The sequence below is a fragment of the Ruegeria sp. BE1 genome (assembly GCF_056538885.1).
This window is the reverse complement of record NZ_JBQFTY010000002.1, coordinates 611,857-668,032: the sequence shown is the minus strand read 5'-3', so window position 1 is coordinate 668,032 and position 56,176 is coordinate 611,857. Positions and strand designations below refer to the sequence as shown.

Below are 56,176 nucleotides of genomic sequence, written 5' to 3'. Positions count from 1 at the left end.
GTTCCGGTCCGCCTCGGACGCGGAACGTCTGGGCGTATTGACGGCGCATCCGGATTTGGCTGGCAAATTGGCGCAGGCCAAACGTTTGACGCAGGAAAGCACGTCCGAGCAGGCCTCGGCCGGGTTGGATGCTTTGACAGATGAAGAACGCGCGACTTTCACCGATCTGAACCAGCGCTATACCGAGACATTCGGGTTTCCGTTCATCATTGCCGTGCGCGATCACGACAAAGCCTCGATCCTGCAGGCGTTTCAGCGGCGGATCGCGCAGGATCGAGAGGTGGAATTCGCTGAAGCCTGCCGTCAGGTTGAGCGCATTGCGGAATTCCGGTTGCGGGATGTGCTGCCCTCATGACGCGCCGGATCGTTGCCAAACCGCTGACGGCTGAGGCGTTCGCGCCTTTTGGGGATGTGATCGAGGTTTCCGGCGAGCCGGACAAGATCATCAATCAGGGGCAGTGTGGTCGGTATCATGATCGCGCGGCTTTGTCGTTTTCCGAAGGGCGCGCGGGCGTCAGCCTGTTCAACGCCAATCCGCGCAGCCTGCCGTATCAGGTGGATATGGTGGAACGGCATCCGGAGGGAAGTCAGACGTTCATTCCGATGACGCAGCATCCGTTTCTGGTCATCGTTGCCCCGGATATTGAGGGGCAACCGGGTGAGCCCGTCGCGTTCATCACCGCGCCCGGACAAGCGGTGAATTATCACCGGGGCACGTGGCACGGAGTTTTGACGCCGCTACATGCGCCGGGTTTGTTCGCGGTGGTGGATCGGATCGGAGAGGGAGCCAATCTGGAAGAGGTCTGGTTCGATGCGCCTTATGAGGTCGTCGCTGGATAAAGCGCGCTCCCGCCCGGTCCCGGGCGCATCAAAGATGCTTAGGACCCGTTGGGCCGGGCAGCGCGCGGGCAAGCCCGCCCGCTGCGGTTGGCGCCGGTTCAGGACGCCGCCATCAGGCGGGCGACGTCGAGCATGCGCGCGGAAAATCCCCATTCATTGTCATACCAGCCGAAGATACGGACTTGAGTGTCGTCGACCACGCGTGTTTCAGGGCCCGCGATGACCAGCGATTCAGGTCGGGTGCGCAGGTCGGACGACACCAGTGGCTGATCCGTCCAGCCCAAAACAGGCGACTGGTCGACGGCCTTACACAATTCGGCCTGAAACCGATCGGCGGACATGCCGCGCTCAAGCGTTGCTACCAGATCAACCGCGGACACGCTGGCGGTTGGCACACGCACCGCCGCGCCCGAGATACGGCCCGCGAGATGGGGCATGACGTCATCGATCAGATGCGTGGCACTGGTGGTGGTCGGCACCATCGACAGCGCTCCGGCGCGTGAGCGTGCGAGATCCCCGCGTGGGGCATCCACCATGGGCTGGCTGTTCGTATAGCAGTGGATCGTCGTCATATGAGCCGAGGCTATACCCGCGATTGCGTCCACCACCTTGACCAGCGGAGCCAGGCCGTTGGTTGTGCAAGAGGCATTCGATACGATCCGCGCATCGCCCAGCTGATCCTCGTTTGCCCCCAGAACGATGGTCACCTCGGTCGCGGGTGATGGGCCCGAGATCAGCACCTTGCGCGCACCCGCAGTCAGCCCTTGGCCGGCCACGTCTGACGTGCGCGCCACACCGGTGCAATCCATCAGGACATCTACGCCGGTCAGATCGACGCGGGACAAGTCGGGGCTATGGCTCAGGGGGATCGCGCGGCCATCCACCACAAGGGTGTTTTCGGTGGCCGCAACCGAACCCGGATAAGGACCAAAGGTGCTGTCGTATTTGAACAGATAGGCACAGGTTTCAAGCGGTGCGATATCGTTGATCAGCACCAGTTCAACATCACTGTCCTGCGGCAAAGCCAGCAGCTGCCGCAAGATGGTGCGGCCGATGCGGCCGAATCCGTTGATCGCAAGTTTCATGCGCAAGCTATGGCAGTGGCTTGCGCCGATCTCAATGCCCGTTTCGGGCCTGTGTCAGTTGCAGCTGACCTGAGAAAAGAACTGGCCCGAGATATTCTGATACATGCTGGCCGTGATCGGCTTGCAGCCGGTGGCTGCCTGAATGGCGGCAATCGCCTGAACGGTGCGCAGGCGCGGTGGCGGGCCAAAGGGGTTGAGGTTGTTGTTGTCCCGCGTGGCGCGGTAAACAACCGGCTCATTCGAAACCTGCGTGACCGCCCATGTGCGGCTTAGGACGGATACCGTTTTGGTTGCCTCTTTGGCGACAACAGGGGTTGCCTCCAGGGCCGTCAGGCCAATTACAGCTGCCAGTGCAAGCAGGGATCCGCGCAGTACCATTGAACAATCTCCAGTGTAAAAAACTGTTGTTATTTCACCAGATTCAGACGCTGCTGTGAAGCCCTGCACCGCAAAAAGCTGCTGCCGCGCCTAGCGTTTGGTCGGGGAAAGCGGCATGTGCCGGTTCACATCTTTGTACAGCAGGTAGCGAAAACGCCCCGGCCCGCCCGCATAACAGGCTTGTGGGCAGAAGGCGCGCAGCCACATGTAATCGCCTGCCTCGACCTCGACCCAATCCTGGTTGAGCCGGTAAACCGCCTTGCCTTCCAGCACGTAAAGCCCGTGCTCCATCACATGGGTTTCGGCAAAAGGGATGACGCCGCCGGGTTCAAAGTTCACGATATTCACGTGCATGTCGTGGCGCAGATCCTGCGGATCAGCAAAGCGGGTGGTGGACCAGCGGCCCTGGGTTCCGGGCATCTCAACCGGGGTCACGTCGCGCTCATTGGTAATGATCGGGTCGGGGGAGGGCAGGCCGGGCACCGCCTCATAGGCTTTGCGGACCCAATGGAACCGGGCCGTGTGATCCGCGCGGTTGTGCAGCGTCCAGTCCGACCCGGCCGGAATATAGGCGTAGCCACCGGTGTCCAACTGGTGATCGACGCCTCCCAAAGTAAGCGTCACCGCGCCTTCGACCAAGAACAGAACGCCCTGCGCCTGCGGGTCCGTCTCGGGCCTGTCACTGCCGCCGCCGGGCTGAACCTCCATGATGTATTGCGAAAAAGTCTCGGCAAATCCGCTGAGGGGGCGGGACAGAACCCAAAGGCGGGTCTTGTCCCAAAACGGCAGCGCACTGGTGACGATGTCGCGCATCGTGCCCTTTGGGATCACCGCATAGGCTTCGGTGAACATGGCGCGGTCGGTCAAGAGCTTATCCTGACCGGGGTGGCCGCCTGTGGGCGCGTAATAGGTGGGATGTGCCATCGGGTGCCTCTGGTTCGTGGTTCCGGCACTATGGGCGGATTGCGGTGCCGGTCCTAGCGGGGCTGCGCCGATAGGTTTGTTCGGGATTATTTGAAGGTCGAACGGCGGGGCTTGGCCCTGCGTCTTTGGCGGTATAGTCTTGAATGCAAATCTATTTCAGCAAAGCGAGGCGATCATGAAAGCCTGGATTTCTTCTTCTCTGGCGGCGGTGTTCATTCTGGGGGCAGCAGTGGCCGTGCCAGCAAAGCCCTTATCGCGAATCATCGCGGAAACCGGATTGAGCCCGGATGATTTCACTTTGCTGACCACTGCGGCGGATGCTCTGTTTGAAGGGGGCACGCCGCAGGTAGGCAAAGAAGCAAGCTGGGCCAGCACGGAAACAGACGCCAAAGGCACTGTCACCGTGCGCGATGTGCAGGACAATTGCGTTCATCTGCAACACTTTATCGAGCCCCCGAATACCGATGATATTCGTGAGGTCAGAACCCGACGGTGCCGGGATGCGAATGGCAATTGGGTTCTGACGCCATGATCCGGGGTCAGTAACCGCGCACCCTGTCGACCTCGTGCAGCAGGGGTTCCCCGGCGCTAAGCCGGCGGAAGTTTTCCCCCACATCCGACAGCGCATCCCCCAGATGCCAGCCCGAAACATGCGGTGTGATGGTCACGCCGGGATGCGCCCAAAGGGGGTTATCTGCGGGCAGAGGCTCGGTCACGGTCACGTCCAGAACGGCATGGCCGGGTGTGCCACGGTCAAGCGCGGCCATCAGCGCGGCCTCGTCAATCAGATCGCCGCGCCCGGCGTTCAAAAGCTGACTACCGGGTTTCATCGCGGCCAGCATTTGTGCGTCAAACAACCCTTTGGTTTCAGCGGTGGACGGCAGGATTGCGCAGACATGATCGCATTGACCCAGCATTTCTGGCAGGGCGGCATCCCCGTGCAGGCAAGTAACACCGTCGATCTGCTTGGGCGAACGGCTCCACCCCATTACCTGAAAACCCACGGCCCGCAGCATTTTGGCGCTGCGCGTGCCGATATGGCCCAGACCCAGAACGCCCACCACGGTATCGGGTGCATAAATCGGCTCTTTCGGCAGCCATTCGGCGCGGCGCTGAGCCTGTTCGTGAAACACCATGTGGCGCTGGTGCCGCAGGACATAGGCCACAAACCACTCGGCGATTTCCTGCGCGGGCGCATCGGGCTTCAGCCGCGCCACCCGCACATGTGCAGGCAGGCTGGGATGGCTGACGATCGTCTCGACCCCTGCGCCCAGCTTTTGCACCAGTTGCAGGTTGGGCAGGCGTTTGGGGTGATCGCCGCTGAGCGTGGCCACGGCGATCATTGTGATTTCGGCGGGATCGCCCAGAGTATCCGGTGTGCGCACATCCAGACCGGGGTGAAGCCGCAGAATGTCGCGGGCAATATCGCTGTCGCGGATCCAGTCAGACAGCCCCGTTTCGATCAAAAGTGCCATGAAGCGCCCCCATTGGTGTATCTGGTGGTTTCGTCCTGTCGCCGACTGGACATTCCCACCGCAGCTAAGTCATTCTTTGGCCGAAGGTAAAGCCCGATCCCAGGATCGGCTGAGCAGGCAAGATCAACACATGTTTGAGGCGACCCATGACCGGGACATCTGAGCAAAGCCGTCCGGCCTATTTCCACCTGCGCGACGATGGGGCCTTTGTGGGCAACAACCCCGCGCGCGGCCCTTGGTCTGCCGATCACTGCCACGCCGGGCCGGTCAGCGGCCTGATCGTGCGCGCCGCCGAAACCGAGGTGGGCCCCGAAAAGATGCTGACCCGCCTGACGGTCGATCTGTTGCGACCACTGCCCCTGTCCGGGTTGCGTGTGGCAGCGGAAACCACGCGCCACACCAAAACGCTGGCGACCACCCGCGTGACGGTCCACGATCTGGACGACACGCTCTGCGCCACCGCGACGACCATGCATCTGGTGCGTCGTGATCTGGGGCCGGTTCCCAATGTGACAATCGCGCCGCCCCGGTTGGACGATGCGGTCACAGGCCCCTTTCCGATTGGCCAGGTGCGCCACGATCTGCCGGGTTTTGCCAATCATTCGGACATTCTCTACCCCAAGGGTGGCAATCAGGGCGCAGGTCCCAAAACGGTCTGGATGCGCACGCCCGCGCTGCTTGAAGGCGAGGCGCAGTCACCGATTCAGGCGCTGTGCCCGCTGGCCGATTGCGGCAACGGTATCTCATGGAATGCGCCTACCACCGAGATGGGGTTCATGAACACCGACCTGACCGTACAAATCCATCGTGAACCGGTGTCGGACTGGATGGCCTCGGATTCGATCTGTCATTGGCAGCCTTCGGGGATCGGTATGTCTCAATCCGTGCTCTATGACACCCAAGGGCCCGTGGGCACTGCGCTGCAAACGCTGATCCTGTTCCCGCCTGCGTGAGCCGTTGGCTGGTTTCTGCAAACAAAGCGTGAAACGCATTGCCGCGCCTTGGCCCAGCCCCTATCTTTCGCCCATGCGCTGGATCTTACCCCTTTTAAGCTGCTGCCTCGCCGCCCCGGCCATGGCGCATCCGCATGTTTTCATCGACACCGGGGTCGAGTTCATCGTGGACGACTCCGGCCAGTTGACCCATGTCCGCGTGACCTGGGCCTATGATGAGCTTTATTCGCTGTTTCAGCTGGAAGAGTTGAAGCTGGACCAGGATGGCGACGGCGTTCTGACAGAAGGCGAAAAGAGGTTTCTGACCGGGTTCGACGCGCAATGGGACGAAGGGTTTTATGGGGATTTCGTGGTCTTTGCCGATGGCGAACGCGTGGCCTTGTCCCGCCCGCTGGAACCGACCGCCACGACCGAGGACGGGCGCATCGTGTCCTCTCATCTGCGCGCAGTCGAAGGAGGGGCGGTCTCAGCAGCCTCTCTGACTGCAAAAGCCTATGATGAGACCTATTACACCGCATACGAAGTGACCCGGCCAGTTACGGTTTCTGGTCCCGCGTCCTGCGAAATCAGCCGGATTGATCCCGATATTGACGGAGAGCTGGCCCAGATGCGGGCCTTTCTGCTGACGCTGGATGCCAATTACGACCTTGAGGAAAACGATATCCCGCTGGTCGGGGAAAACTTTGCGACCGAGATTTTCGTTTCATGTCCAAATACCTGATTGTTCCGGTCGCCCTCGCCATCGGTCTGTTGCTGTGGTTCTGGGGCAGTGGTGGCTTTGACAGTCTGGCCGCCTGGGCCGCTGGTGAGCAGCGGGATTTCCAGAACCAGATCGCCCGCGCCCTGCGCGCCGCCCGCGCCGAACAGCCGCAGGCGGTCGCGACCCTGCTGACGGTCTGTTTCGCCTATGGCTTTTTCCACGCCATCGGGCCGGGCCACGGCAAGGTGCTGATCGGGGGGTACGGCCTTGGCCGCCGCGTGGCCTTTTGGCGTCTGTCCGCGATCAGCGTTTTGTCCAGTCTGGGGCAGGCGGTGACAGCTATCTTGCTGGTCTATGCCGGGGTTCTGATCTTTCAGATGTCGCGCGAAAGCCTTGTGGGCACGACCGAGCAGGTCATGGCCCCGATCAGCTACGCGGCAATCGCAGCCATTGGCCTGTGGCTGGTGTTTCGCGCCATCCGAAGCTTTGCGCGGCGGTATAAGGCCGAGACCGCACATCACCATCATGATCACAACCATCATCACCATGACGGTGTCTGTTCCGATTGCGGTCACCGCCATGGCCCCACGGCGGACGAGGTGGCGCAGGTCGGCAGCCTGCGCGAAGCGGCGCTGCTGATCGCAGGCATCGCAGCGCGGCCCTGTACCGGTGCGCTGTTCGTTCTGATCCTGACCTGGCAGATGGGCATCGCAATGGTCGGTATCGCGGGTGCTTTCGCGATGGCGCTGGGCACCGCGTTGGTGACAACGCTGGTGGGTTGGACCTCGTTCGGGTTGCGGGGTGGGTTGCTGGCGTCGGCTTCGGCCACGCGGTTCGCCTCGGTGCTGGCCCCCACAATTGAGCTGGTGGCCGGGCTGGTGATCGCGGTGATTGCCAGCGGGCTGTTGATGCGGGCGATCTAGTCGAAGACCGGTTCCGGGTATCCGACCCGCGCCAGATACAGCCCCTGCGGCGGGCAAACCGGCCCGCAGGCCGCGCGGTCCGCAGCCTCAAGCGCGTCGCGCACATCTTCGGGCGTCCACGCGCCTGCGCCCACGCGTTCCAGTGTGCCGACGAAACTGCGCACCTGATTGTGCAGGAATGACCGGGCGCGCACGTGGAAATGCACCTCGGGGCCGGAAAAGCCGTCAACCTGCTCCACCCGCAGTTCATCCAGCGTTTTGACCGGGCTGGCCGCCTGACAGATCGAGGATCGGAAGGTGGTGAAATCATGCCGCCCGATCAGCATATCGGCCCCGGCCTGCATCGCGTCGACGTCCAGCTGGTGGTTGATCTGCCAGACCTGCCCGGCCTCATGGGTGGCAGGCGCGCGGCGCATGAGGATGCGGAACAGGTACTGACGCTCCAACGCCGAAAATCGGGCGTGCCAATCGTCATCGACCTGCGCGGCCCGGACGATGGCCACAGGCTGCGGCTTGAGGTGATAATTCAGCGCCTCGGACAGGCGGAACGGGTCCCAGTCCTTGACCAGATCGCAATGGGCCACCTGACCCAACGCATGCACACCCGCATCGGTGCGACCTGCGGCGGCGATGGTGTGATCGCCCGGCTGTATGCGCGACAGGGCCTGTTCAATCGCGCCCTGAACGGACGGCTGATCCTTTTGCCGCTGCCATCCGGCGAACGGTTCCCCCTGGTATTCGACTTGCAACGCGTATCTAGGCATGGGGTGCTGGTAACGCGGCGCGCAATCACGGGCAAGGGCCGGAAAGCGCTGGTATGTGCTGCAGTGGCTACCTATCTTGGACGAAACGATAAAAGCGGGGCGACAGTTTGGTCATCTCATCCCTGGCAGACAGTCTTGTGCGCGGTGTCGAAACAATCGGCGACAGCGTGTCCGAGACCTTGTTTGAGCCGGTTATACGTCTGGGCGTCACGGGTCTGGCGCGGTCGGGCAAGACGGTGTTCATCACCTCTCTGGTCGCCAATCTGCTGGACCGGGGGCGCATGCCCGGGCTGGTCGCGCAGCAAGAGGGGCGGATCAACACCGTCTATCTGCAACCGCAGCCCGACGATACCGTGCCCCGGTTCGATTACGAAAACCATCTGGCTGCGCTGACCGGGCCGCAACCGCATTGGCCTGACAGCACCCGCGCCGTGTCCGAGCTGCGCCTGTCATTCAAGGCCCGCCCGTCCGGCTTGCTGGCCGGATTGCAGGGACCGCGCACCATCCATCTGGACATCGTGGATTACCCGGGCGAGTGGCTGCTGGACTTGGCCCTGTTGGACAAATCCTATGAGGTCTGGTCGGCCGAGACTCTGGACCGCATCGCCCGGCGATCCGAGGCTCAGGCGTTTCTGGCGCAGGCCAAGGCGGCTGATCCGGAAGGTGCGCATGATGAACCTGTGGCGCAGGCGCTGGCCAAAGCCTTTGCCGACTATCTGAACGCCGCGCGGGAGGCCGGGTTCTATGACTGCACGCCGGGGCGGTTTTTGCTGCCGGGCGATCTGGCAGGCTCTCCGGTGCTGACCTTTGCCCCCTTGCCGGTCGATGGTCCCGCCCCGCGTCGCAGCTTGCATCGCGAAATGGCCCGCCGGTTTGAGGCGTATAAGGCGCAGGTGGTGAAGCCGTTCTTTCGCGACCATTTCTCACGAATTGACCGGCAGGTGGTTCTGGTCGATGCGCTGGGCGCGATCCACAAAGGGCCACAAGCGGTCGAGGATATGCGCCGCGCCATGGCCGACATTCTGGCCGCCTTCCGCCCGGGTCGCAACGCGTGGCTGACGCAGCTGCTGCTGGGCAAACGGGTCGAACGTATCCTGTTTGCCGCTACCAAGGCCGATCATCTGCACCACACACAACACCCCCGCCTGACCCATATCATGGAGGCGCTGACCCGCGATGCCCGCGACCGGGCCAGCTTTGCCGGGGCTGAAACGGCGGCGCTGTCGTTGGCAGCGCTGCGCGCAACGACCGAGGAAATCCGCACCCATAACGGGGCAGAGCTGCCCTGCGTGCGCGGCACTTTGCTGGACGGTAAGCAGGCGGCGTTTTACCCCGGAGATTTGCCCGAAGACCCGGCCCATCTGTTGGGGCCTGCCCGCAACGGGGCCGACAGCTGGCTGGGTGAGGATTTCGGCTTTATGGCCTTTGCGCCTGCGCATCTGACATTGCGCCCCGGCGACGGCCCGCCGCATATCCGGCTGGATCGCGCCGCGCAGTTCCTGATCGGAGATCGGCTGTGAACGTGACTCTTCGACCCGCGCGCACCACCGATGCGGGCCGTATCGGAGAGATCCTGCATACGTTCTCTCGCGATAACGATTGGATGCCGGTGCTGCATTCGAGCGCTGAAACCATCGGTTTTTGCGGGTGGATGATCGATCAGGGCTGGGTCACCGTAGCCGAAGAGGAGGGCGCGGTGATCGGCTTTCTGGCGCTCAAGGGAACGCAGGTGCATTCCCTGTACCTGACACCTGCGCGGTGCGGGCGCGGGATTGGGCGGCGTTTGCTGGATCATGCAAAGTCGGGCCGGGCCGAGCTGTCTTTGTTCGCGTTTCAGGCCAATCCCGGCGCCTGCCGGTTTTACGAACGCAACGGCTTTGTCGAGGTTGCCCGCAGCGACGGCGCAGAGAATGATGAAAACCTGCCGGACATCAACTATGTCTGGCGCAGGGAAGGGGCAACCGATGGCTAAAGGTCCGGTACTGATTGATCTGGATGCAGAGGAACCTGCCGCCGACGTGGCGCAGGCCCCGCCGGTGCCCGATATTGCCCCGCCACGGGGGCAGGCGATGCAGACGGCGGCGCGGTTAGCCGCGCGCAAACCCTCGGCCCTGTCGCGGTGGTTTTGGGGTTTGGCTCTCGCGGTGGTCGGGGCCGTGGTCTCGGTTGCGGCCTGGGATTTCGTGAATTCGCTACTGTTGCGCGCGCCGATTTTGGGTTGGGTGGTAACCGGGTTGATCGGCGCATTGGTTCTGGTCGCGCTGATCATCGCGGTGCGGGAACTGGCCGCCATCGGGCGGCTGTCCCGCGTCGACGGGATGCGCCGCGCGGCTGATGCTGCGCTGGCCGATGCGGATTTGGCGCAGGCCAAAGCGGTCACCAATCGCCTGATCGCGTTCTACAAGGGGCGCGACGAAACCCAATGGGGCGGGGACCGCCTGTCAGAACGCATGGGTGAGCAGTTCGATGCCGCAACCCTGCTGACCCTGGCCGAGGACGAGGTATTGGCCCCCTTGGACGCCGCCGCCAGCCGCGAGGTTGAGGCGGCCGCCCGTCAGGTCGCGACCGTAACGGCCCTTGTGCCGCTGGCGCTGGCGGATGTGGTGACGGCGCTGGCGGCGTCACTCAGGATGATCCGACGGGTGGCTGAAATCTACGGCGGCCGCGCGGGGTTTCTGGGCAGTTGGCGGCTGACCCGCGCGGTTTTTGTGCATCTGGTGGCAACCGGCGCGGTGGCCGTGGGTGATGACTTGTTAGAACCTGTTCTGGGCGGATCGGTCCTCAGCAAGCTATCGCGCCGCTTTGGTGAGGGGCTGGTAAACGGCGCCCTTAGCGCGCGGGTTGGCGTGGCCGCGATGGAGGTTTGCCGACCCCTCCCGTTCTCCGAGCGGCACAAACCATCGACGCGCGGGATGATCAAACGGGCGCTCAGCGGGCTGTTTTCCAAAACTTGACCTGACGCAAAGTCACTTGGCCCGGGAACCTGCATAACGGAACCCGGAGCCAGCCATGACCGATCACGGACACAGCCAGCGGGAAATTGCAGCGCGGATCAACGCCCCTCCGGGGCGGGGGGTTCTGCGTGATGTGGTTTATGGTGGCATTGACGGGTCGGTCACAACCTTTGCCATCGTGGCCGGGGTCGCGGGGGCGGGGCTGTCCCCGTTCATCATCGTTGCGCTGGGTCTTGCCAATGTTCTGGCCGACGGGTTTTCCATGGCTGCCGGGAATTACTCGGGCACCAAGGCCGAGCTGGACAATATCCGCCGCATTCGTGCCATCGAGGAACGCCATATTTATCTCTACCCCGACGGAGAGCGCCGCGAGGTGCGCGAGATTCTGGCACAAAAGGGCCTGTCCGGCCGGGTGCTGGATGAGGCGACGGAGGCAATCACCGCCAACCACGACAACTGGATCAACCTGATGATCGAAGGCGAATACGGGCTGGGCAGTGTTGACCCGCACCCGTTCAAGGCCGCGATGGCGACGTTTATCGCCTTTCTTGTCGCGGGTATGGTGCCGTTGTTGCCGTTCCTGTTCGGTCTCGATCGGGCTTTTACCTTATCGGCCTGTATGACCATGGCGGTATTCTTTGCGATCGGAGCCTTCAAGAGCCGCTGGTCCCTTTCCCCTTGGTGGCGGTCAGGGTGCGAGACTTTCCTGATCGGTGGGGCAGCGGCGATGATCGCTTATCTGGTGGGGTCATTGTTTCATCCCTGACGGCCAAGATTGTCGCAGCGGGTCGTATAAGGCTGGTCACTGTCGCCTCATTGGCTAGGCTGACCTGGATTGGGTTTACGGATTGAGCGATCAGTGCGGCTTGTGGATAAAAATATCCTTGTTCTGGGGGCTTACGGTTTCATCGGCGCGGCGGTGACGCGCGCGTTGCTGGGCGAAGGGGCGCGTGTCGCGGGTTTTGTCCGCAGTGGCAAGACTGGGGCGCAGGTTCTGCCTGACGTTCGGCGGGTGACAGGCGATCTGCGGTCGTGTTTGCAACCCAGCGATTGGGAGGTTCCGCTGACAGGCATCGCCTGCGTGGTCAATTGTGCCGGTGCTTTGCAGGATGGCCCGGCGGATGACCTTGAGGCCGTGCATCATACTGCGATTGCGGCGCTGGGTGCTGCTTGCGCGGCCAAGGGGATCGCGGTGGTTCAGATCTCGGCCATTGGGGTCGAAGCGGATGCTGACACCGATTTCATGCGCACCAAGGCTGCGGGTGACGCGGCACTGCGGGCCTGTGGTGCACCTTTGTGGATATTGCGGCCCGGTTTGGTGATCGGACAATCTGACTATGGCGGCACGGCGTTGCTGCGCATGCTGGCTGCCGTCCCTTTGGTGCAACCCATCGCGCATCCAAAGACCCCGGTGCAATGCGTCGGCATGCCGGACCTGTGCCGCGCAGTGACCGAAGCCGTTGCACAGGACTTACCGCAGGGCACTTATGATCTGGTCGAAGAGACGCCGTTCCCCCTGTCTGACGTACTGTCCGAGACGCGGCGCTGGATGGGATTCCCGCCTGCGCGAAAAACTGTTGTCATGCCAGGCTGGGCCACCGACCTGACTGCGCGCATAGCGGATGTATTGGGGCATCTGGGGTGGCGTTCTCCCCTGCGCAGCAACGCGATGACGGTGATGGCAGACGGGGTGATCGGCGACCCACACCCCTATCGCGCGGCTATGGGCCGCTCGCTGGCCAGCTTACCACAGATTTACGCCAGTCTGACCTGCGCACGAGAACATCGTCTGGCGGCCCGAATGGCCTTGCTGATGCCGGTTGTTGTCGCTGTGCTCAGCCTGTTCTGGCTGCTGTCCGGCCTGCTCGGGTTGATCGGTATCTCCAAGGCAGCGGCGATCCTGACAGGCGCGGGATGGAGTATGGCGATGGCCGTCGCCAGCGTCCTATTCTGGTCTTTCGTCGATATTGCGCTGGGTCTTGCGATCCTATGGCGACCTTGGGCTGCGCGGGCGTGTTTGGCGCAGGTTGCGGTGGCGCTGTTCTATGTGCTGGCCGCAAGTGTCTCTACCCCCGACCTGTGGCTGGACCCGTTGGGCCCGTTGGTCAAAATCTTGCCGGCGATGACCTTGTCGCTTGTCGCGTGGCCTCTGTTGCAGAGCCGATGATGGACCCGGACCTGATCCTGCGCTGGCTGCACGTGATCGGAGCCTGTGTTCTGCTGGGCACCGGCGCGGGTATCGCGTTTTTCATGCTGATGGCGCATCGCACCGGGGATGCCCGATTCATTGCGCAAACGGCGGGGATCGTCGTGCTGGCTGATCTGCTTTTCACCACCACCGCAGTTGTTCTGCAGCCCGTGACCGGAGGGCTGCTGGCATGGAGGCTGGGATGGTCCCTGACCGAAGGATGGGTGATGGCCTCACTGGCGCTTTATGCTGTGGCCGGGCTGTTCTGGCTGCCGGTGGTCTGGATTCAGCTCCGCCTGCGGGCGTTGGCGCAAGCGGCGGCTGATTTAGGCCATCCCCTTCCCAAAACCTATCACCGGCTGTTTCGCATTTGGTTTGCGTGCGGGTTCCCTGCCTTTGCCGCGGTGCTGATCATTATCTGGCTGATGATTGCGCGCCCTTCGATTGGTTGGGTTTGAATATCTCTGAAACCTGTGGGATTTCTGACTGTTGCACACTGCGCTGCTCGGATAGCCTGTTGCGGCAACCACCCGGAGTTTCCCTTTGGAATCCTTGCTTGTCCTTGTCGGATTGATCGTGCTGGCCATACCGGTGGCCATCATCGTACTGATTTTTTCTCACCTGCGTTTGCGCCGCCGGGTTGAGCAGCTAGAGCATAAAATCCGCGCGACAGGTGGGAAGCTTCTGGAAACACCCGGTGTTCCCGAATACCCGAAACCGCGCGAGACGACCGAAAAACCGGACGCACCGGCAAAACCCGCCCCGTGGTCCAGGCCGCAAAAGGTGGAACCTGTGGCAGAGGCATCACCGCCAGCTGCGATTGTGTTCCGCGAAGACCGCCTTTCGACACTAACGAAATGGCTGCGAGAAAACTGGTTCTATGTGGTCTCGGCGCTGTCGCTGGCTCTGGCCGGGATTTTTCTGGTGCAATATGGGGTGGAAAACGGCCTTTTGCCGCCAACCGCGCGTGTGCTTGCGGCGTTGGGGTTTGGCGTGGCCCTGATCGCGGCCGGAGAGGTCATTCGCCGCAAATTTGGCGATGACGAAAGCGCGGCGACGGCCTATTTGCCCTCGGTCTTTTCCGGGGCGGGTCTGGTTACGTTGTTCGGCGGTATTCTGGCCGCGCGGCAGCTATATGATCTGATCGGACCCGAGGCAGCGTTGGCTGCCATGGTCCTCATCGCCCTCGTGGGCTTGGTGTTGGGTTGGTTTCACGGGCCGCTATTGGCCGCCATTGGTTTGATCGGCGCATTTTCCGCACCGTTTGTGGTTGGCGGAGCGTCAGACGATCCCGGCTGGCTTTACGCTTATTTCTTCGTAATCGCCGTGCTGGGGCTGGGCATAGACACGGTGCGGCGCTGGGCATGGGTGTCGGTTCTGACGCTGTTCGGGGCCTATTGCGCCTGTTTGCTGCTGGTACTGTCCGCGCCGCTGACCGAGCCGGATTATCTGATCTGCGTCACCGCCCTAGCAGTAGTTGCCATCGCCATCCCCAACAGACGCATCCGGCCCGATCACAGCGGCCCCATGATCAGCCAGATCCTTATGCGCAAAAAGGGCGGGGTCTGGCCGGAATTTCCAACGCGTCTTGGGTTCGGCGCGGTTGCCGTGACCTCGGTTATTCTGGCAATTCATTGGGCCGATTCCGTGGCCGAGTTCTGGCTGGGCGTTGCCCTACTGGCGGGTCTGGCATTGGGGGTGATGCTGTGGGGCAGACGGGCCGAGGCGCTGCAGGACGCAACCCTGCTGCCTGCGCTTGGTCTGATCTGGTTCGTTCTGGCGCACGGGTTGGACAATGGCAGCGCGCTGCGTCAATTCGTCGAAACCTATGTTGAAACAGCCGAAGCCGATTATCCATGGGTGGTGACACTCCTGACCCTATTCGGTGCGGTGATCTCGGTTGCAGCCGCGTGGCGGTCGATGCGGGCGCGCAGATTCGCAGCGGTCTGGGCCGGGGCCGCTGCAGTTTACGCGCCTGCCTTGGCCATCGCGCTTGAGGTGGGCTGGAATCCTGCAGACACAATCGGCGCATACCCTTGGGCCCTTCATGCAATTGCGCTGGGTGTGCTGATGGTCATCTTCGCCGAACGCTTTGCCCGCGTTGATGGGGATGAGCGGATGCGGGCGTCTCTGGCGACACTGTCGGCCTTATCCTGCCTAAGCTTTGCCTGCGTCATCGTGCTCAGCTCAGCGGCGCTGACGATTGCCTTTGTGGTCATGGTCGTTGTCGCCGCTGCATTGGACCGCAAGTTCACATTGCCGCCACTCAGCTGGTTCATCTGGGCCGGTGTGTTCACTGTGACCGTGCGGCTTGTGCTGAACCCCGGGTTGCCCTGGGCCAGCACGGCCCCCGTGGTCGAGATGGCGCTGGTCTACGGCGCGGCCACCGTGGGTTTCGTGATTGCGTGGCTGTTGATCCGGTCGATGAACCGCCCTGTCGCCACCCTGCTGCTGGAAAGCGCGGCCTGGGCGAACGGGGGCATTCTGGCGTCACTGCTGTTGGAGCGCTGGTTGCAGAGTTTCGGTGAAGGCACCGCAACCAACAGCCATTGGGGGCTGGGTCTGCTGGCCATCATCTGGCTGCTGCTGGCATTCGCGCAGGTGCAGCGGTTTGAGCTGGGCGGCAAGCTGAACTATGCCCGTTATGGGTTGATGGCGTTTTTCGCAGGGCATGGCCTCTTTAGGCTGGTTCAGGCGCTGGTTGAGGCGAACCCGTTACTCAGCGCGATTGCCCCACCAGTTCTGGGGCCGCCTGTGTTGAACACGCTTGCTGTCGCCTATCTGTTGCCTGCACTGGCTATCGGCTTTTCAGTCTGGCGTATCCATGCAACGCCGCTGTGGCTGAGGCGCAGCAGCTATGGTCTGGCGGCAGCTTTGGCAACCGTGTGGCTTGGGCTGATGATCCGCCATGCCTGGCAAGGGGCGGATGGCATGTTCGAAGGCAACGGCGTGACCCAGCCCGAGCTTTACACCTATACCATGGCCTTGTTGGGGATCGGTGCGGTTCTGTTCTACCAGTCGCTGGCGCGGCGATCTGATCTGATGCGCAAGGTGGGCCTGGCGGTGATCGGGCTGGCCGTGGCCAAGGTGTTTCTGATCGACATTGCCGGGCTTGGCGGACTGATCCGTGTGTTCTCGCTGCTGGCTTTGGGGTTGGCTCTGGCCGGTCTGGCGTGGCTTAATCGCTGGGCGCAGTTGCGCCATTCGCCGCATGGGTCGGAACCTCTGGACCATTGAGAGCGGGCGTCTTATAAGCGCGGCCATGTATGACCGGATGGCCATCATTATTCGAATTATATCCCCGGCGCTCTGACCCTCTGAGACGCCGGGCAAAGGTGTTTGAGACTTCGCACCGACCGCTTCGATCCATACGACGACAAGATCATCCAAAGGACGCCCCAAATGTGCGCCGACACCACCCAGACACCTGACTATAAAGACACGCTGAACCTGCCCAAAACCGATTTCCCCATGCGCGCTGGCCTGCCCAAACGCGAACCCGCATGGCTGGAACGGTGGGAGACCATCGGCGTCTATGACCGCCTGCGTGAGAAAAAGGGTCGGACGCCATTCACCCTGCACGATGGTCCCCCCTATGCAAACGGTCACCTGCATATCGGCCACGCACTGAACAAGACGATCAAGGACATGATCGTGCGCTCGCATCAGATGATGGGCCATGACGCGCGTTACGTGCCGGGTTGGGACTGCCACGGCTTGCCGATCGAATGGAAGATCGAAGAGCAATACCGCAAGAAGGGCAAGAACAAGGACGAAGTGAACGTCGTCGATTTCCGTCAGGAATGTCGCAAGTTCGCCGAAGGCTGGATCGATATCCAGCGCGACGAGTTCAAGCGCCTGGGCATCACTGGCAACTGGGCCGATCCCTACATCACCATGGACTATCACGCCGAGGCCGTGATCGCCGATGAGTTCATGAAGTTCCTGATGAACGGCACGCTCTATCAAGGGTCCAAGCCCGTGATGTGGTCGCCGGTTGAAAAGACCGCTTTGGCCGAGGCTGAGGTCGAGTATCACGACAAGGAAAGCTTCACCATCTGGGTGAAGCTCAAGGTGGTGAATGCGGGTGATCTGGATGACGCTTTTGTGGTGATCTGGACGACGACCCCTTGGACCATGCCGTCGAACAAGGCGGTCGTCTATGGCAAGGACATCGCGTATGGCCTCTACGAAGTTACCGGCGCGCCCGAGGAATGCTGGGCCAATGTAGGCGACAAATTCCTGCTGGCGGACAATCTGGCTGCTGATGTGCTAGGCCGCGCCCGTTTGAACGACGACCAGTGGACCCGTGTCCGCGACGTGACCGCCGATGAGTTGGAAAGCGTCCAACTGACCCACCCGCTGGCCGGGGCCGAGGGTGGCAATGGCGAATGGGATGACATCCGCGATTTCCGCGCGGCTGAATTCGTGACCGACACCGAAGGCACTGGCTTCGTTCACTGCGCGCCCTCGCACGGGATGGAAGAATTCGAACTCTATCGTGATCTGGGCATGTTGGAGCAGGTCATCACCTACAATGTGATGGACGATGGTAGCTTCCGCGCTGATCTGCCGTTCTTTGGCGGCAAATACATCCTGTCCCGCAAGGGCGGTGAAGGTGACGCGAACAAGGCGATCATCGACAAGCTGGTCGAGGTCGGCGGGCTGCTGGCGCGCGGTAAGATCAAGCACAGCTATCCGCATTCCTGGCGCTCGAAAGCGCCGATCATCTATCGCAACACGCCGCAGTGGTTCGCCTCGGTCGACCGTAAGCTGGACGATGGCATGGGACAGATGGGCGACACCATCCGCGAACGTGCCCTGCGATCGATTGATGAACTGGTGAAATGGACGCCGCAGACCGGTCGCAACCGTCTGTATTCCATGATCGAGGCCCGCCCGGACTGGGTTCTGTCGCGCCAGCGCGCCTGGGGCGTGCCGCTGACCTGCTTTACCAAGAAGGGGGCTTTGCCAACCGACGCGGATTACCTGCTGCGCAACGAAGAACTCAACGCCCGCATCAAGGCGGCTTTCGAGAAGGACGGCGCGGATGTCTGGTACACAGACGGCTTCAAAGAAGCGATCCTGGACGGCATCGCCAACCCGGAAGACTACGATCAGGTGTTCGACGTGCTGGACGTGTGGTTCGACTCGGGTTCGACCCACGCTTTCGTTCTGCGCGACCGTGAGGACGGCACCGAAGACGGCATCGCCGACGTCTACATGGAAGGCACCGACCAGCACCGCGGTTGGTTCCATTCGTCGATGCTGCAAGCTTGCGGCACCAAGGGCCGTGCGCCCTATCGGAACGTTGTGACCCACGGCTTTACGCTGGATGCCAAGGGCAACAAGATGTCCAAATCGCTGGGCAACACCATTGTGCCGGAAGAGGTCGTCAAGCAATACGGCGCCGACATTCTGCGCCTGTGGGTGGCCCAGACCGACTATACCGCCGATCAGCGGATCGGGCCGGAAATCCTGAAAGGCACCGCCGACAGCTATCGCCGTCTGCGCAACACGATGCGGTTCATGCTGGGTTCGCTGGCTGATTTCTCTGAGGCGGATCGGGTTGCGCCCGAGGATATGCCGCGTCTGGAACGCTGGGTCCTTAGCCGTCTGGCCGAGTTGGATGAACAGGTCCGCAAGGGCTATGCCGCGTTCGATTTCCAGGGCGTGTTCAGCGCTGTGTTCACTTTTGCCACGGTCGATCTGTCCTCGTTCTATTTCGACGTCCGCAAGGATGCGCTGTACTGTGATGGTGACAGCCTGCGCCGTCGCGCGGCGCGCACCGTGCTAGACATCCTGTTCCACCGCCTGACCACATGGCTGGCCCCGGTTCTGGTCTTTACCATGGAAGAAGTCTGGTTGGAGCGGTTCCCCGGTGATGACAGCTCGGTCCATCTGGTGGACTTCCCCGACACGCCTGCGAATTGGCGTCACGAAGCGATGGAAGCCGCGATGGCCAAGGTCCGCCGTGTTCGCCGCGCGGTGACTGCCGCGCTGGAGGTTCAGCGCCAGGACAAGGTCATCGGATCCAGCCTTGAGGCCGCGCCCATCGTCTATGTCGAAGATCAGGAAACCCGCGATCTGCTATCGACCTTTGATGTAGATGACATGTGCATCACCTCGGGCCTGACCGTAACGGGTGATCCAGCCCCGGCCGAGGCGTTCCGCGTGCCGGAAATCGAAGGCGTAGCCGTGGTGTTCGAAAAGGCCGAGGGCGACAAGTGCCAACGGTGTTGGAAAATCCTTCCCGATGTGGGCCGCCACGCCCACGAAGGCGTCTGCGGACGCTGCGACGAGGCGCTGAGCTAAGATCAAACCCCCGGCCCAACCGCCGGGGGTTTTTCGTTGCGCAGGGCCGGGCGATCTGAAAACCTGCGCCCATGCCTACGATCGCCGTGCAAACTCAGTTTGGTCGACTTGGAGTCGAAGAGACCGACGGGGCCATCACGCGCCTTGTGTGGAATGGGGTGGATGATGGCCCCGTCACGCCCCTGTTGCGAGAGGCTGCAGCTCAGTTACAAGCCTATGATCTGGGGCAGCTAGACAGGTTCGACCTGCCGTATCGCGTGGCCGGGTCAGATTTTCAGCGGCAGGTCTGCGATCTGATGTTTGCGATTCCGTTGGGTGAGACGCGCACCTACGGAGAGATCGCCAAAGAGTTGGGACAGCCGCCCCAGCCAGTCGGGCAGGCTTGTGGCGCGAATCCCATTCCGGTGATCATTCCCTGCCATCGCGTGCTTGCAGCGAATGGTCTGGGCGGGTTCTCTGGTGACGGCGGTATTGAAACCAAGGTGGCCCTGTTGCGGCATGAACGGGCGGCGGGTTTGCTGATCTAAGGTCTGGAATTCTATTGCAATCCCGGCGTGCGAAGCCCAATTTGTATCATATCGAGAATTCAAAGGACCCGATTTCATGACCGCTCAGACAGACCCGGCCACAACTAAAAAGGCTATCATTGACCGACTGATGTCTTTGGAAGAACAGGAGTTGGCGACCGCGCAAGCCCATTACGATGCGTTTCTAAAGGATTCTCAGCTGGATGACCGGGAAGGCCATGACAAGGATGACATTGCCGCCTCGCGCGAGAATGCGGATCTGGCGGCGGCCTTTGATGCGCCGGTTCATGCGCATCACGCCAAGATTGATGTAATTGAAAACACCGATTTCAGTGTCACCAAAACGGTGCAACCCGGGGCTGTGGTCAAATTCAACAACCGGCGCTTTGTCGTCTGTGTCTCGACCACCCGCTTTGATGTGGATGGCAAGACCTATATGGGCATCTCAACCCAAAGCCCGATTTATTTGGCCATGGTCGGGCTGCAGGAAGGCGATGTCTTTACCCATAACGGGACCGAGTTCGAGGTTCAGGAGGTTCTGTAAGCTGCGCTTTTGCGCTGCGGAATGATCTGCTGCGCAATTCCTGCGAACACCAGATACAGGCTGGTGATGACCAGCCCCCAATGGGCCCAGCTTTCCGGATGGAAATCAACCCATGCGGCCCAGCCCGCGAAAAAGGTCCAGGCCAGGGCCATCGGTAGTGTGATTGCGCGCCAGCGCTGTGTGCGCACCGGGTGCACGAATTTCAGCGGCAGGAACATTGCAAGCGACAGCAATGAGACCAGCAGCAGGATTACCCAGAAATTCGGCTCCAGCGCGAAAACCACAATGACGAACATGTTCCAACAACCAGGAAACCCGGAAAAGGAGTTGTCCTTTGTCTTCATACGCGTGTCGGCGAAATACATCGCGCTGGCGAAAGTGATAACGATAATCGCGAACCAGCCAGTCCAGCCATCCATCAGCCCCGATTTGAACAGGGCAAAGGCCGGGATGAACACATAAGTCAGATAGTCGATGATCAGATCCAGCAACACGCCATCAAATTCCGGCGCGTTCTTTTTCACGTGGTAATGGCGCGCCAGGGGGCCATCGATGCCGTCCACGATGAACGACACCACCAGCCACAGATACATCAGGCTCCATTTTTCTTCGACAGCGGCCAGCATGGCCAGCATCGCGAACACAGCGCCTGTTGCAGTGAAGAGGTGAACGGAAAGAGCTTTGAATCTAAGTGTCATGCGTGTGTCATGACCGATGCGTTGACCAGATGCAAAGCAAAAAGCCAAGGCGGCAGTTCTAACCGTGGGGTGGCTTGGGATTGAGCATTTCAAAATGCGCTTAGGGCAGAATATGAGGCGTGGTTTCAGATTCTGTGATATTCCCGTCGCATCCGTTTAGTAACCTTTAACGCGAGGGAAGTATCGAATTGCTCGCCTTTGGTTGAGTAATTATGCGCTGAACTATCAAGAAGAAAACGACGGAATACATCTAAAATGAAAATTGCACCACTTTCGACTATTGTTCTTTCTCTGGCCTGCGCGGCCTGTGCGACAAAGTCGGATAAAATCCTGAAAGCCAAAGATCATGCAGCGAATGTCAACTTCGCCTCGGAGCAGGCAGAGCAGGATGTGGTCGGGTTCCGTGCAACCAGTGTGCGCGTTTCCCGCGACGGAAACTCCAGCATTCCGGCTGTCTGTGAACTGGTCGGTAAGGGGTTTGACGCCAAAGTGACCACGCCGAGCATCGTGAACCTTCCCAGCTATGGCAAAGGGACACAGCCGATTGAGGTAAACTGTCTGGTGGATGACAAGACCCACACCAAGACTGTGAAACCTGCCAACCTGTCGGCCGATAACCGTCAGGCCAACGCGATCGGCGCGGGTATTCTGGTCGGCGGTGTGATCGGTGGTGCTGTGGCCGGATCAGTGGCTGGCGAGAAGGAAGGTGATGCCTACGGGTACAAGGCGATCAAGCTCAATATCGAGTAACTAGGCCTTGGGATGCGCGCGGTTGTAAACCTCCATCAACCGCGCGGTGTCCACGGCCGTGTAGGTCTGTGTCGTGGAGAGTGAAGCATGGCCCAAAAGCTCCTGAATGGCGCGCAGGTCACCGCCGGCAGACAGCAGATGGGTGGCAAAGCTGTGGCGCAGGGCGTGGGGCGTTGCAGTCGCAGGCAGGCCAAGCTGCATCCGGGCCTTGGCCATGACCCCCTGGATGGCGCGTGGATTCAACGGGCCGCCGCGGACCCCGCGAAACAGAGCTTTGTCGTTGGCTTGCGGATGTGGGCAGAGCTGCAGGTAGTGATCGACGGCAGAGCGTGCGGCAGGTAGAACGGGTACGATCCGTTCTTTGTTGCCTTTTCCAATGATCCGCAGCGTGCTTGGCAACGGGGCGTCGGCGCCGGTCAGTGACAGCGCCTCGGAAATACGCAGACCGCATCCATAAAGCAGCGTGACGACTGCGACGTCGCGGGCCGAGACCCAATCGCTGGTCGATTGCAGCTCGACCGTTTCGATCATGGCGCGGGCGGCGTCTTCTGCCAGAGGTCTCGGCAGTTTCTTGGTGAATTTGGGCGCGCGCGTCGACAGAACTGCGGTGGGTTCGAACCCTTCGCGTTCGGACAGCCAGCGGTAAAAGCTTTTGACGGCTGAGAGTTTGCGCGCCAGCGACCGCGCACCGACGCCCGAGGCCCGCTGATCGGCCATCCAGGCGCGCATGTCAGACACAGTGATCCGTGCCAGCGCGGCCAACCCCTGCCTTTCGCTGTAATGCAGGGTCATGAAAGCCAGGAATTCTGTGACATCCCCGCGATAGGCGTTTTGCGTATTCTCGGATCGTCCGCCCAAGGCCCCCAGACTGTCCAGCCAATGCTGCAACGCATCGCGGCAGGCTGGGGAGATCAGGCTCATGACAGCCAGTGACGCATAGACCGTTCGAACACGCCGGCAAAGAAGGACAGCAGATCCGTGCCCAGTTGCGGCGTAAAGTGGTTGGCGTCCTTGGCCCCCATGACGATCATGCCGGGCAAACGACCTTCGCCAAGGTTCAGCCGCAGGCAGGCCTCGGACCGGAACTGGTTGGCTTCAGGGCCGAAAATGCGCGGGCTGGGGTTTACTGCGGGGCGCAGAACAACCTCGCGGGCAGGGCCGCCGCGATCCTGGCTGAGATAGGCGTCGACGGTTCCGGGTTCGACCACCGTCAGCACGCCGCCCAGCTTTGCGATTGCCGGGTCTTCCTGCAAAGCGGTGGTTTCCAGAACCAGAGTGATATGATCCACACGCAGGATCTCGGCGATCTCACCGCCAAGCGTGCGCAAAAACTCCTCGAACTCGACCGGTTCCAGTAGCCTAAGGATGGCGCGGTGAACTTGGTTGGTGCCTGCAAGGTTTTCATAGGCCGCCGCAATGACCGAGCGGTGGGTGTCTTCCAACCGGTCCAGCCGCGCCTCAAGCCGCTGCATGGCGATGCCGCGCAGGTCGATGACATTGTCGCCGCGCGCCTGTTCGTTTGCGGTGACAAGCGCCAGCATCAGATCCTTGTCGTCCAGAACGGCATCTGGTTCGGCCAGAATCGCGGCGCGAAGATTGTCCTTGAGTTTGGTGTTGCTGCTCATGTCCCGTCCGTCTTTTTTTGTTGGCCGCCTTATAACACGGGTCGCGGCAATTGCCTTGGGAAAAATGCAAGCAAAAGTGGATTTCGTACGGGGCTGTGTCGGGAAAGCTCCCGCCAGCGAAACACTGATCAGTGATCAGCATTTAGCTGTTGGGCCGGGCGCGGCGCCTGACGGCACCGCGCGGTCGCTCAAGAGATCAGAGGATTTTCTGACCGGTCTTGGCCCAGTCGGCCAAGAAGGTTTCCAGACCTTTGTCGGTCAGCGGGTGATCGGCCAGTTTCTTGATCACGCCCGGAGGGGCGGTGATCACGTCGGCACCGATGCGTGCGCTGTCGGTCACGTGGTTCACGGTGCGGATCGAGGCGGCGAGGATTTCGGTCTCGAACCCGTAATTGTCATAGATCTGGCGGATATCGGCGATGAGCTCCATGCCATCCAGGTTGATATCGTCCAGACGCCCGATGAAGGGCGAGATGAAGGTTGCGCCCGCTTTGGCGGCCAACAGCGCCTGGTTGGCTGAAAAACACAGGGTCACGTTGACCATCTGGCCTTCGTCAGACAGGGTTTTGCAGGTTTTCAGGCCCGCCCAGGTCAGCGGCACTTTGACGGCGATGTTGGGCGCGATCTGGGCCAGCTTGCGGCCTTCGGCGATCATGTCGTCAGCTTCGGTCGCGACCACTTCGGCGGAGACGGGGCCGTCGACCAGATCGCAGATCTCTTTGGTGACTTCCAGAATGTCGCGGCCCGATTTCAGGATCAGCGAGGGGTTGGTGGTGACGCCGTCCACCATGCCCAGATCGTTCAGTTCGGCGATGGCGTCGATCTCGGCTGTGTCTACGAAGAATTTCATGAGGGCAGTCCTTTGATGGGTTGGCCTTGGTCGCGGATGGCTTTACCCCAATAACACCGATGCTGAAACCCCCGACCCAAGGATATGCGGTGCGCGTACAGGAGTATTTCGACCACGGTGAACTGGTGGCGGTGCTGACCGCACAGCCGCTGGACCGGACGCTGGATTACAAAGCGCCCGAGGGCGGGTGTTTTCTGGGCGCGTTTGTCGAAGTGCCTTTGGGGCCGCGCAAGGTCTTGGGTGTGGTCTGGGGGCCGGGGCTGGGGGGCTTTGATCTGGCCAAAGCACGGTCGGTGATCCGGGTGCTTGAGGTCGCGCCGATGCGCGAAGAGATGCGGTTGTTTCTGGGCAAGGTGGCCGATTACACGCTGACGCCGATGCCTGCGATGCTGCGGCTGGCGACGCGCGCGCCGGGGCTGGGCGATCCGCCCTCGATGCGGAAAATCTATCGTTTGGGCCGTGCAGAGCCGGACCGGATGACTGATGCGCGGACCCGCGTGCTTGAAGTGCTGCGCGACTATGGCGGTTTGGCGTTCACGTTGAAGGAATTGGCCGAGCAGGCCGGGGTGACGTCCTCGGTCGTCAAGGGGCTGGTCAAGCAAGGTGCAGTGCGCGAGGAGGACAGCCCACGGGATCTGCCCTATCCGCGACTGGACCCGGAATTGCCCGGGAAAGCGCTGACCGAGGATCAGGCGGCGGCAGTGGCGCGCCTGCAGGCGGGGCAGCGGACCGGGGATTACGGGACAACGCTGCTGAAGGGCGTCACCGGCTCGGGCAAGACCGAGGTTTACCTTGAGGCCGTCGCCGAAGCCCTGCGCATGGGGCGGCAGGCGCTGGTTCTGCTGCCCGAGATTGCCCTGACCGCCGAATTCCTGACGCGTGTCGAGGCGCGGTTTGGGGCGCGGCCAGCCGAATGGCACTCGGGCGCGACCATGACCGAACGCCGCCGGGTCTGGCGGATGGTCGGGCAGGGGGATGCGCAACTGGTCGTTGGCGCCCGGTCCGCGCTGTTTCTGCCGTTTCGCGATCTGGGGTTGGTGGTCGTGGATGAGGAGCACGATACATCCTACAAACAGGAAGACGGCGTACACTACAGCGCGCGGGATATGGCGGTTCTGCGGTCTTCGATCTGCGGCGCGCGGGTGGTTCTGGCCAGTGCGACGCCCTCGCTGGAGAGCTGGGCGAATGCTGAGGCCGGGAAGTATGAGCGGCTTGACCTGACCTCGCGCTTTGGGGCGGCGGTGCTGCCCGAGATGAAGCCTATCGACATGCGGGCCGAGCAGATGCAGCCCGGGACATGGATTTCGCCGTCGCTGCGGCAGGCGGTGCGGCAGCGGATCGAACGCGGCGAGCAGTCACTGCTGTTCATTAACCGCCGGGGCTATGCGCCGGTGACACTGTGCCGGGCGTGTGGTGAGCAGATTGCCTGTGACCATTGCGATGCGCGGATGGTTGAACACCGGTTTCTCAAACGTCTGATGTGCCACCAATGCGGCGAGACCAAGCCGATGCCCGACACCTGCCCGTCCTGCGGGGTCGAGGGCAAGCTGGCTCCGGTCGGGCCGGGGATAGAACGGCTGGCGGAGGAGGCCGAGGCGACCTTCCCCGAGGCCAAGATCGCGATGCTCAGTTCTGATCTGTTCGGTTCAGCCCGTGCATTGAAGGCCAAGATCGAAGAGATTGCCCAGGGAGATGCGGATATCGTCATCGGCACGCAACTGGTCGCCAAGGGGCACAACTTCCCCAAGCTGACTTTGGTTGGGGTGATCGATGCCGACCTGTCGTTGCACGGGGCGGACCTGCGGGCGGCAGAGCGCACATTCCAGCTAATGCGGCAGGTTGCGGGCCGGGCCGGGCGGGCGGACAAGCCGGGGCAGGCTCTGCTGCAGACGTTTCAACCAGAGCATCCCGTGATCCGTGCGATCCTGTCAGGCGATGAGGAAGGGTTCTGGAAGGCCGAAGCCGCCGGGCGTCAGGCCGCAGGCGTGCCGCCGTACGGGCGGATGGCCGGGATTGTGCTGTCCGGCCCCGAGGTTGGCCCGGTCTTTGACATCGGCAACGCGATGGCGCGCAACGACGCACCCTTGCGCGAGATCGATGCGCAGGTCTTTGGCCCTGCCCCTGCACCGATTGCACGGATACGCGGACGGCATCGGGTGCGCCTGCTGGTCAAAGCCCCGAAAGGCGCGCCGATTCAGGACGCCATCGCCCGCTGGATCGCGCCCCTGCGCCTGAAGGGCGATATCCGTCTGACCGTGGACATCGACCCGCAGAGCTTCTACTGACCCTGCATCAGCGCAGAGCCGCTGTGCGCCTACCCTCTCGTCAAATCGCGAAAATGGGCGTAGAGCAGGTCCCATGCTGAAACCCATGCCGCTTTCCGAGGCGCAGAGCCTTCCGTTCTGGCGCAGGCCCATCACGCTCTTGTTCGTGATGGCGCTGACCATGCCCATTGCCTTCAACGCATGGAGCGCGCTGCTGAATAACTTTGTCATCGAGGTGGCGAATTTCGACGGTGCGGATATCGGCCTGCTTCATACGGTGCGTGAGATACCGGGTTTTCTGGCCGTCGGCGTGATTGCGGTGATCATATTCGTGCGCGAGCAGGTTCTGGCCATGATCTCGCTGATGATGCTGGGGGTCGCCACTGCGGTCACGGCGTGGTTCCCCAGTCTGGGTGGGCTGCTGTTTGTTACTTTGTTCAGCTCAATCGGGTTTCACTACTATGAAACGGTGAACCAGTCGCTGCAATTACAGTGGTTGCCCAAGGATCGGGCGCCGCAGGTGCTGGGCTGGCTGGTGGCCATGGGTTCGGCGGCGACAGCTGTGGTTTATGGCCTGATCGTGCTGACATGGGATCGGTTCGACCTGTCCTATAATTTCGTCTTCATGGCGGCAGGCGGCGTAACGGCCCTGTTGGCGCTGTTCTGTCTGCTGGCCTATCCGCAATTCAACGCGCCGACCCCGCAGACCAAGAAACTGATCCTGCGCAAACGCTATTGGCTGTATTACGCGTTGCAATTCATGGCGGGCGCGCGGCGGCAGATATTCGTCGTTTTCGCAGGCTTTATGATGGTCGAGAAATTCGGGTTCGAGGTGCATGAGCTCACCAGCCTTTATCTGATCAATCTTGTGATCAACATGGCTGCGGCGCCCATGCTGGGCAAAGCCGTGTCCGTGTTCGGGGAACGCCGCACGCTGATCTTTGAATATGCCGGTCTGGCCATCGTTTTCGCAGCCTATGGTGGCATCTACTGGTTCGGTTGGGGCGTGGTGCTGGCGGCGATCCTTTATGTGATCGACCATGTGCTGTTTGCACTGGCGCTGGCGCTGAAGACCTATTTCCAGAAAATTGCCGACCCGGCGGATATCGCGCCCACGGCTGCTGTGGCCTTTACCATCAACCATATTGCTGCGGTGTTCCTGCCCGCTCTGCTTGGATTGCTATGGGTCGTCTCGCCCGGCGCGGTCTTTGGGTTGGCGGCTGCGATGGCGATGGTGTCGCTGGCGCTGTCCCTGCTGATCCCGCGTCATCCTGAACCAGGCAATGAAACCATCCTGTCGAAATACGCGCCTGCCCCTGCCGAATAAGCCAGCGCTTGACCTTGCCCGTTCATGGGCCTAGGCGCTGTTTCAACTGAGACAGGAGGCCCCCATGCCCACATTCACTGCCCTGACCACCCTGACCGGGAAGAAAGCCGCCGAAGGGCTGGGCGAAGCGATGGAGCGTCTGGATCCCGAACCCACCGGCGTTGGCGTGTTCGAGGTCGAGGACGGCTCGGGCCTGTGGGAAGTGGGCGGCTATTTTACCGAAACTCCTGATGAGACCGCGCTGGCGGTTCTGGCCGCTGCATTTGAGGCCAAGCCCTTTGTCGTCTCGGAACTGCCCGAAACCGATTGGGTCGCTCATGTGCGCCGCGAACTGGCCCCGGTTGAAGCTGGCCGGTTCTTTGTCTACGGCAGCCATGACGCGGACAAACTGCCCGATGGGCGCATCCCGCTGTTGATCGAGGCCGCGATGGCCTTTGGAACGGGGCACCATGGCACCACGCTGGGATGCCTCAAGGCGCTGGATCATTTGCTGGACGATGGGTTTTCGGCGACCAAAGTGGCCGATATCGGTTGCGGCACCGCTGTACTTGCGATGGCGGCGGCGCGGGTGTGGGACGGTGACATCATCGCCAGCGACATCGACCAAGTGGCCGTCGATGTGGCTGTCGCGAACCTGAAAGCCAACGGCATGGCGGGTCAGGTTCACTGTGTCGAGGCCGCCGGATTCGATCATCCCGACCTGCAATCCCATGCGCCCTACGATCTGATTTTCGCCAATATTCTCAAAGGTCCATTGGTCACCCTGTCCCCCGAAATTGCAGCGAATCTGCGAGCAGGCGGCTATGCGATCCTGTCGGGAATCCTCAATGAGCAGGCCCAAGACGTGGTCTCGGTTTATCTCCAAAACGGCTTCAATTTGGCTAAAGAAACCCAGATTGGTGAATGGACGACGCTAATCTTAAGCAAACAGGGCTAAAATTAGACCATTTGCAGGAGTTTCGTGGATTCTTGCCTCTTTTTTGTCGCAATATGTACCTACCGTCTAATTGTGGAAAAGGGGGGCGGTTTTTTGGAGGCTGCCATGACGACAAAACATGTTGAATTTAATCAGCGCGTTCATCGCCTGAACAAGAAACACGCAAAGCTCAGCCGTGGCTATCGTGCGACCATGCGCAAAGACGGGCTTGTGGTCATGAAACCGCAGCGGGTGAAATCTGCTTTGCCCGTAAAGGCATTGCTGGTGTGTCTTGTTGGCTTGTTTGCGTTCAAGACCTTTTTGCTGACAAGCCTCGGCGCGACATCCTACCAATATCGCATCGATGCATTGGCAGAGGGCACAGCCGTTGAAAAAGCCGGCGCATGGGTTATGCAAATCGACCCGGCATCCGAGTTTTTTGCGGCCCAGATCAACAAGTTTCTTCTGTAACTGAAAATACAGTTCCAAAAAAAACGCCGCGCAACCATGGCTGCGCGGCGTTTTTCGTGCCCCGAGGGAGAACAGGGCAAGTGAGTGGTGGTTAAACCTTAGCGACCACCGTCTGCAACGACGTCAATATCGCCGCGGCACATGCCGATATCTTCCAGCTCGCGGTCGCTCAGACCATTCAGCACATTGCGCGTGACGCGGGCGTCATTCCATTCGACAACGGCATTCACGACCGATGCGAAGACGGCGCCGATACGGCTAACAAGGCCGAACGAGCCAGTGGTAATGCGGGTGGTGTCCAGTGCAGCCATATCCTATGTCCTTCTGGTTAGTGTTACGTTTCTGATCCTTCGATCTGAGCGGCATCTAGTGATACGGATTTGCCAAAGCAAGAGCGAAAAACGCATAGGACACATGCGTTTTTCGCATGGGTAAAAAACCGTTAAAATGCCTAATTTATTGGCCATTTTTCGTTCAAAAACATGTCGAAATCAGACTTTCTGCAGTCGCAAACAGATCATTTTGTCGCCGCGAGAATAGGTCTGTCGTTTTCTGACGTTTGTTCAATTCGGTTGGAAAATGTTCACGCTTCGTGCTAATCGGAAAGAAAGATCACAAAAACCCGAGCAGGGCGAGGCACAATATGCGGATTTTGGGCATTGATCCGGGGCTTAGAACCCTGGGATGGGGCGTCATCGAATCGCATGGCAGCCGCCTGAGCCATGTGGCCAACGGGCTATGCAAGTCAGATGGCGACGATCTGGGCGAGCGGCTGTTGTCCCTGCACAATCAGATTGTCGAGGTGATCGCGGAGTTTTGCCCTGATCAGGCGGCCATTGAACAGACCTTTGTGAACAAGGACGGGGCCGGGACGCTCAAGCTGGGGCAGGCGCGGGGGGTGGCGTTGCTGACGCTGGCGCAGGCCGGGTTGCCGGTAGGGGAATATGCGCCCAACCGGGTCAAGAAAACCGTCGTCGGCGTGGGACATGCTGAAAAGGAGCAAGTCCTGCATATGGTCAAACTGCAATTGCCGGGGTGTCAGCCCAAAGGCGCGGATGCGGCGGATGCGCTGGCCATTGCCATCTGCCATTCCTATTACGGTGCAGCGCCTCAGGCGCGGATAAAAGAGGTGCGGGCATGATCGGAAAACTCACCGGGCGGCTGGACTATCGCGCTGCGGATCACGTGCTGATCGATGTACGGGGGGTTGGGTATATCGTCTTTTGCTCGGACCGGACCATGGCAGCGCTGCCGGGTGTGGGTGAGGCGGTCTCGATCTACACCGACATGGTCGTGCGCGAAGACCTGATGCAGCTGTATGGGTTCCTGTCTCTGGTCGAGAAGGAATGGCATCGTCTGCTGTGTTCGGTTCAAGGGGTCGGGGCCAAGGTTTCGCTGGCCATTCTGTCTGCGCTGGGGCCGGACGGGGTCAGCCGTGCAATTGCCCTGGGTGACTGGGGCGCGGTCAAGGCCGCCAAGGGCGTGGGGCCAAAGACGGCGCAGCGCATTGTGCTGGATCTCAAGGACAAGGCGCCCGGAGTGATGGCGATGGGCGGGACTGTGACCGAGGCGCTGGACGGATCAGAGCTTGAGGTCGTTGAACTGGCCGAGCCTGTGTCCGCACCCAAACGTGCACCAAAACCGCCATCGGGCAATGCGGCGGCTTCGGCTGGTGCGTTGTCGGCGCTGTCAAATCTGGGCTATGGCCCGTCCGAGGCGGCCTCGGCCGTGGCCGAAGCGGCTGCCAGCTTGCCGGACGCAGGTGAAGCCGAACTGATCCGCGCGGCGCTCAAGCTGCTGGCACCGAAAGGCTAAGTGAATGACCGACGCCGATCCCACCCTGCGCCCTGACCCCTTGCCCGAGGATAACGACCGCGCTCTGCGCCCGCAGGGGCTGGATGAGTTCATCGGTCAGGCCGAGGCGCGCGCCAACCTGCGTGTGTTCATCCAGTCGGCCCGTCAGCGGGGCGAAGCGATGGATCACACGCTGTTCCATGGCCCTCCGGGGTTGGGGAAGACGACGCTGGCGCAGATCATGGCGCGCGAGCTGGGGGTGAATTTCCGCATGACCTCGGGGCCGGTTTTGGCCAAGGCGGGGGATTTGGCGGCGATCCTGACCAATCTGGAATCGCGCGACGTGCTGTTCATCGATGAAATCCACCGCCTGAACCCCGCAGTCGAAGAGGTTCTGTATCCGGCCATGGAGGATTTTGAGCTGGACCTTGTGATCGGTGAGGGCCCTGCGGCACGCACGGTTCGGATTGAGCTGCAGCCCTTTACCCTGGTCGGTGCGACGACGCGCATGGGCCTGCTGACCACGCCCTTGCGGGACCGGTTCGGCATTCCCACGCGGCTGCAATTCTACACGGTGGATGAATTGCATGAGATCGTCACCCGGAACGCCCGCAAACTGGGCGCGCCTGCCGATGATGAGGGCGCGCGCGAGATCGCCCGGCGGTCTCGTGGGACCCCGCGGATTGCCGGACGGTTGCTGCGCCGCGTTGTGGATTTCGCCATCGTCGAGGGCGATGGGCGGATCACCCGAGAGTTGGCCGATGGGGCGTTGACCCGCTTGGGCGTGGACAATCTGGGCTTGGACGGCGCGGACCGGCGGTACCTGACGCTGATTGCCGAGAACTATGCGGGCGGTCCTGTCGGGATCGAAACCCTGTCGGCGGCCTTGTCGGAAAGCCGGGATTCGCTGGAAGAGGTGATTGAGCCTTATCTGTTGCAGCAGGGGCTGATCCAGCGGACCCCGCGCGGGCGCATGTTGGCACAAAAGGCGTGGACGCATTTGGGAATGGCGGCTCCGCGTGGGCAAAACGATCTGTTTGGTTGAAGCGGTGTGCCATATTTTTTAAGCCTCCGGCGGCCGTATTTGGAACGAGAAGAAGGTACAGGGCGTGACACCTGATGAGATCGAGGCGCTGTTTACGCGCGAAAGCGGTGAGTTTCTGTTCGCCCGTTGGGGGCGGCCGATCGTGCCTATTGTCTTTGGGGTTGAGGATGACACTCTGGCCACTGTCAAAGGCGCGTTTGAGGCCGTGGTGGCGCTGGCCGGGCACAGGATGGCGGAAACCGATCCTGAACTGGGCGCGAATTGCATGGTTTTTTTCTTCCGCGACTGGCAGGAACTGCTGGAGGTGCCTGATCTGGACCGGCTGATCCCGGACCTTGCGCCTTTGGTGGATCGGTTGGTGGCGGCAGACGCCAATCAGTACCGCGTATTCCGGTTTGAAGAGGACGGCGCGATCCGGGCTGCGTTCGTGTTTCTGCGCATGGACACAGAGCTGTCCAAGGTCCCTGCCGAAACATTGGCACTAAGTCAGGTGGTGCAGACTATCCTCTTGTGGTCGGACACCGCGTTTCGTGCGCAGTCGCCTTTGGCCGTGGCTGGGGAGACAACGGTTTTGCGGCCTGACATAGCTGAGTTGATCCGCGCCGCCTATGACCGGGTTCTGCCGGGGGCAGCGCAGGATGCCTCGCACGCCTTGCGTCTGTTTGCGCGGATGCAGCCTGTGCAATAGCGCTTAGCTGTTGGATTGGCGGAAGGCTGTGATCAGATCGCTGCCGGTTTCGAAGAAAGCGTCCTGTCCGACAAGGGCGGTGATGCCGTAGCGATCCAGCTCGTTGCGGACATCCGGGTCGATCAGCAGGAAAACCAGTCGGATATTGTGTGTCTTCAGTTGGCTGTGCAGGCTGTGCAGCGTGTAGCCTGCGGTAAAGTCGATGTCGTCCATCGATGACGCCTCGATACAGAACCAACGCAGCGGCGGGTCGGGGTGTTCGATCAGTGCCGTGATCTCATCCGACAGGCGTTGCGCATTGGCGTAGTAGAGACTGTGGGAAAAGCGATAAATCATAAGCCCGGGTTCGAACTGGCCGGGTTGCGAAATCGGGGCCGCGTGCCACCCGCCATCGCTGCTGCGGATGATGACCGCGTTTTTGGGCCTGTAGCCCCGACGCGTGTGGTCGATCAGGGACAGGACCATGGCGAAGATGATCCCTTGTTCAACGCCCACCAGAACCACCACGGCGGCGGTGGCAATTGCAATCCAGAACTCGGACCGGGCCTGTCGGTAGATGGCGGCAAGACCCTTGAGGTCGATCAGTTTCAGCCCGATCAGAAACACCACGGCAGAGAGGGCGGCGTTGGGCAGGAAGGCCAGCGGCCCGGTCAGAAACAGGATCACCACAAGGACGACGGCCACGGTTGTCAGTTGGGCGATCTGGCTGCGCCCCCCGGCGCTGGCGACCATCTCGGTTTTGGTGGGACTGCCGTTGACGACAAAGGTACCGCTGAAAGCTGCTCCGAGATTGGCGAGGCCCAGCCCGACCAGATCGGTGTTCTCGCTGAACCTGTCGTCGTACCGTGCAGCATAGGCGCGCGAGGTGGCGGCGCTTTGGGCGAGGATCACCACGAAGATCGAAAGGGCCGTGGGCAGGAGTTGTTTGAACAAAGCCCAGCTCCACGTCACATCGGGGATCGACAGGGCCGGTAGGCCGCCCGAGACGGGCCCCAAAACCGCGATGCCTGTGGTGCTAAACTGGAAGGCCCAACTGCACAGGATAATGCCCAAAATGGCCAGCAGGGCGCCCGGTACCTTGGGGGACAGTTGCTTGCAGATGACTACAACCGCCAACACAGACAGGGACACCAATACGGTTGGCCAATGTGTCTTGCTGACGTTCTGAGTAACATCGCTGAGCTTGGCGAGTGCGCCGTGGCCAGCGCCCTCAATCCCCAGCATTCCGGGCAATTCGCCTGTTGCCACCTGAATGCCGACGCCGGTCAGAAATCCCACAAGGACGGTGCGCGATAGGAAATCGGCCAGAAACCCAAGGCCTACTAAGCGGGCAGCGATCAAAAGCACGGCGGCGATAAGGGCCAACAGCGAGGCCAGCGCCAGATATTCCGACGATCCCGACACGGCCATGCCCGCCAGGGCCGAGGCGGTGATGGCGGCGGTCGCAGAATCCGCCCCGACGACCAGATGCCGCGATGATCCGAACACTGCGAACAAGGCCATCGGGATCAGGATCGTGTAAAGTCCGGTCACCACAGGGGTGCCCGCGATTTTGGTGTAGCCCATGACCTCGGGGATCGCGAGGCAGGCGAATGTCAGCCCGGCCAGAACCTCGGTCGGGACCGAGGATCGGTCGATCGGCAGAAGGCCCTGCAGGATTGGAAGCAGAGATTTGCCTGTGTTCCGGCGCGATCCGGCCATTCAATCACCTGTTACAGTCTGGTCCCAATATGAACAGGTTAGTCGGCAATGCTTTGGAATTCGATACTCGCCAACCTGCAGACGTTAAATTGTTCCACCGTCGGGATTGCAGGAGCGTCATTGCATGTGCATCTGTAAAGAAAGCCCTAGGCTGACCCGAAAATTGATCTGAGTAACCATGACCGACACTCCCAAAGCGCAAGACACGCATATCTATCCGGTTCGGGTTTTTTATGAAGACACCGATATGGGCGGGGTGGTCTATCACGCGAATTACCTGAAATACATCGAACGGGCCCGGTCAGACTATGTGCGACGTTTGGGAAATGATCAGAACGCCATGCGCGATGACGGGATCGTCTGGGTGATCCGCCGGATTGAGGCGGATTATCTGGCGACGGCCAAGTTTGATGATGAGCTGATTGTCGAGACCCGGTTCCTGTCCCGCTCGGGGGTGCGGCTGACCATGGGTCAGCTGATAAAGCGGGGAGAGACCGAGATTTTCCGCGCCACCGTGACCGCCGTGTGCATGAATGCGCAGGGCAAGCCGGTGCGGCTTCCGGCAGAGATTCGCGCATTGCTGTAACAAATTGCAGCGCTGGGGTGGTTGTGTTGGCTTTTCACGACCATCTGGGTTAGCGTTTGGCAAAACAAGGCCAAACGAATGGCCATCAGGCAAAACAAAGAGCAGGTTCATGGAAGCTGAAACGCTGGCGCTGGCGCAGGAGATCGATTTCTCCATGTGGGGGCTGTATGCCCGCGCGACATTTATCGTCAAACTGGTGATGCTGATGCTGGTTGGCGCATCAATCTGGTCCTGGGCGATTATCATTCAGAAACTGATCAACTACCGCGCGGCCCGTCGCGAGGCGCAGGTGTTTGATGAAAGCTTCTGGTCCGGCAACCCGTTGGATGAATTGTTCGAACAGATCGGCACGCAGCCAGATGGCAGTTCGGAAAAGATTTTTGCGGCTGGAATGATCGAATGGCGACGCTCGCACCGCACCGATGGCGGGCTGATTGCCGGGGCCACGGCGCGGATCGACCGGTCCATGGATGTGGCCATCGCGAAAGAGGCCGAAGGGCTGCAAAAAGGGTTGCCTATTCTGGCTACTGTGGGCTCAACCGCGCCGTTCATCGGCCTGTTCGGCACCGTCTGGGGCATCATGAATGCGTTCATCGAGATTGCCGAGCAGCAGAATACGAACCTGGCCGTTGTCGCTCCGGGCATTGCCGAGGCGCTTTTGGCCACCGGCCTGGGTCTGCTGGCTGCGATCCCGGCGGTGATTTTCTACAACAAGCTCAGCGCCGACAGTGACCGGATCGTGGGCGGGTACGAGGCGTTTGCCGACGAATTCGCTACCATTCTGTCACGCCAGTTGGACAGCTGACATGGGCGCGGCGGTTCAGCAGAACGGCGGTGGCAATGGGCGCAGACGTGGACGGCGTCGCGGGCGTGCCCAGCCGATGGCCGAGATCAACGTGACGCCCTTTGTGGATGTTATGCTGGTGCTGCTGATCATCTTCATGGTCGCGGCGCCTTTGTTGACCGTCGGCGTGCCGGTGGACCTGCCCAAAACTGCTGCCAGTGCTTTGCCCGGCGACAATGAGGAACCGTTGACGGTAACGCTGACCGCAGATGGCCGTGTGCAAATCCAAACCACGGATGTGGTGCGTGAAGAGTTGATTGGAAAATTGCAGGCGATCGCGGCAGAACGCAGCAGCGACCGCGTGTTCCTGCGGGCGGATGGCGCGATTCCCTACGCACAGGTCATGCAGGTCATGGGCGCGCTGAATGCGGGCGGGTTTTCCAACGTGGGTCTGGTCACCGATACCGGCGGCCCGGCCCTGGACGAAGGTGGAGAGTGAGGCCGCACGGTGGATACCGGCACCAAGATCTCGGCAATTGCCCATGTCACTTTGATTGGATGGGCTTTTTTCGGCGGTACGTTCCGGTCCGAACCCCTGCCTATGGCGGTGCAGGAGGTCTCGGTGATTTCGGATGAGCAGTTCGCCGCAATGACTACACAGGTCAATGCGCCCGAGGTGCCGATCCCGGCTGCGTTGCAACCCCCCGAGACGCCCGAGCCGGAAAGCGCCCCGCCTGAAAATACCGAAGAAGAGGTCACTCCGCCCGAGGTTGTGACGCCGCCTGAACCAGAGCCGGACCCGGTGCCCGACCCGGTTGAGCAGCCACCCGAGCCGGAAGTCGTCGAGGAACCACCGACACTGGAACAGCCTGAGCCTGTGACCGAAGTGCTGCCCGTGCCACCGGGCCCCGAGGCGCAACCGCGTCCCGCTGATAAGGTCGCCCCGGAACCGATCGCACCGCCGCCGCCCGAAGCGACCCCGGATGAGGTGGAAACCCCCGCCGTCTCGTTGGATGAGGGCGCCGAGACCCAGCAGGAACAGCAGGATCAGACCGCGCCTGACGAGGCGACCGATGAGATCGTGACCGAGGCGGAAGAGACCAAAGAGAACGCCCCGCGCACCTCGCCGCGCCCGCAGGTGCGGCCCAAGCGACCGACGCCTCTGGCGCAGACCGAAGTGGCCGAAGAACAGGAGCCGACCCCGCCCGAGCCCGTGCAAAACGACGAGACCGCGATCAATGATGCCCTGGCCGAGGCGCTGTCTGAACCGGCGGCACCGTCGGGCCCGCCTTTGACGAGTGGTGAGAAAGACGCGATGCGTCTGGCAGTTTCGCAATGCTGGAATGTGGGATCTTTGTCGACAGACGCGCTGCAAACGGTTGTGGTTGTTGGGTTTTCCCTGACACCCGATGGAAAAGTCGTGGGCGGAAGCCTGCGCATGATCGAAAGCTCGGGCGGGTCCGCCGGGGCTGCAAGACAGGCCTTTGAGGCCGCCAGACGCGCGATTTTGCGCTGTGGTGCAAAAGGCTACACCCTGCCTGCGGATAAGTACGAGCATTGGCGGGACGTTGAGATTACATTCAATCCCGAGAGGATGCGGATCAAATGATGAGATTTCTGACCAGCCTGTTGCTTGGCCTGACGATTTTGGCAGCACCGCTTTATGCGCAGGACCGGGTGTTGCGGCTTGAGTTGGACGAAGGGATTATTGAACCCCTGCCTTTTGCGGTGCCAGGCTTTGTTCCGGACAACCCGGCTGCTGCGCAATACGCTCAGGATATTACCCGTTTGATCGCGGCTGACTTGACTGGAACTGGCTTGTTCCGCGAAATCTCTCCGGACGCTTTCATCAGTCAGGTCAGTAGCTTTGAGTCGCCCGTCCAGTTCGCAGATTGGAAGGCGATCAACGCGGATGCGCTCATTACCGGGGCAGTTAATGTGTCGGGAAACCGCCTGACTGTGCGCTTCCGCGTTTGGGATGTGTTTTCAAGTGATGAACTGGGCGATGGCCTGCAATTTGCGGGTACCACGGATGGATGGCGGCGCATGGCGCATAAGGTGGCCGATCAGGTCTATGCCCGGATTACGGGTGAAAGCCCTTATTTCGACAGCCGCGTGGCCTTTGTCTCGGAAAGCGGTCCCAAGGATCAGCGCCAGAAACGCTTGGCGATCATGGACTATGACGGCGCGAATGTTCAGTTCCTGACCGACAGCTCGGCCATCGTTCTGGCCCCGCGTTTCTCGCCCACTGGCGACCGGCTGCTTTATACCAGCTATGAAACCGGACAGCCGCGCATCTACGTTCTGGACGTGGACCGCGTGCGTCAGACCGAGTTGAACACCCAAGGCGGCACGATGAGCTTTTCGCCACGCTTTTCACCGGATGGCCGTTCGATTGTCTATTCGCTGATTCAGGGCGGTAACACGGACCTGTGGAAAATGGACCTGGCATCGGGTCAAAGCGTGCGGCTGACCAATACACCGGCGATCGAAACTGCGCCCAGCTATTCGCCCGACGGTTCGCAGATCGTGTTCGAAAGCGACCGGTCAGGCACGCCGCAGCTTTACATCATGCCCGCAAATGGGGGCGAGGCGACCCGGATCAGCTTTGGCGCGGGCAGGTACGGAACACCTGTCTGGTCGCCGCGCGGGGATCTGATCGCCTTTACAAAGCAGAACAAGGGCCGGTTCCATATCGGCGTGATGCGCACCGATGGCAGCGAGGAACGCCTGCTGACCTCGTCCTTTCTGGACGAAGGGCCCACATGGTCGCCCAATGGCCGCGTGATCATGTTCACCCGTGAAACGCAGGGCGCAAGCGGTCGGGCGACCTTGTATTCTGTGGATATTTCGGGCCGGAACCTACGCCCGGTACGCACCCCGGATGGCGGCAGCGATCCGTCCTGGGGACCTTTGCAGAATTGATCAGGGCGGGGGTTGGAAAAGTTCACAAAAAACCTGCACTGTGCTAGAGAGACAGCAATAAACCAATAAAACAACGAGGCACCTGAAATGAACGTATTGGGCAAAATCCTGGCCTTGGGCACGCTGAGCGTGATGGCCGCATGTACCAACAATGATCCGTCCGCTCTGGGCGGCGGCTTTGGCAATGGCGCGAACGGGGCCAATGGCGCACTTGCGTTGGGATCACCCAGCGATCCGCGCTCACCGGCCTATTTTCAGCAAACTGTCGGCGACCGGGTGTTGTTCGCGGTGGATCAATCGACCCTGACCCCGCAGGCGCAGCAGGTTCTGCAAGGACAGGCCGACTGGCTGCTGGCGAACACCGACTATGTGGCCACCATCGAAGGTCATGCGGACGAACAGGGCACGCGCGAATACAACCTTGCACTGGGCGCGCGCCGGGCGAATGCGGCCCGCGAATTCCTGATCTCGCGCGGGGTTGCCGGCAACCGTCTGACCACCGTCAGTTTTGGCAAGGAGCGCCCGATTGAGATTTGCAGCACCGAGGACTGCTATGCCAAAAACCGCCGTGCGGTAACGGTGCTGACCGGTTCAACCTTGGGGTAAGACGATGAAAGTTGCAGGATGGGTTCTGGCCGCGGTTGTTGCGACCGTTGGTGTGGCACAAGCGCAGGATCAGCAGACGCTGGCGGATATTCGTCAGGAACTGACGGTGCTGCATGTGGAAATACAGCGCCTCAAGCGCGAGTTTTCGACCACCGGCTCTCCGGCCCCGAACCTGTCCGGCAGCTCGATCCTGGAACGTGTAGACGCCATCGAGGCCGAGTTGCAGCGCCTGACGCGTCAGACCGAGCAATTGAACCAGCGGGTGCAGAATGTCGTGACCGATGGCACAAACCGGATCGGTGATCTGGAATTTCGTCTGGTCGAACTGGAAGGCGGTGATCTGGGTAGTCTGGGTACCACATCCACTCTGGGCGGGGACACGGAAATCACCGCCGCTGCGCCCATCACCCCGGCGGCTCCGTCTGTGACGGAACAGGGCGAGTTGGCCATTGGTGAGCAATCGGATTTCGAAGCGGCCTCGCTGGCGTTGGCCGAAGGTGATTTTCAAGCCGCGGCTGACCAATTTGCGCAGTTCGATACGTCCTATCCCGGCAGCCCGCTTGCGCCCGAGGCGCATCTGAAACGCGGTCAGGCGCTGGAAGGTCTGGGTGACACGCGTGAGGCCGCGCGGGCATTCCTGGCCAGTTTTACCGGCGATTCCGAGGGCAGTTTTGCGCCCGAAGCCCTATTTGAACTGGGTGCTGCCCTTGGGCGTTTAGGGCAGACCGATCAGGCCTGCATCACCCTCTCCGAAGTTAGCGTTCGCTTCCCGACATCGGCGACAGTATCGGCGGCCTCGCAGGAAATGGCGACACTGGGCTGTTCTTGACCCAAAAGACCGACATTCTGCGATCAGACCTGCGCGCGGGGTTGCCCGATCGGCTGCCGCCGCGTCTGGGAATCGCTGTATCCGGCGGAGGGGACTCGGTTGCCCTGATGCACCTGCTGCACGATCTGGCGCAAACCGAAGACATCCGGCTTTTCGCGGCGACCGTGAATCATGGGTTGCGTCCCGAAGCCGATGATGAGGCGCGGCAAGTTGCGGGGCAGGCTGCGCAACTGGGTATCCCGCATGAAACGCTGTTGTGGCAGGGATGGGATGGCACGGGCAACCTGCAGGACCAAGCCCGGCAGGCGCGGTACCGGTTGCTGACCGATTGGGCACGGCGGCACGATGTTCCAGCCATCGCCTTGGGTCATACCGCCGATGATCAGGCCGAGACGCTGCTGATGCGGCTGGGCCGGGCCTCTGGCCTTACGGGCCTCTGTGGGATGCCACCGGCGCGGGATCAGGATGGCGTCACGCTGCTGCGCCCCATGCTGGCCATCACCCGGCAGGAGTTGCGCGATTACCTGCAAGGCACTGGCGCAGATTGGAGCGAAGACCCTTCGAATCACGACCCTGCATTCGACCGGATCAAAGCGCGCAAGGCGCTGTCTGACTTGGATACACTGGGCATTTCTGCACAATCCTTGACCCGCGTGGCAAAAAATCTTGCACAAGCGCGTGACGCACTGGCCCAGTATACGCAGGAGGCCGCCCGCGCGGTTCTGCGTGTCGAGGGCGGGGATATCTGCATTGACCAAATTGGTTTTTTACGGCTTCCCGCCGAGATTCAGAGGCGGTTGGTCGTTGGAAGTATTGCGTGGATTGCCGGGCCGGGCTATCCGCCGCGCGGCTCTGCCGTGGATCAGGCCGTTAAGGCCATTTATACGGCACAGCCCTTGACCCTGGCAGGCTGCGCTATTGTGCCGAAACGCGATAAAGCGTGGGTTTGCAGGGAACTAAACGCAGTTTCAGCCGAAATCGCCACGCCAAACGCTGTGTGGGACAACAGATGGGTACTGACCGGCCCGCAAACACCCGGGGCCGAAGTTCGGGCGCTGGGGCAGGACGGTTTGTCGCAATTGCCGGACTGGCGCGCCCTGGGCAAACCGCGCGCGGCGCTTTTGTCCCATCCGGCGGTCTGGAACGGTGAAAACTTGTTAGCTGCCCCTCTGGCAGATTTTTCAAATGGTTGGAGCGCAGATTTTGCGCCGCACCGGCCCGAGTTCTACTCTTCTCTTTTATCGCATTGAACCTGCTTGAATCATCTCTATTTTAAGGAGCAACCCGGCAGACCCCCACCTGCCGAAATCTTTTGGGAGATTTTCCTTGGGCAACGCTCGTAACATCGCCTTCTGGGTCGTTCTGTTTTTGCTGATCCTTGCACTGTTCAACTTCTTCAGCGGACAGGGTGGAACACTTCAGAGCAACGAAAGAACCTATTCCGATTTTGTCAGCGCCGTTCAGGGCGGTGAGGTCAAGAGCGTGACGCTGGATGGCGAGCAGATTCGCTATACCACGCAAAGCGGCGCGAACTATGTGACCATCAAACCCGGCGATGCCGAGGTGACCAAGCTGCTGATTGACGAAAACATCCCCGTTCAGGCGGTCAAGCAACAGCAATCGGGCTTTCAATCCTTCCTGATCACGTTGCTGCCCTTCCTGCTGCTGATCGGTGTCTGGGTCTATTTCATGAACCGGATGCAGGGCGGTGGCAAAGGCGGCGCGATGGGTTTTGGCAAGTCCAAGGCCAAGATGCTGACCGAAAAGCATGGACGCGTGACCTTTGATGATGTTGCCGGCATTGATGAGGCAAAAGAAGAGCTGGAAGAGATCGTTGAATTCCTGCGCAACCCGCAGAAATTCTCGCGCCTCGGCGGCAAGATTCCCAAGGGCGCGCTGCTGGTTGGCCCTCCGGGTACAGGTAAAACGCTGCTGGCCCGCGCTATTGCGGGTGAGGCGGGTGTGCCGTTCTTCACCATCTCGGGCTCGGATTTTGTTGAAATGTTCGTCGGTGTCGGTGCATCCCGTGTCCGCGACATGTTCGAACAGGCCAAGAAGAACGCGCCCTGTATTGTGTTCATCGATGAGATTGACGCCGTGGGCCGCCATCGTGGTGCCGGTTACGGCGGCGGTAATGATGAGCGCGAACAGACGCTCAACCAATTGCTGGTTGAAATGGATGGGTTCGAAGCGAATGAAGGCGTGATCATTCTGGCGGCCACCAACCGCAAGGACGTTCTGGACCCTGCGCTGCTGCGTCCGGGCCGCTTTGACCGGAACGTGACCGTTGGCAACCCTGACATCAAAGGGCGTGAGAAGATTTTGGGCGTGCACGCGCGCAAGACGCCTCTGGGCCCCGATGTCGATCTGCGCATCATTGCGCGGGGTACGCCGGGCTTCTCGGGTGCTGATCTGGCGAACCTCGTGAACGAGGCCGCGCTGATGGCCGCGCGTGTTGGCCGTCGCTTTGTCACCATGGAAGACTTTGAGAACGCCAAAGACAAGGTGATGATGGGCGCCGAGCGCCGCAGCATGGTGCTGACCCAGGATCAAAAGGAAAAGACCGCCTACCACGAGGCGGGCCACGCTGTGGTCGGCCTGGAGCTGCCGCTGTGCGATCCGGTTTACAAGGCGACGATCATCCCGCGCGGTGGCGCGCTGGGTATGGTTGTGTCACTGCCGGAAATGGATCGCCTGAACTATCACCGCGATGAGTGTGAGCAGAAGCTGGCCATGACCATGGCCGGTAAGGCGGCCGAGGTCATCAAATACGGTGAAGACCATGTGTCGAACGGTCCCGCGGGTGATATCATGCAGGCCAGCCAGCTGGCGCGCGCCATGGTGATGCGCTGGGGCATGTCCGACAAGGTCGGCAATATCGACTATGCCGAGGCGCATGAAGGCTATCAGGGTAACACCGCCGGATTCTCGGTCTCGGCCCATACCAAAGAGCTGATCGAGGAAGAGGTGAAGCGCCTCATCCAGCAAGGATACGAGCGCGCCCACAAAATCCTGACCGACAAGAACGAGGAATGGGAGCGTCTGGCGCAGGGCCTGCTGGAATATGAGACCCTGACAGGCGACGAGATCAAGCGCGTCATGAACGGCGAATCTCCGTCAGAGGACGACGACGAAAGTGACAAGCCTGACGAAGGCAACGCACCCAGCGTCACCGCCATTCCAAAGACAAAGGCCAAGAAGTCTCCGCCCGAAGGCGGGATGGAGCCGGAACCTTCGGCTTAACCAGATCAGACCCGGGCACAGTCCCGGGTCTTTTTTCTTTTCTTTCCGGGATGGGTGACTTCTATTGCGGGTGGAATCCAAGCGATGAAAGGGCCTGCCATGCCGGTAATGCGTGAAACCGAATTCAAGGGTGAAGTTGTCTGGCTGGGCCATGTGCCCGCAGATGACTCGATTCGCGCCAAGGCTGTGGACGCATTGGAACTGGGCTTTGGCGGTGATCGCGGCGCGCGTCACGAAGGGGAAACCCGTCCATCCTGTGTGCGGATGAAAAACCTCTATCCGCAGGGCACTGAAATTCGCAACGTGCGGCAATTGTCAGTTTTGTCGGTCGAAGAGGTTGCAGCGACCGCGCAAGAGATGGGGCTGGAATCCCTTGATCCATCGCCGCTGGGCGTCAGCATCATGCTACGCGGCATTCCTGATTTCACCCACGTCCCCCCGTCATCGCGGCTTCAGGGACCGGGGGGTGTCACCATCACGATTGATATGGAAAACCGCCCCTGCGTGATCCCGGGGCGCGAGATTGAGGGCGAACACCCCGGTCATGGGGCCAAGTTCAAACCCGCCGCACAGGGGCGTCGCGGCGTGACCGCATGGGTCGAACGCCCCGGAACGTTGAGGCTGGGTGACCTGATGACCCTGTTTGTTCCGGATCAGCGCGCCTGGGCACCTTAAGACACAGTATTTCCGATGGGAAACGATCAAAGTTACGTGACGCCACACTGTAAATGACGCCGCGCCGTTTCGCAGCACAATTATGTCGGAATCCATAGCCACCTGTTGGGTGCACAACGGTATGGATTGCCCAGCGCCGACGCACCGCGTCGGTTTTGCACGGCATTCAATCAGGGACCCTGCCCAATGAGCTATAAATCCGACATCGAAATCGCCCGCGAAGCGAACAAAAAACCGATCCAGGAGATCGGCGCAAAAATCGGCATCGACTCCGCCGACCTGCTGCCCTATGGCCACGACAAAGCGAAGGTGAGCCAGGACTTCATCAACTCGGTTCAGGACCGCGAAGACGGCAAACTGATCCTGGTGACGGCGATCAACCCGACCCCGGCGGGTGAAGGCAAGACCACCACCACCGTGGGTCTGGGCGACGGTCTGAACCGCATCGGCAAGAACGCGATGATCTGTATCCGCGAAGCCTCGCTTGGCCCGAACTTCGGCATGAAGGGCGGCGCTGCAGGTGGCGGTTATGCACAGGTTGTTCCGATGGAGGAAATGAACCTGCACTTCACCGGTGATTTCCACGCCATCACCTCGGCCCACTCGCTGCTGTCGGCCATGATCGACAACCACATCTACTGGGGCAACGAAGCCGAAATCGACGTGCGCCGCGTTGCATGGCGTCGTGTGGTCGATATGAACGACCGCGCTCTGCGTCAGATCACCGCTTCGCTGGGTGGCGTGTCGAACGGCTTCCCGCGTGAAGCAGGCTTTGACATCACCGTGGCGTCCGAAGTCATGGCGATCCTGTGCCTGGCAACCGACCTGAAAGACCTTGAAAAGCGTCTGGGCGACATCATCGTGGCCTACCGCCGCGACAAGACCCCGGTTTACTGCCGCGACATCAAAGCCGAAGGCGCAATGACCGTTCTGCTGAAAGACGCAATGCAGCCGAACCTGGTGCAGACGCTGGAAAACAACCCGGCCTTCGTCCATGGCGGCCCGTTTGCCAACATCGCACACGGCTGTAACTCGGTCATTGCCACCAAAACCGCGCTCAAAGTTGCTGACTATGTCGTGACCGAAGCAGGTTTCGGTGCCGACCTGGGTGCCGAAAAGTTCATGAACATCAAGTGCCGCAAGGCAGGTATCGCGCCGTCGGCTGTGGTACTGGTTGCCACCGTGCGCGCGATGAAAATGAACGGTGGTGTTGCCAAGGCGGATCTGGGCGCCGAAAACGTCGACGCCGTTCAGTCGGGCTGCGCCAACCTGGGTCGCCACATCGAGAACGTGAAGTCCTTTGGTGTGCCGGTCGTTGTCGCCATCAACCACTTTGTCACCGATACCGACGCCGAAGTTCAGGCCGTCAAAGACTATTGCGGTGAGCACGGTGTCGAAGCGGTTCTGTCGCGTCACTGGGAACTGGGGTCGGAAGGGTCTGCGCCTCTGGCTGAGAAAGTTGTTGAAATCGTTGAAGGTGGCACCGCGAACTTCGCGCCGATCTACCCCGACGACATGCCGCTGTTCGAGAAAATCGAAACAATCGCCAAGCGCATCTACCGCGCTGACGAGGTTCTGGCCGACAACAAGATCCGTAACCAACTGCGCGAGTGGGAAGACGCGGGCTATGGCAACCTGCCGGTCTGCATGGCGAAAACCCAGTACTCGTTCTCGACCGACCCGACCCTGCGCGGCGCGCCCACCGGCCACTCGGTTCCGGTGCGTGAGGTCCGCCTGTCCGCAGGTGCCGGTTTCATCGTGGTTGTCTGCGGTGAGATCATGACCATGCCCGGTCTGCCCCGCAAACCCGCCGCTGAGACAATCCGTCTCAACGACGAAGGTCAGATCGAGGGCTTGTTCTAAGCCGCCGAATAGGACATCTCGTGGTCCGGGGATATCCCCGGGCCATGAGGAGATCGCAATGCCCACTCTGACACCGCCGCAAGACTGTCAATCGATGCAGGAATTGCGGGTTCAGATCGACAAGCTGGACCGCCAACTGATTGAGATGTTGGTGACGCGCGCAGGTTACATCGACCGCGCCTCGCAGCTGAAACCCGGCGAGGGCCTGCCGGCCCGCATCCCGGACCGTGTCGAAGAGGTGGTGCAGCGTGTGCGTGACAGCTCGGACGAATTGGGCATGGACCCTGATCTGGCCGAAAAACTGTGGCGCATTTTGATTGATTGGTCGATTGCACGTGAAGAAGGCGTGATCGGCCCCGACTGAACACCCGGGCGCTTTGCGCCCGATCCGTTTTTGGAAAGAAGGGATCACAGGATGGTAGCCCAGGTTATCGACGGCAAAGCCTTTGCGGCGAAAGTGCGCGCGCAAGTGGCCGATCAGGTTGCAAAGCTGAAAGAAGAAAACGGCATCACGCCCGGTCTGGCCGTGGTTCTGGTGGGTGAAGACCCGGCAAGCCAGGTCTATGTCCGCTCGAAAGGCAAGCAGACCGTCGAGGTCGGCATGAATTCGTATGAGCACAAGCTGGACGTTGACACCTCGGAAGAGGACCTGCTGGCGCTGATCGACAAGCTGAATAACGATCCGGCTGTTCATGGAATTCTGGTGCAACTGCCGCTGCCCAAGCATCTGAACGAAGATCTGGTGATCAACTCGATCGACCCGGCCAAGGATGTTGATGGCTTCCACATCTCGAACGTGGGCCTGCTGGGAACCGGTCAGAAGTCGATGGTGCCTTGCACCCCGCTGGGCTGTTTGATGATGCTGCGTGACTATCACGGCTCGCTGTCGGGTATGGACGCGGTTGTGATTGGCCGTTCGAACATCGTGGGCAAGCCGATGGCGCAACTGCTGCTGGGCGACAGCTGTACCGTGACCATTGCGCATTCGCGCACCAAGGACCTGCCGGACGTTGTCCGCCGCGCTGACATCGTTATCGCTGCCGTGGGCCGCCCCGAGATGGTGCCGGGCGACTGGATCAAAGAAGGTGCAACCGTGATCGACGTGGGCATCAACCGCATTGAACGCGACGGCAAGAACAAGCTGGTCGGTGACGTCGACTACGCCAGCGCAGCCGAGCGCGCAGGCGCGATCACCCCGGTTCCGGGCGGGGTTGGTCCGATGACCATTGCTTGCCTGCTGGCCAACACTCTGACCGCCTGCTGCCGGGCAAATGGTCTGCCCGAACCTGAGGGGCTGACAGCCTGATCCTTTAGGAGACCAAACAGGTTTTGGGGTCGAAGGAGATACCTCCTTCGGCCCCTTTTTGTTTCACAAAACTGTTACTCAGTTCAAAAGGGCAGGGTTTGAATATTCCGAGAACGGTGATAAGCAAGCAATTCCAGCCAGTTATGGAATAAGCCAGGGTGTCTTCGGGATGTGGGCTGGACCCTGGGGGTAATATGACGAGTTGGCATGAACACTGTGCTGAGACCGGTTCTGGCTGAAATCACCCTTCGCAGGGCATTGGCCACCATTGCTTTGCCGCCGCTTCTGGCGAGCGCTTTCCAACCTTTTCCTGCTATACCGCTCAGTTTTGGCGAACGTCTGGTGTTCTGGGCCGGAGTGGTCGGCCTCGCGCTGGGCGTGACGTGGGTTGCCCGCAAGCTGACGCAGATTTACTTTCTGGATGCACATTTTTCACTGCGCGACGGCGCGTTGGGTCTGATTATTCTGGTGCTGTTTTTGCCACCGCTGTGGTTGCTGTCTTTTTTGCTGATGACCTACGGTGGGCAACAACCCCCTGACATTTTTGCCGTCGCCCCGTACGGCGCGCTGTTTGCCACAGGGCTTGTTCTGGTCGGGGGGCACAGCCGGACAGAACGGCAAACACCTCAGCCCCTGCGCCCGGAACCGCGAATGCGCAATCGCCTGCCGGAGTCGTTCGCGGGGCAGATCTATCGGTTGACCGTGCGTGACCACGAGGTTGACGTCGTTACATCGGAAGGGACATTCACCGTCCGTTCGCGGTTGACGGATGCCATTGCCGAGATGGACCCGATCGTGGGGCACTGCACGCATCGGTCACATTGGGTGGTCGATGAGGCGATTGTCGGGATTGAGCGGCAGGGCGGAAAGACGTTCTTGCGCCTCAGAAACGGCGATCTGGTTCCGGTCAGCCGAAAATACAAACCCATGCTGGAAGAAGATGGGGTGATCTAAGCGAATTCAGCGTGGCATGGGAAAAATCCGGGGCTGCGCTCCTGTCAGAATGGCCATCGCCTCCGTCTCCATCAAGCCGTTCAGCACGTCATCCGAACTGTGTAGCCCACCGGTATAAGTGCCGTAAGCGGGCAGAATCAGCCGTGTTTGATCCACCAGAAACGCAGGGCGCGTGACACTTCGCCCCCGCGCCGTCACGCGCACTTTCGGATGGTAATGACCTGAGATTTCGCTCTGTGCCTTGCTCTGTGCGATGTGGCGAAAGGTAATGGGGCCAATACTGTATTCGGCCAGATGCGCCCCGCCCAGATCAATGGGGCCGGGATCGTGGTTGCCTTCAATCCAGATCCAGCGACGGCCGGCTTGAAGGGCGGTGACGTCCCGTTTCTGAGCCGGGTCCAGCGCGGCCGAGGCATCGAGGTCGTCGAAACTGTCACCCAGGCAAATCACCGTGTCAGGACTGGTGTGGGCAATATCGGCAGCCAGACGGGTCAGCGTTTCCCGGCTGTCATAGGGCGGCAAGGTTGGGCCGCCACGCCGCGCGATCCGCTCAGACTTACCCAGATGCAGGTCCGAGACGCAGAGCAGGCGCTGCGCGGGCCACCACAAGGCCCCGGACCCCAACGCGCTGAGGGTCTGCCCAGCAAAGGTAAAAGTGACGTCGTTCATGATACGTTCTTTGCGTGTTTTGATCTGCTCTGCAAGAGCAATCAACTGGGCGCAAGCCCAGCTGCTTGCAGCAGGCGCGCGCTTTCTTCGGCCAACAGACGTTCCTCGGCTGCGCCTTTGACCGGCACTTTGCCGACCTCAAGAAACAAGGGGGCGGCAAGGGGTGAGACGCGGTCCAGTCGCAGCAGGTCGATCCGGTCGTCGATCCGGGCAAGCATTTCTTCAATCCGACCGAAATCGACCAGCCCGCGCATCGCTTCTTCGCGCGTGATCTGCATCAGAAGGTGATCAGGGTCATATTTCAGCAGCGTGTCATACAGGATATCCGACGAAAACGTCGCCTGCCGCCCGCTTTTGCGTTGCCCGCCTGTATTGCGCTCAATGAGCCCGGCGATGGTGGCCGAGGCGCGAAAGGTGCGTTTCATCACGGCGTTTCCTGCCAGCCAAGTCTCAAGCCCGTCGCGCAGCGCCTCGGGCTGGAACAGCGGGCGCGGGTCGGTCACCGCGTCGAGCCCCCAGATCAATGTGGCATAGTCGGTGGCCACAAATCCCAGCGGGGCCAAGCCGGTTTCCTCCATCCGTTTGGTCAGCAACAGGCCCAGCGTCTGCTGCGCGTTGCGTCCAGCGAAGCCGTAGACACACAGATGCTCGCGCCCGTCATTGGGGAAGCTTTCGATCAACAGCCGGTCGCGTGTCGGCAGACGCGAAAGGTCACGTTGCAGGGCCAGCCACTCGGCAGTATGTGACGGCAATTGCGGCCAGTCTGCTTGTGCGAACATGCGCAGGATACGGTCGCTCAGCTGAGTTGAAGTGGCGAATTTCGTGCCTGAAAAAGTCGCGACCTTGGGTTTGCGATCCGCGCGGCGGCTGACCTCGACCGTCATCTCGCGCAGCCCCTCATAGCGTACGATCTGGCCGCCGATCAGGAATGTGTCCCCGGGGGTGAGCGACGCGGCAAATGCCTCTTCGACCTCACCCAATGGTTTGCCGCCGCGATTGCGTTTTAGGCGCACTTTCAGCGTGTCGGTATCCTGTATGGTGCCAAGGTTCATACGAATACGCTGCGCTGCGCGGGGGTCGCGCAGCTGCCATTGCCCGTCGGGGCGCTGTTGCAGACGCTGCCAGCGATCATAGGCGCGCAGGGCGTACCCTCCGGTCGCGCAGAACTCCAGGCAGGCGTCAAAGGCATCACGGCTCAGCTGCGCATAGGGTCCGGCGGCGATCATTTCCCCAAACAGGGTATCGGCATCGAAAGGGCCCGCTGCCGCCGCGATCAGGATATGCTGGCAAAGCACATCGCGCGGGCCTGCGCCGCGCGGCTCGCCATCCAGATCATGCGCGCGGGCGGCCTCAAGCGCTGCGACGCATTCCACCACTTCGAACCGGTTGGCGGGCACCAGCAGGGCCTTGGAGGGCGCGTTATAGCGGTGGTTGGCTCGCCCGATCCGCTGGACCAGCCGCTTGACGTTCTTCGGCGCGCCGATCTGGATCACAAGGTCTACATCACCCCAGTCGATGCCCAAATCCAGCGAGCCGGTACAGACGATGGCGCGCAGGTCGCCGCGCACCATGGCGGCCTCGACCCGTTCGCGCTGTTGCCGGTCCAGACTGCCATGGTGGATGCCGATGGGCAGGCCGTCTTCGTTGGCAAGCCAGAGGTTGTGAAAGAAAATCTCGGCCTGTGCGCGGGTGTTGTGAAAGATCAGCGTGGTTTTGTGCTGCCTGATCTGGTCCAAAACGGCAGGGATGGAATAGGCGGCGCCACCACCGGACCATGGGGGCATCTCCTGCGTCTCAAGCATACGGATGTCAGGGTCGGGCCCGGGATCGGCCTGAATGATCTGACAGGGGTCCGGGTGGCGCGCCAGAAAGCGCGCGATGGCGTCGGGGTCTTCGACCGTCGCCGATAGCCCGACGCGGCGGACAGAGGGGCAGAGCGATTGCAACCGGGCCAGCGCCAGCATCAACTGATCGCCGCGCTTGCTTTCGGCCAGCGCATGAATTTCATCAATGATCACACGCTGCACGCCTGCGAACATGCGCGGCGCGTCCTCGTATGAGGTCAGCAGCGCGAGGCTTTCGGGCGTGGTCAGCAGGATATGGGGTGGGTCAACACGCTGGCGCTTCTTTTGCGTGGCGGATGTGTCGCCGGTGCGGTCCTCAATCCGTATTGGCAGGCCAATCTCGTCAGCCGGTCCTCGCAGATTGCGGCGAATGTCTGCAGCCAGCGCCTTGAGCGGCGAGACATAGATCGTGTGCAGCCCATCCGGCGCGCTTTCCGACAGCTCGGCCAGGGTTGGCAGGAACCCGGCCATGGTCTTGCCGCCACCCGTGGGCGCGATCAGCAGGGTCGCCGGGTCAAAGGCCCGGTCGAACATGTCCTGTTGATGCGGGTGAACGGACCAGCCTTTGGCCGTGAACCAATCGGTGATCCGGGCGGGAATCTGCGTCATGGGCGCAGACTACCGTCCCGGCATCGGAATTACAGTGGGTTAGTGTACGATCTTTTCTTCGCGCACGAACATGTTGGCCCAGGCGCGGTCGATCAGGTCGGGGCTCATCTGATAGGGGATGCCCTCGAACTCGCAGATCGAGATCATCTGGTCGATCAGGAAGATCGGCTGATAGTTCGCGTAGACATTGTTGATGGTCGGATATTTGACCTTCAGCAGGTGCACCAGCGCGGCCTCGTCCAGAGGCATGCCGCGTTTACGCGCGACCATGGCAAAAATCTTCAGGAAGTTTTCCTGGTTCGGCCCGTCGATCTTGATCTTGAAGAAGATCCGGCGCAGGGCCGCTTGGTCGAAAATCTCGTTGGGGTGGAAGTTGGTCGAGAAGATCACCAGCGTATCGAAGGGAACTTCGAATTTTTCACCCGATTGCAGACCCAGAATATCTTTCTTTTCCTCCAACGGAACAATCCAGCGGTTGATCAGCGCCTGCGGCGGTTCCTGCTGGCGTCCAAGGTCGTCCACGATGAAGATGCCGCCTGTTGATTTCAGCTGCAAAGGCGCCTGATAGGTCCGTGCGGTCGGGTTGTAGACGAGGTCCAGCATGCTCAGCGACAATTCACCACCCGTGACAACGGTGGGGCGTTCGCACTGAACATAGCGGGTGTCGAACCGTTTGCGGCGGCGCAGGCTGTTGGGGTCATCGGCCTCTTGTTCGACCGCCGTGTGGACGATCGGGTCATAGACGGTGATCACCTGACCGGCATATTCGATGGCATAGGGTACATAGACATTGTCGCCCAAGGCGTCGCGAATGCCGTTTGAAATCGAGGATTTACCATTGCCCGGAGGGCCATACATCAGGATCGAGCGACCGGCGCTGACCGCAGGGCCAAGGTGGTCCAGAAGGCTGTCGGGCAGAACAAGGTGGCCCATAGCGCCGACCAGCTGTTCGCGGGTCACCTGAATGTTGCGGATCGATTGGCGTTTGACCTGCTCGCGGTACACATCCAGCGGCACGGGCATGGCGCCGAAGTATTCCGACTGGCTCAGCGCGTCCAAGGCGCGGGCTTTGCCTGCGTCCGTCAGCTGATACCCCATTTCATTGCCGCTATTGGCGTTCAGGGTGCCTGTGGCCTCGATCAGTTTTTGTTCGCGGGCCATGTCGATCAGCTCTTGCGTCACTGATCCGGGCAGACAGATGGCTGCTGCGATTTCGGTCACGGTGTCCACGTTCTTGCGAAAGATCGTTTTCAACATGATGTCGCGCATCATCACGATGGGCAGTTTCATTTCGCCCAGTCCCTTGGGGGCAGGGGGGGCCATAACCGAAGTCGTCAACATATTCATGAGCGTCGCCCGTCATTAACAATTTCACGCAAAAAACCCCCGGAAGGGTCACTTGCTGAAAATTTGGCCGCGCTTTGTGGCAGCACCAAGGCAGGGAAGAGGCGGGTTAGTGATAGTTTACGAGCCGTAAACAGTGCCAAGAACAAGATAAAGCGTCAGGCTGCCGCCCAGCGACAGGCCCATCGGGATATGCTTGGCCCGGCTCCAGCTTTCCCACTCAGGTGCAAAACTGCGCAGTGCGGTTGAGCGGGCCAGCCTGTGACTGATCCAGGCCGCCATGTTCATCGACGCCAGAATGATCATCATCAGAAAATAGTCACCCGGCCAGACAAAGGGCGAGGCGGCGGCCATAAACTTGGCGTCTCCGGCCCCCATCGCGCGGATCGCATTGAACAGTATGCCCAGAAACAGAACAGGTATCACATGCAGGATCTGCCAAAGATATGGGGGCAGGGAAATAGACACCGGTCCCAAACTGGCCGAGGACCATTCGGTCGACCAGGGCGGTAAAAGGAACAGCCCGACGATGACGAACACCCCAAAAACCGCATAGACCGCGTGGTTCCTGATCCGCATGTCGCGCAGATCAATATAGGCCACATAGATGCAGATGGGCACAACGAAGGGCAGAAACCACGTCGCGGCCTGCGCGGGGATGTTCATGTATCAGGCTTCCTCAAGCGCGCGGAGCGAGCGGACGGCCTCGTCATAATGCTGCGGATGGGTAGCAATGGCCTCGCGGAACAGGTTCTTGGCCGTGGCCACATCCCCCTGTTTGACCGCTGAGATGGCCATGGTGTTCAACAGCATCGCCCGTTCGACCTGAGACATGGGAACAACCGGCAGGCTGTAATTTCCCTGCGCCGCCCGCGCCAGAACCAGGTTGTTCTTTGCGGTGAACAGGGAATTGTCCTGACGGATCGCATCAGTAAACAGACGTTCGGCTTCCGCATATTGGCCTCGGGTCAGTTTGGAATAACCCCAGTTGTTCATCACGCTGCCGGGGCGCGTGGTCAGGCCAACGGCGGTTTCATAGAAATGATCCGCCCGTTTCCAATCCTGATTTGAGTCCGCCACCACGGCCTCAAGACGATAGCGTTTGAAGCTTTCATAGGTGGGGGGAATGGAGTCCAGAACGGTCTTTGCCTGTTTCCAGTTTCCCGACCGCACCAGCGCATCGGCATATTCGACCCGGTCGATATTCGACACGCCCGACATGGTGGTTACCTTTTTCCACGCCGCGGCAGCCTCGGTGGTGCGTTTGGCGCGGGTCAGGGAAATGGCCAAGCCCCGCTGCAGATCAATCCGACCTGGGTTCTTGGCCGCGGCGCCCTGGAAATATGTTACAGCTTCGTTGGGGTCGGCTGCAGTCAACAGGACTTCGCTCAGGTTGGTTTCGTCAATGACGTCGACTTCCTGAAAGGTCCGTTCGACCTTTTCATCCTCGGTCTCTTTTTCGCATGCGGACAGGATAACCCCGCACACCAGCATTGGTGCAATCAAGAATTGTTGGCGCATTTTTGCGTCCTTTACTGCTCTTGCTCATCTTGTGGGAGCTTGCGAAGCGTGAATTGCCCGTCGCCTTGCTGCTCCAGCGTATATTCTTGCTTTTCTGCCTTAGTATTAACAGGAATTTCCATTTTTGCGAGTGCTAAGCGCAGATTGTCCCGAATTGCGTCACTTTCGCCATCGTTCAGCGCATAGGCGCGTTTAAAGACCTGCGCAGCCTCGGGGAATTCGCCTTGCTCGATCAACAAAACACCCAGATTGTTCCACGCCGCGGACCAGTCCGGATCTTCCTTGACGGCGCGGCGCAACAGGGGTTCTGCCTGCCCCAACCGCCCCAGGCCCAGATTGGCGGTGCCCATCGATGTGAGGATTTCCGGTGTCAGCCCCTGGTCGAGGGCAGCTCGGGAGTAGGATTTCAAAGCCAGTTCATACTCTCCGGCAGCCATTAAACGATGACCGACCGCAATTTCATCAGCACTTTGGCCGTTTCGATCAACGCCGGGGGCTTCGAGGTCGTTAGACAGCCCTGTTTCCGTGCAAGAGGCCACCATGGCGAAAACCACAGCGGCCTTTACAATATGGGGTATCCCGGACGGGAGCCGCCTGTGCCTGAGTGTCATGTGGTTAACCAGAGCCACCTTGATTGACGAAGTCTTCGATCCCTTTTGCCGAAGGGCCAACCAGAATGACCAGCAATGGCGGAACCGTCAGAATCATTGTGGCAAGTGTCATCTTCGTTGGCAACTTGTTCGCGGCCTCTTCGGCGCGCATCACGCGTTTGTCACGCATTTCGCTGGCATAAACCCGAAGTGCTTCGGCAATCGAGGTACCAAAGGTCGCCGACTGGATCATCACCGTCACGAACGAGCTGACATCCTGCACGCCGCATCGGGTGCCAAAGTCGCGCAGAACCGTGTCTTTGTCTTTACCGGCTTTCAATTCATACGCGACGATTTCGAATTCCTGAGCGATATCCGGGTAGGAGACCTTCATCTCGCCAGCAACACGCACAATTGCCTGATCCAGAGACTGACCCGCTTCGACACAGACCAACATCAGGTCTAGCGTATCGGGGAAGCCGGCAGTGATGGCCTCATGCCGTTCAGCGACGCGACGGGTGATCCAATAACGCGGAAGGAAATAGCCCGCTGCAGCTGGGATCAGAACACGGATTGCAACCTGGCTTCCTGTGAATTCCTCACCACCAGACAAAACAGTCACCAGCATCACACCGATCAAAATGCCCACGATACCCAATGCAAATTGTGCAAAATGGAAAAACCGTACAGCGTCTTTCGAATGATAACCCGCCTGACGCAGAGTGAGCTGCATTGCAGACAGCTGTTCTTCATTCTGCGGCTCAAGGAAGTTCGCGAACTTTTCCAGCTGCTCATTGCGACCGGTTGTGCGCAACTTGTCCTTTTTGGATTTTTTGTTGCTTTTCGGCGCCGCGTTGGACTTTTGCAGCTTTTTTAGCGGATCTTCGGGCTGATTCATCATCAGCGATACCGCGATCAGGATCAGGAACAGCCCCAGAACGCCGATGACGATCAGTGGTCCGAACTCACCTAAATGCTGTTTAATCAGGTCATTGATTTGGTTGATAAATTCCATCTCGATACCCTTAAACCTTAATGTTGGTGAGTACACGCATCACGATCAGGTTCAATGTCAGCATGATGCCCACAAAGAAACACAGAGGGATAAACAGCGCGTGATCCAGCACCT

General features: G+C 60.6%; 58 protein-coding genes (2 of these 58 running past the window's edge). 39 read left to right on the top strand and 19 right to left on the bottom strand.

Annotated features, from left to right (window positions below; genetic code table 11):
* Positions 1-355, top strand: partial view of an allantoinase PuuE gene (gene puuE / locus ACR0J5_RS09605; protein WP_480652696.1) — the final stretch only. It extends 1,064 nt beyond the left edge of the window; only the last 355 of its 1,419 coding nucleotides appear in the window; the start codon falls outside the window, past its left edge; it ends in the stop codon at positions 353-355.
* Positions 352-840 carry an ureidoglycolate lyase gene (locus ACR0J5_RS09600; RefSeq protein ID WP_480652694.1) on the top strand — a complete coding sequence of 163 codons (489 nt, stop codon included), beginning with the start codon at positions 352-354 and terminating at the stop codon, positions 838-840. Before puuE ends, ACR0J5_RS09600 begins: the two co-directional genes overlap by 4 nt.
* A gap of 98 nt (positions 841-938) precedes the next feature.
* On the opposite strand, the gene ACR0J5_RS09595 is transcribed toward ACR0J5_RS09600, so the two are convergent.
* The 3 genes from ACR0J5_RS09595 to ACR0J5_RS09585 all read right to left on the bottom strand — a co-directional run bounded on the left by ACR0J5_RS09595 (position 939) and on the right by ACR0J5_RS09585 (position 3,227).
* Positions 939-1,925, bottom strand: a complete 987-nt coding sequence (locus ACR0J5_RS09595) for a type I glyceraldehyde-3-phosphate dehydrogenase (protein WP_480652693.1) — start codon at positions 1,923-1,925, stop codon at positions 939-941.
* A 54-nt stretch (positions 1,926-1,979) separates the two neighbouring features.
* Complete coding sequence (locus ACR0J5_RS09590) at positions 1,980-2,303, bottom strand: hypothetical protein (RefSeq protein WP_480652691.1); 324 nt, start codon at positions 2,301-2,303, stop codon at positions 1,980-1,982.
* A 90-nt stretch (positions 2,304-2,393) separates the two neighbouring features.
* Positions 2,394-3,227 (bottom strand): bifunctional allantoicase/(S)-ureidoglycine aminohydrolase, encoded by an 834-nt coding sequence (locus ACR0J5_RS09585; protein ID WP_480652688.1) that lies wholly within the window; start codon positions 3,225-3,227, stop codon positions 2,394-2,396.
* A 175-nt stretch (positions 3,228-3,402) separates the two neighbouring features.
* Between ACR0J5_RS09585 and ACR0J5_RS09580 the strand changes: the two genes are divergently transcribed.
* Positions 3,403-3,759, top strand: a complete 357-nt coding sequence (locus tag ACR0J5_RS09580; protein ID WP_480652686.1) for a hypothetical protein — start codon at positions 3,403-3,405, stop codon at positions 3,757-3,759.
* A 7-nt stretch (positions 3,760-3,766) separates the two neighbouring features.
* On the opposite strand, the gene ACR0J5_RS09575 is transcribed toward ACR0J5_RS09580, so the two are convergent.
* Positions 3,767-4,702, bottom strand: coding sequence for a 2-hydroxyacid dehydrogenase (locus ACR0J5_RS09575; protein ID WP_480652684.1), 936 nt, complete (start codon positions 4,700-4,702; stop codon positions 3,767-3,769).
* A gap of 146 nt (positions 4,703-4,848) precedes the next feature.
* Here ACR0J5_RS09575 and ACR0J5_RS09570 point away from each other — a divergent pair, with 146 nt between their 5' ends.
* From ACR0J5_RS09570 to ACR0J5_RS09560, 3 genes are all read left to right on the top strand, one after another.
* A complete protein-coding gene (locus ACR0J5_RS09570) occupies positions 4,849-5,655 on the top strand; it encodes a thioesterase family protein (RefSeq protein WP_480652682.1) in 807 nt (268 codons plus the stop codon).
* A gap of 73 nt (positions 5,656-5,728) precedes the next feature.
* On the top strand, positions 5,729-6,376 hold the full coding sequence (locus ACR0J5_RS09565; RefSeq protein WP_480652680.1) for a DUF1007 family protein: 648 nt from the start codon (positions 5,729-5,731) through the stop codon (positions 6,374-6,376).
* Positions 6,361-7,278, top strand: coding sequence for a nickel/cobalt transporter (locus ACR0J5_RS09560; protein WP_480652678.1), 918 nt, complete (start codon positions 6,361-6,363; stop codon positions 7,276-7,278). The genes ACR0J5_RS09565 and ACR0J5_RS09560 overlap by 16 nt, the downstream gene beginning before the upstream one ends.
* On the opposite strand, the gene truA is transcribed toward ACR0J5_RS09560, so the two are convergent.
* Positions 7,275-8,042: a tRNA pseudouridine(38-40) synthase TruA gene (truA, locus tag ACR0J5_RS09555; RefSeq protein ID WP_480652676.1), complete on the bottom strand. Its 768-nt coding sequence runs from the start codon at positions 8,040-8,042 to the stop codon at positions 7,275-7,277. The two genes, ACR0J5_RS09560 and truA, sit on opposite strands and share 4 nt — an antisense overlap.
* Positions 8,043-8,149: 107 nt before the next feature.
* Here truA and ACR0J5_RS09550 point away from each other — a divergent pair, with 107 nt between their 5' ends.
* The 10 genes from ACR0J5_RS09550 to ACR0J5_RS09505 all read left to right on the top strand — a co-directional run bounded on the left by ACR0J5_RS09550 (position 8,150) and on the right by ACR0J5_RS09505 (position 20,570).
* Positions 8,150-9,562: a YcjX family GTP-binding protein gene (locus ACR0J5_RS09550; protein ID WP_480652674.1), complete on the top strand. Its 1,413-nt coding sequence runs from the start codon at positions 8,150-8,152 to the stop codon at positions 9,560-9,562.
* On the top strand, positions 9,559-10,014 hold the full coding sequence (locus ACR0J5_RS09545) for an N-acetyltransferase family protein (protein ID WP_480652672.1): 456 nt from the start codon (positions 9,559-9,561) through the stop codon (positions 10,012-10,014). The genes ACR0J5_RS09550 and ACR0J5_RS09545 overlap by 4 nt, the downstream gene beginning before the upstream one ends.
* Positions 10,007-10,996 (top strand): YcjF family protein, encoded by a 990-nt coding sequence (locus ACR0J5_RS09540; RefSeq protein ID WP_480652670.1) that lies wholly within the window; start codon positions 10,007-10,009, stop codon positions 10,994-10,996. Before ACR0J5_RS09545 ends, ACR0J5_RS09540 begins: the two co-directional genes overlap by 8 nt.
* A 55-nt stretch (positions 10,997-11,051) precedes the next feature.
* Complete coding sequence (locus tag ACR0J5_RS09535; RefSeq protein ID WP_480652668.1) at positions 11,052-11,762, top strand: VIT1/CCC1 transporter family protein; 711 nt, start codon at positions 11,052-11,054, stop codon at positions 11,760-11,762.
* A gap of 102 nt (positions 11,763-11,864) precedes the next feature.
* Complete coding sequence (locus ACR0J5_RS09530; protein WP_480652666.1) at positions 11,865-13,163, top strand: SDR family oxidoreductase; 1,299 nt, start codon at positions 11,865-11,867, stop codon at positions 13,161-13,163.
* Complete coding sequence (locus tag ACR0J5_RS09525) at positions 13,163-13,642, top strand: DUF2269 family protein (protein ID WP_480652904.1); 480 nt, start codon at positions 13,163-13,165, stop codon at positions 13,640-13,642. The genes ACR0J5_RS09530 and ACR0J5_RS09525 overlap by 1 nt, the downstream gene beginning before the upstream one ends.
* A gap of 85 nt (positions 13,643-13,727) precedes the next feature.
* Entirely contained in the window at positions 13,728-16,421 is a 2,694-nt protein-coding gene (locus tag ACR0J5_RS09520) for a DUF2339 domain-containing protein (protein ID WP_480652665.1), read from the top strand.
* 165 nt (positions 16,422-16,586) lie between these two features.
* Positions 16,587-19,499 (top strand): isoleucine--tRNA ligase, encoded by a 2,913-nt coding sequence (gene ileS, locus ACR0J5_RS09515; protein WP_480652663.1) that lies wholly within the window; start codon positions 16,587-16,589, stop codon positions 19,497-19,499.
* Between the two features lie 71 nt (positions 19,500-19,570).
* A complete protein-coding gene (locus ACR0J5_RS09510; protein ID WP_480652660.1) occupies positions 19,571-20,026 on the top strand; it encodes a methylated-DNA--[protein]-cysteine S-methyltransferase in 456 nt (151 codons plus the stop codon).
* Between the two features lie 76 nt (positions 20,027-20,102).
* Positions 20,103-20,570: a hypothetical protein gene (locus ACR0J5_RS09505; protein WP_480652658.1), complete on the top strand. Its 468-nt coding sequence runs from the start codon at positions 20,103-20,105 to the stop codon at positions 20,568-20,570.
* Here the strand turns inward: ACR0J5_RS09505 and ACR0J5_RS09500 are convergent.
* Positions 20,555-21,268 (bottom strand): CDP-alcohol phosphatidyltransferase family protein, encoded by a 714-nt coding sequence (locus ACR0J5_RS09500; RefSeq protein ID WP_480652656.1) that lies wholly within the window; start codon positions 21,266-21,268, stop codon positions 20,555-20,557. The two genes, ACR0J5_RS09505 and ACR0J5_RS09500, sit on opposite strands and share 16 nt — an antisense overlap.
* 255 nt (positions 21,269-21,523) lie before the next feature.
* Between ACR0J5_RS09500 and ACR0J5_RS09495 the strand changes: the two genes are divergently transcribed.
* Positions 21,524-22,018 carry a hypothetical protein gene (locus ACR0J5_RS09495; RefSeq protein ID WP_480652654.1) on the top strand — a complete coding sequence of 165 codons (495 nt, stop codon included), beginning with the start codon at positions 21,524-21,526 and terminating at the stop codon, positions 22,016-22,018.
* Here ACR0J5_RS09495 and ACR0J5_RS09490 read toward each other — a convergent pair whose 3' ends face one another.
* The 3 genes from ACR0J5_RS09490 to fsa all read right to left on the bottom strand — a co-directional run bounded on the left by ACR0J5_RS09490 (position 22,019) and on the right by fsa (position 24,493).
* Positions 22,019-22,939: a tyrosine recombinase XerC gene (locus tag ACR0J5_RS09490; RefSeq protein ID WP_480652652.1), complete on the bottom strand. Its 921-nt coding sequence runs from the start codon at positions 22,937-22,939 to the stop codon at positions 22,019-22,021.
* Positions 22,936-23,643, bottom strand: coding sequence for a DUF484 family protein (locus ACR0J5_RS09485; RefSeq protein ID WP_480652650.1), 708 nt, complete (start codon positions 23,641-23,643; stop codon positions 22,936-22,938). Before ACR0J5_RS09485 ends, ACR0J5_RS09490 begins: the two co-directional genes overlap by 4 nt.
* Before the next feature lie 196 nt (positions 23,644-23,839).
* On the bottom strand, positions 23,840-24,493 hold the full coding sequence (gene fsa, locus ACR0J5_RS09480; protein ID WP_480652648.1) for a fructose-6-phosphate aldolase: 654 nt from the start codon (positions 24,491-24,493) through the stop codon (positions 23,840-23,842).
* Between the two features lie 59 nt (positions 24,494-24,552).
* On the opposite strand from fsa, the gene ACR0J5_RS09475 reads away from it, so the two are divergent.
* The 4 genes from ACR0J5_RS09475 (at position 24,553) to ACR0J5_RS09460 (ending at position 29,471) form a co-directional block, all read left to right on the top strand.
* Positions 24,553-26,778 carry a primosomal protein N' gene (locus ACR0J5_RS09475; protein WP_480652646.1) on the top strand — a complete coding sequence of 742 codons (2,226 nt, stop codon included), beginning with the start codon at positions 24,553-24,555 and terminating at the stop codon, positions 26,776-26,778.
* 73 nt (positions 26,779-26,851) lie between these two features.
* Positions 26,852-28,084 carry an MFS transporter gene (locus ACR0J5_RS09470; RefSeq protein ID WP_480652644.1) on the top strand — a complete coding sequence of 411 codons (1,233 nt, stop codon included), beginning with the start codon at positions 26,852-26,854 and terminating at the stop codon, positions 28,082-28,084.
* Between the two features lie 64 nt (positions 28,085-28,148).
* Positions 28,149-29,021: a 50S ribosomal protein L11 methyltransferase gene (locus tag ACR0J5_RS09465; RefSeq protein ID WP_480652642.1), complete on the top strand. Its 873-nt coding sequence runs from the start codon at positions 28,149-28,151 to the stop codon at positions 29,019-29,021.
* Positions 29,022-29,114: 93 nt separating this feature from the next.
* Positions 29,115-29,471 carry a hypothetical protein gene (locus tag ACR0J5_RS09460; protein ID WP_480652640.1) on the top strand — a complete coding sequence of 119 codons (357 nt, stop codon included), beginning with the start codon at positions 29,115-29,117 and terminating at the stop codon, positions 29,469-29,471.
* 98 nt (positions 29,472-29,569) lie between these two features.
* On the opposite strand, the gene ACR0J5_RS09455 is transcribed toward ACR0J5_RS09460, so the two are convergent.
* Positions 29,570-29,782, bottom strand: a complete 213-nt coding sequence (locus ACR0J5_RS09455) for a DUF1127 domain-containing protein (protein WP_480652638.1) — start codon at positions 29,780-29,782, stop codon at positions 29,570-29,572.
* A gap of 332 nt (positions 29,783-30,114) precedes the next feature.
* Between ACR0J5_RS09455 and ruvC the strand changes: the two genes are divergently transcribed.
* The 4 genes from ruvC (at position 30,115) to ACR0J5_RS09435 (ending at position 32,998) form a co-directional block, all read left to right on the top strand.
* The gene (gene ruvC, locus ACR0J5_RS09450) at positions 30,115-30,612 is read left to right on the top strand and encodes a crossover junction endodeoxyribonuclease RuvC (RefSeq protein ID WP_480652636.1); all 498 of its coding nucleotides are present in this window, start codon (positions 30,115-30,117) and stop codon (positions 30,610-30,612) included.
* Positions 30,609-31,286, top strand: coding sequence for a Holliday junction branch migration protein RuvA (gene ruvA, locus ACR0J5_RS09445; RefSeq protein ID WP_480652635.1), 678 nt, complete (start codon positions 30,609-30,611; stop codon positions 31,284-31,286). The genes ruvC and ruvA overlap by 4 nt, the downstream gene beginning before the upstream one ends.
* A gap of 4 nt (positions 31,287-31,290) precedes the next feature.
* The gene (ruvB, locus tag ACR0J5_RS09440) at positions 31,291-32,310 is read left to right on the top strand and encodes a Holliday junction branch migration DNA helicase RuvB (RefSeq protein ID WP_480652633.1); all 1,020 of its coding nucleotides are present in this window, start codon (positions 31,291-31,293) and stop codon (positions 32,308-32,310) included.
* Between the two features lie 64 nt (positions 32,311-32,374).
* Complete coding sequence (locus ACR0J5_RS09435) at positions 32,375-32,998, top strand: hypothetical protein (protein WP_480652632.1); 624 nt, start codon at positions 32,375-32,377, stop codon at positions 32,996-32,998.
* 3 nt (positions 32,999-33,001) lie between these two features.
* Here ACR0J5_RS09435 and ACR0J5_RS09430 read toward each other — a convergent pair whose 3' ends face one another.
* Positions 33,002-34,699 (bottom strand): SulP family inorganic anion transporter, encoded by a 1,698-nt coding sequence (locus ACR0J5_RS09430; RefSeq protein WP_480652630.1) that lies wholly within the window; start codon positions 34,697-34,699, stop codon positions 33,002-33,004.
* Between the two features lie 178 nt (positions 34,700-34,877).
* Here ACR0J5_RS09430 and ybgC point away from each other — a divergent pair, with 178 nt between their 5' ends.
* From ybgC to ACR0J5_RS09360, 14 genes are all read left to right on the top strand, one after another.
* Positions 34,878-35,285 (top strand): tol-pal system-associated acyl-CoA thioesterase, encoded by a 408-nt coding sequence (ybgC, locus tag ACR0J5_RS09425; protein ID WP_480652628.1) that lies wholly within the window; start codon positions 34,878-34,880, stop codon positions 35,283-35,285.
* A gap of 109 nt (positions 35,286-35,394) precedes the next feature.
* A complete protein-coding gene (gene tolQ, locus ACR0J5_RS09420) occupies positions 35,395-36,090 on the top strand; it encodes a protein TolQ (RefSeq protein ID WP_480652626.1) in 696 nt (231 codons plus the stop codon).
* A gap of 1 nt (position 36,091) precedes the next feature.
* On the top strand, positions 36,092-36,568 hold the full coding sequence (gene tolR, locus ACR0J5_RS09415) for a protein TolR (RefSeq protein WP_480652624.1): 477 nt from the start codon (positions 36,092-36,094) through the stop codon (positions 36,566-36,568).
* Positions 36,569-36,577: 9 nt separating this feature from the next.
* The gene (locus tag ACR0J5_RS09410; protein ID WP_480652622.1) at positions 36,578-37,678 is read left to right on the top strand and encodes an energy transducer TonB; all 1,101 of its coding nucleotides are present in this window, start codon (positions 36,578-36,580) and stop codon (positions 37,676-37,678) included.
* Complete coding sequence (tolB, locus tag ACR0J5_RS09405; protein WP_480652620.1) at positions 37,675-38,994, top strand: Tol-Pal system beta propeller repeat protein TolB; 1,320 nt, start codon at positions 37,675-37,677, stop codon at positions 38,992-38,994. Before ACR0J5_RS09410 ends, tolB begins: the two co-directional genes overlap by 4 nt.
* An 87-nt stretch (positions 38,995-39,081) precedes the next feature.
* Positions 39,082-39,600: a peptidoglycan-associated lipoprotein Pal gene (pal, locus tag ACR0J5_RS09400; protein ID WP_480652619.1), complete on the top strand. Its 519-nt coding sequence runs from the start codon at positions 39,082-39,084 to the stop codon at positions 39,598-39,600.
* A 4-nt stretch (positions 39,601-39,604) separates the two neighbouring features.
* Positions 39,605-40,429, top strand: coding sequence for a tol-pal system protein YbgF (gene ybgF / locus ACR0J5_RS09395; RefSeq protein WP_480652617.1), 825 nt, complete (start codon positions 39,605-39,607; stop codon positions 40,427-40,429).
* Complete coding sequence (gene tilS / locus ACR0J5_RS09390; protein WP_480652615.1) at positions 40,426-41,679, top strand: tRNA lysidine(34) synthetase TilS; 1,254 nt, start codon at positions 40,426-40,428, stop codon at positions 41,677-41,679. The genes ybgF and tilS overlap by 4 nt, the downstream gene beginning before the upstream one ends.
* 76 nt (positions 41,680-41,755) lie before the next feature.
* The gene (gene ftsH / locus ACR0J5_RS09385) at positions 41,756-43,672 is read left to right on the top strand and encodes an ATP-dependent zinc metalloprotease FtsH (protein WP_480652614.1); all 1,917 of its coding nucleotides are present in this window, start codon (positions 41,756-41,758) and stop codon (positions 43,670-43,672) included.
* Positions 43,673-43,771: 99 nt separating this feature from the next.
* Positions 43,772-44,347 carry an MOSC domain-containing protein gene (locus ACR0J5_RS09380; RefSeq protein WP_480652612.1) on the top strand — a complete coding sequence of 192 codons (576 nt, stop codon included), beginning with the start codon at positions 43,772-43,774 and terminating at the stop codon, positions 44,345-44,347.
* Positions 44,348-44,533: 186 nt separating this feature from the next.
* Positions 44,534-46,210, top strand: coding sequence for a formate--tetrahydrofolate ligase (locus ACR0J5_RS09375; RefSeq protein WP_480652610.1), 1,677 nt, complete (start codon positions 44,534-44,536; stop codon positions 46,208-46,210).
* 58 nt (positions 46,211-46,268) lie between these two features.
* Entirely contained in the window at positions 46,269-46,574 is a 306-nt protein-coding gene (locus tag ACR0J5_RS09370) for a chorismate mutase (RefSeq protein WP_480652608.1), read from the top strand.
* Positions 46,575-46,625: 51 nt separating this feature from the next.
* Positions 46,626-47,516 carry a bifunctional methylenetetrahydrofolate dehydrogenase/methenyltetrahydrofolate cyclohydrolase FolD gene (gene folD, locus ACR0J5_RS09365; protein ID WP_480652606.1) on the top strand — a complete coding sequence of 297 codons (891 nt, stop codon included), beginning with the start codon at positions 46,626-46,628 and terminating at the stop codon, positions 47,514-47,516.
* 207 nt (positions 47,517-47,723) lie between these two features.
* Complete coding sequence (locus ACR0J5_RS09360) at positions 47,724-48,470, top strand: LytTR family DNA-binding domain-containing protein (RefSeq protein WP_480652604.1); 747 nt, start codon at positions 47,724-47,726, stop codon at positions 48,468-48,470.
* 6 nt (positions 48,471-48,476) lie between these two features.
* Here the strand turns inward: ACR0J5_RS09360 and pdeM are convergent, their stop codons facing one another.
* The 8 genes from pdeM to ACR0J5_RS09320 all read right to left on the bottom strand — a co-directional run.
* On the bottom strand, positions 48,477-49,139 hold the full coding sequence (gene pdeM, locus ACR0J5_RS09355; RefSeq protein WP_480652602.1) for a ligase-associated DNA damage response endonuclease PdeM: 663 nt from the start codon (positions 49,137-49,139) through the stop codon (positions 48,477-48,479).
* 41 nt (positions 49,140-49,180) lie between these two features.
* A complete protein-coding gene (locus ACR0J5_RS09350) occupies positions 49,181-51,592 on the bottom strand; it encodes a ligase-associated DNA damage response DEXH box helicase (RefSeq protein WP_480652600.1) in 2,412 nt (803 codons plus the stop codon).
* Positions 51,593-51,631: 39 nt separating this feature from the next.
* A complete protein-coding gene (locus ACR0J5_RS09345) occupies positions 51,632-52,939 on the bottom strand; it encodes an ATPase (protein WP_480652598.1) in 1,308 nt (435 codons plus the stop codon).
* Positions 52,940-53,056: 117 nt separating this feature from the next.
* Positions 53,057-53,602, bottom strand: coding sequence for a prepilin peptidase (locus ACR0J5_RS09340; protein ID WP_480652596.1), 546 nt, complete (start codon positions 53,600-53,602; stop codon positions 53,057-53,059).
* Between the two features lie 3 nt (positions 53,603-53,605).
* Positions 53,606-54,457, bottom strand: coding sequence for a tetratricopeptide repeat protein (locus ACR0J5_RS09335; RefSeq protein WP_480652594.1), 852 nt, complete (start codon positions 54,455-54,457; stop codon positions 53,606-53,608).
* 11 nt (positions 54,458-54,468) lie between these two features.
* Positions 54,469-55,068, bottom strand: coding sequence for a tetratricopeptide repeat protein (locus tag ACR0J5_RS09330; RefSeq protein WP_480652902.1), 600 nt, complete (start codon positions 55,066-55,068; stop codon positions 54,469-54,471).
* A gap of 4 nt (positions 55,069-55,072) precedes the next feature.
* The gene (locus ACR0J5_RS09325; protein ID WP_480652592.1) at positions 55,073-56,062 is read right to left on the bottom strand and encodes a type II secretion system F family protein; all 990 of its coding nucleotides are present in this window, start codon (positions 56,060-56,062) and stop codon (positions 55,073-55,075) included.
* 10 nt (positions 56,063-56,072) lie between these two features.
* A protein-coding gene (locus tag ACR0J5_RS09320; RefSeq protein WP_480652590.1) for a type II secretion system F family protein crosses the window boundary here: on the bottom strand, positions 56,073-56,176 show its 3' portion. The gene runs 865 nt beyond the window's last position; the window shows 104 of its 969 coding nt (coding positions 866-969); the start codon falls outside the window, past its right edge; the stop codon is at positions 56,073-56,075.

Coding starts and splice junctions, on each gene's coding strand:
- ACR0J5_RS09340 (WP_480652596.1), bottom strand. CDS start 53,602: ATGAACATCCCCGCGCAGGCCGCGACGTGGTTTCTGCCCTTCGTTGTG.
- ACR0J5_RS09360 (WP_480652604.1), top strand. CDS start 47,724: ATGAACACTGTGCTGAGACCGGTTCTGGCTGAAATCACCCTTCGCAGG.
- ACR0J5_RS09510 (WP_480652660.1), top strand. CDS start 19,571: ATGCCTACGATCGCCGTGCAAACTCAGTTTGGTCGACTTGGAGTCGAA.
- ACR0J5_RS09380 (WP_480652612.1), top strand. CDS start 43,772: ATGCCGGTAATGCGTGAAACCGAATTCAAGGGTGAAGTTGTCTGGCTG.
- ACR0J5_RS09430 (WP_480652630.1), bottom strand. CDS start 34,699: ATGGCCGGATCGCGCCGGAACACAGGCAAATCTCTGCTTCCAATCCTG.
- ACR0J5_RS09495 (WP_480652654.1), top strand. CDS start 21,524: ATGAAAATTGCACCACTTTCGACTATTGTTCTTTCTCTGGCCTGCGCG.
- ruvA (WP_480652635.1), top strand. CDS start 30,609: ATGATCGGAAAACTCACCGGGCGGCTGGACTATCGCGCTGCGGATCAC.
- ACR0J5_RS09345 (WP_480652598.1), bottom strand. CDS start 52,939: ATGAATATGTTGACGACTTCGGTTATGGCCCCCCCTGCCCCCAAGGGA.
- ACR0J5_RS09485 (WP_480652650.1), bottom strand. CDS start 23,643: ATGAGCAGCAACACCAAACTCAAGGACAATCTTCGCGCCGCGATTCTG.
- ACR0J5_RS09500 (WP_480652656.1), bottom strand. CDS start 21,268: ATGACACTTAGATTCAAAGCTCTTTCCGTTCACCTCTTCACTGCAACA.
- ACR0J5_RS09470 (WP_480652644.1), top strand. CDS start 26,852: ATGCTGAAACCCATGCCGCTTTCCGAGGCGCAGAGCCTTCCGTTCTGG.
- ACR0J5_RS09540 (WP_480652670.1), top strand. CDS start 10,007: ATGGCTAAAGGTCCGGTACTGATTGATCTGGATGCAGAGGAACCTGCC.
- ACR0J5_RS09370 (WP_480652608.1), top strand. CDS start 46,269: ATGCCCACTCTGACACCGCCGCAAGACTGTCAATCGATGCAGGAATTG.
- ACR0J5_RS09575 (WP_480652684.1), bottom strand. CDS start 4,702: ATGGCACTTTTGATCGAAACGGGGCTGTCTGACTGGATCCGCGACAGC.
- fsa (WP_480652648.1), bottom strand. CDS start 24,493: ATGAAATTCTTCGTAGACACAGCCGAGATCGACGCCATCGCCGAACTG.
- ruvB (WP_480652633.1), top strand. CDS start 31,291: ATGACCGACGCCGATCCCACCCTGCGCCCTGACCCCTTGCCCGAGGAT.
- ACR0J5_RS09590 (WP_480652691.1), bottom strand. CDS start 2,303: ATGGTACTGCGCGGATCCCTGCTTGCACTGGCAGCTGTAATTGGCCTG.
- tolB (WP_480652620.1), top strand. CDS start 37,675: ATGATGAGATTTCTGACCAGCCTGTTGCTTGGCCTGACGATTTTGGCA.
- ACR0J5_RS09580 (WP_480652686.1), top strand. CDS start 3,403: ATGAAAGCCTGGATTTCTTCTTCTCTGGCGGCGGTGTTCATTCTGGGG.
- ACR0J5_RS09375 (WP_480652610.1), top strand. CDS start 44,534: ATGAGCTATAAATCCGACATCGAAATCGCCCGCGAAGCGAACAAAAAA.
- ileS (WP_480652663.1), top strand. CDS start 16,587: ATGTGCGCCGACACCACCCAGACACCTGACTATAAAGACACGCTGAAC.
- ACR0J5_RS09570 (WP_480652682.1), top strand. CDS start 4,849: ATGACCGGGACATCTGAGCAAAGCCGTCCGGCCTATTTCCACCTGCGC.
- ACR0J5_RS09335 (WP_480652594.1), bottom strand. CDS start 54,457: ATGCGCCAACAATTCTTGATTGCACCAATGCTGGTGTGCGGGGTTATC.
- ACR0J5_RS09595 (WP_480652693.1), bottom strand. CDS start 1,925: ATGAAACTTGCGATCAACGGATTCGGCCGCATCGGCCGCACCATCTTG.
- pal (WP_480652619.1), top strand. CDS start 39,082: ATGAACGTATTGGGCAAAATCCTGGCCTTGGGCACGCTGAGCGTGATG.
- ybgC (WP_480652628.1), top strand. CDS start 34,878: ATGACCGACACTCCCAAAGCGCAAGACACGCATATCTATCCGGTTCGG.
- ACR0J5_RS09505 (WP_480652658.1), top strand. CDS start 20,103: ATGACCGCTCAGACAGACCCGGCCACAACTAAAAAGGCTATCATTGAC.
- pdeM (WP_480652602.1), bottom strand. CDS start 49,139: ATGAACGACGTCACTTTTACCTTTGCTGGGCAGACCCTCAGCGCGTTG.
- ruvC (WP_480652636.1), top strand. CDS start 30,115: ATGCGGATTTTGGGCATTGATCCGGGGCTTAGAACCCTGGGATGGGGC.
- ACR0J5_RS09490 (WP_480652652.1), bottom strand. CDS start 22,939: ATGAGCCTGATCTCCCCAGCCTGCCGCGATGCGTTGCAGCATTGGCTG.
- truA (WP_480652676.1), bottom strand. CDS start 8,042: ATGCCTAGATACGCGTTGCAAGTCGAATACCAGGGGGAACCGTTCGCC.
- ACR0J5_RS09565 (WP_480652680.1), top strand. CDS start 5,729: ATGCGCTGGATCTTACCCCTTTTAAGCTGCTGCCTCGCCGCCCCGGCC.
- ACR0J5_RS09455 (WP_480652638.1), bottom strand. CDS start 29,782: ATGGCTGCACTGGACACCACCCGCATTACCACTGGCTCGTTCGGCCTT.
- ACR0J5_RS09600 (WP_480652694.1), top strand. CDS start 352: ATGACGCGCCGGATCGTTGCCAAACCGCTGACGGCTGAGGCGTTCGCG.
- ACR0J5_RS09535 (WP_480652668.1), top strand. CDS start 11,052: ATGACCGATCACGGACACAGCCAGCGGGAAATTGCAGCGCGGATCAAC.
- tolQ (WP_480652626.1), top strand. CDS start 35,395: ATGGAAGCTGAAACGCTGGCGCTGGCGCAGGAGATCGATTTCTCCATG.
- ACR0J5_RS09330 (WP_480652902.1), bottom strand. CDS start 55,068: ATGACACTCAGGCACAGGCGGCTCCCGTCCGGGATACCCCATATTGTA.
- ACR0J5_RS09585 (WP_480652688.1), bottom strand. CDS start 3,227: ATGGCACATCCCACCTATTACGCGCCCACAGGCGGCCACCCCGGTCAG.
- ybgF (WP_480652617.1), top strand. CDS start 39,605: ATGAAAGTTGCAGGATGGGTTCTGGCCGCGGTTGTTGCGACCGTTGGT.
- ACR0J5_RS09475 (WP_480652646.1), top strand. CDS start 24,553: ATGCTGAAACCCCCGACCCAAGGATATGCGGTGCGCGTACAGGAGTAT.
- tolR (WP_480652624.1), top strand. CDS start 36,092: ATGGGCGCGGCGGTTCAGCAGAACGGCGGTGGCAATGGGCGCAGACGT.
- ACR0J5_RS09465 (WP_480652642.1), top strand. CDS start 28,149: ATGCCCACATTCACTGCCCTGACCACCCTGACCGGGAAGAAAGCCGCC.
- ACR0J5_RS09325 (WP_480652592.1), bottom strand. CDS start 56,062: ATGGAATTTATCAACCAAATCAATGACCTGATTAAACAGCATTTAGGT.
- folD (WP_480652606.1), top strand. CDS start 46,626: ATGGTAGCCCAGGTTATCGACGGCAAAGCCTTTGCGGCGAAAGTGCGC.
- ACR0J5_RS09525 (WP_480652904.1), top strand. CDS start 13,163: ATGGACCCGGACCTGATCCTGCGCTGGCTGCACGTGATCGGAGCCTGT.
- ACR0J5_RS09350 (WP_480652600.1), bottom strand. CDS start 51,592: ATGACGCAGATTCCCGCCCGGATCACCGATTGGTTCACGGCCAAAGGC.
- ACR0J5_RS09560 (WP_480652678.1), top strand. CDS start 6,361: ATGTCCAAATACCTGATTGTTCCGGTCGCCCTCGCCATCGGTCTGTTG.